At 71.0% G+C, this 56,502-nt stretch carries 52 protein-coding genes and 1 riboswitch (1 of these 53 running past the window's edge); of the genes, 24 read left to right on the forward strand and 28 right to left on the reverse strand.

The window, feature by feature from the left end; translation table 11 throughout:
• Positions 1-321, reverse strand: the beginning of a protein-coding gene (locus ACFHYQ_RS14435) for an SRPBCC family protein (RefSeq protein ID WP_394301640.1). Its footprint begins 330 nt before the window's first position; 321 of the gene's 651 nt are visible here — the first part of the coding sequence; the start codon lies at positions 319-321; the stop codon falls past the left edge of the window.
• Positions 322-480: 159 nt separating this feature from the next.
• Here ACFHYQ_RS14435 and ACFHYQ_RS14440 point away from each other — a divergent pair, with 159 nt between their 5' ends.
• The 3 genes from ACFHYQ_RS14440 (at position 481) to cydB (ending at position 3,941) form a co-directional block, all read left to right on the forward strand.
• Positions 481-1,341, forward strand: a complete 861-nt coding sequence (locus ACFHYQ_RS14440) for a polysaccharide deacetylase family protein (RefSeq protein WP_394301641.1) — start codon at positions 481-483, stop codon at positions 1,339-1,341.
• A gap of 244 nt (positions 1,342-1,585) precedes the next feature.
• On the forward strand, positions 1,586-3,022 hold the full coding sequence (locus ACFHYQ_RS14445; protein WP_394301642.1) for a cytochrome ubiquinol oxidase subunit I: 1,437 nt from the start codon (positions 1,586-1,588) through the stop codon (positions 3,020-3,022).
• Between the two features lie 13 nt (positions 3,023-3,035).
• Positions 3,036-3,941 (forward strand): cytochrome d ubiquinol oxidase subunit II, encoded by a 906-nt coding sequence (gene cydB / locus ACFHYQ_RS14450; protein WP_394301643.1) that lies wholly within the window; start codon positions 3,036-3,038, stop codon positions 3,939-3,941.
• Here the strand turns inward: cydB and cutA are convergent.
• The 5 genes from cutA to ACFHYQ_RS14475 all read right to left on the reverse strand — a co-directional run bounded on the left by cutA (position 3,931) and on the right by ACFHYQ_RS14475 (position 10,838).
• Positions 3,931-6,315: an aerobic carbon-monoxide dehydrogenase large subunit gene (gene cutA, locus ACFHYQ_RS14455; RefSeq protein ID WP_394301644.1), complete on the reverse strand. Its 2,385-nt coding sequence runs from the start codon at positions 6,313-6,315 to the stop codon at positions 3,931-3,933. The genes cydB and cutA overlap by 11 nt on opposite strands.
• A complete protein-coding gene (locus ACFHYQ_RS14460) occupies positions 6,312-6,803 on the reverse strand; it encodes a (2Fe-2S)-binding protein (RefSeq protein WP_394301645.1) in 492 nt (163 codons plus the stop codon). Before ACFHYQ_RS14460 ends, cutA begins: the two co-directional genes overlap by 4 nt.
• Entirely contained in the window at positions 6,800-7,693 is an 894-nt protein-coding gene (locus ACFHYQ_RS14465) for an FAD binding domain-containing protein (RefSeq protein WP_394301646.1), read from the reverse strand. Before ACFHYQ_RS14465 ends, ACFHYQ_RS14460 begins: the two co-directional genes overlap by 4 nt.
• A gap of 48 nt (positions 7,694-7,741) precedes the next feature.
• Positions 7,742-9,136, reverse strand: coding sequence for a uracil-xanthine permease family protein (locus tag ACFHYQ_RS14470; RefSeq protein WP_394301647.1), 1,395 nt, complete (start codon positions 9,134-9,136; stop codon positions 7,742-7,744).
• Between the two features lie 109 nt (positions 9,137-9,245).
• A complete protein-coding gene (locus ACFHYQ_RS14475; protein ID WP_394301648.1) occupies positions 9,246-10,838 on the reverse strand; it encodes a PucR family transcriptional regulator in 1,593 nt (530 codons plus the stop codon).
• 150 nt (positions 10,839-10,988) lie between these two features.
• Between ACFHYQ_RS14475 and ACFHYQ_RS14480 the strand changes: the two genes are divergently transcribed.
• From ACFHYQ_RS14480 to ACFHYQ_RS14495, 4 genes are all read left to right on the forward strand, one after another.
• Complete coding sequence (locus ACFHYQ_RS14480; RefSeq protein WP_394301649.1) at positions 10,989-11,885, forward strand: oxamate carbamoyltransferase subunit AllH family protein; 897 nt, start codon at positions 10,989-10,991, stop codon at positions 11,883-11,885.
• A complete protein-coding gene (locus ACFHYQ_RS14485; RefSeq protein ID WP_394301650.1) occupies positions 11,882-13,321 on the forward strand; it encodes an AllF/FdrA family protein in 1,440 nt (479 codons plus the stop codon). The genes ACFHYQ_RS14480 and ACFHYQ_RS14485 overlap by 4 nt, the downstream gene beginning before the upstream one ends.
• Positions 13,318-14,748 carry a YlbE family protein gene (locus ACFHYQ_RS14490; protein ID WP_394301651.1) on the forward strand — a complete coding sequence of 477 codons (1,431 nt, stop codon included), beginning with the start codon at positions 13,318-13,320 and terminating at the stop codon, positions 14,746-14,748. Before ACFHYQ_RS14485 ends, ACFHYQ_RS14490 begins: the two co-directional genes overlap by 4 nt.
• 68 nt (positions 14,749-14,816) lie before the next feature.
• Positions 14,817-16,763, forward strand: a complete 1,947-nt coding sequence (locus ACFHYQ_RS14495; RefSeq protein WP_394301652.1) for a serine/threonine-protein kinase — start codon at positions 14,817-14,819, stop codon at positions 16,761-16,763.
• Between the two features lie 6 nt (positions 16,764-16,769).
• On the opposite strand, the gene ACFHYQ_RS14500 is transcribed toward ACFHYQ_RS14495, so the two are convergent.
• Both ACFHYQ_RS14500 and ACFHYQ_RS14505 read right to left on the reverse strand, forming a co-directional pair.
• Positions 16,770-18,428, reverse strand: coding sequence for a bifunctional 3'-5' exonuclease/DNA polymerase (locus ACFHYQ_RS14500; protein ID WP_394301653.1), 1,659 nt, complete (start codon positions 18,426-18,428; stop codon positions 16,770-16,772).
• 73 nt (positions 18,429-18,501) lie between these two features.
• Entirely contained in the window at positions 18,502-20,019 is a 1,518-nt protein-coding gene (locus tag ACFHYQ_RS14505; RefSeq protein ID WP_394301654.1) for a metallophosphoesterase family protein, read from the reverse strand.
• Positions 20,020-20,143: 124 nt separating this feature from the next.
• Here ACFHYQ_RS14505 and ACFHYQ_RS14510 point away from each other — a divergent pair, with 124 nt between their 5' ends.
• Both ACFHYQ_RS14510 and ACFHYQ_RS14515 read left to right on the forward strand, forming a co-directional pair.
• Positions 20,144-21,049 (forward strand): ferredoxin family protein, encoded by a 906-nt coding sequence (locus tag ACFHYQ_RS14510; protein WP_394301655.1) that lies wholly within the window; start codon positions 20,144-20,146, stop codon positions 21,047-21,049.
• A gap of 114 nt (positions 21,050-21,163) precedes the next feature.
• On the forward strand, positions 21,164-21,478 hold the full coding sequence (locus tag ACFHYQ_RS14515; RefSeq protein WP_076434697.1) for a WhiB family transcriptional regulator: 315 nt from the start codon (positions 21,164-21,166) through the stop codon (positions 21,476-21,478).
• Positions 21,479-21,572: 94 nt separating this feature from the next.
• Here ACFHYQ_RS14515 and ACFHYQ_RS14520 read toward each other — a convergent pair whose 3' ends face one another.
• The 8 genes from ACFHYQ_RS14520 to ACFHYQ_RS14555 form a co-directional block, all read right to left on the reverse strand.
• Positions 21,573-22,223: a phosphoribosyltransferase gene (locus ACFHYQ_RS14520; RefSeq protein WP_394301656.1), complete on the reverse strand. Its 651-nt coding sequence runs from the start codon at positions 22,221-22,223 to the stop codon at positions 21,573-21,575.
• 20 nt (positions 22,224-22,243) lie between these two features.
• On the reverse strand, positions 22,244-23,416 hold the full coding sequence (gene rsgA, locus ACFHYQ_RS14525) for a ribosome small subunit-dependent GTPase A (protein ID WP_394301657.1): 1,173 nt from the start codon (positions 23,414-23,416) through the stop codon (positions 22,244-22,246).
• A 262-nt stretch (positions 23,417-23,678) separates the two neighbouring features.
• A complete protein-coding gene (locus ACFHYQ_RS14530; RefSeq protein WP_394301658.1) occupies positions 23,679-24,431 on the reverse strand; it encodes a sirohydrochlorin chelatase in 753 nt (250 codons plus the stop codon).
• Complete coding sequence (locus ACFHYQ_RS14535) at positions 24,413-25,132, reverse strand: phosphoadenylyl-sulfate reductase (RefSeq protein WP_394301739.1); 720 nt, start codon at positions 25,130-25,132, stop codon at positions 24,413-24,415. Before ACFHYQ_RS14535 ends, ACFHYQ_RS14530 begins: the two co-directional genes overlap by 19 nt.
• A gap of 46 nt (positions 25,133-25,178) precedes the next feature.
• Entirely contained in the window at positions 25,179-25,349 is a 171-nt protein-coding gene (locus ACFHYQ_RS14540; protein ID WP_204017179.1) for an Insertion element protein, read from the reverse strand.
• The gene (locus ACFHYQ_RS14545; RefSeq protein ID WP_394301659.1) at positions 25,346-27,028 is read right to left on the reverse strand and encodes a nitrite/sulfite reductase; all 1,683 of its coding nucleotides are present in this window, start codon (positions 27,026-27,028) and stop codon (positions 25,346-25,348) included. Before ACFHYQ_RS14545 ends, ACFHYQ_RS14540 begins: the two co-directional genes overlap by 4 nt.
• Before the next feature lie 137 nt (positions 27,029-27,165).
• The gene (locus tag ACFHYQ_RS14550; RefSeq protein WP_394301660.1) at positions 27,166-27,300 is read right to left on the reverse strand and encodes a putative leader peptide; all 135 of its coding nucleotides are present in this window, start codon (positions 27,298-27,300) and stop codon (positions 27,166-27,168) included.
• A 45-nt stretch (positions 27,301-27,345) separates the two neighbouring features.
• On the reverse strand, positions 27,346-27,477 hold the full coding sequence (locus ACFHYQ_RS14555; RefSeq protein WP_394301661.1) for a hypothetical protein: 132 nt from the start codon (positions 27,475-27,477) through the stop codon (positions 27,346-27,348).
• A gap of 145 nt (positions 27,478-27,622) precedes the next feature.
• Between ACFHYQ_RS14555 and ACFHYQ_RS14560 the strand changes: the two genes are divergently transcribed.
• Both ACFHYQ_RS14560 and glyA read left to right on the forward strand, forming a co-directional pair.
• Complete coding sequence (locus ACFHYQ_RS14560) at positions 27,623-28,528, forward strand: YihY/virulence factor BrkB family protein (RefSeq protein WP_394301662.1); 906 nt, start codon at positions 27,623-27,625, stop codon at positions 28,526-28,528.
• A gap of 54 nt (positions 28,529-28,582) precedes the next feature.
• Positions 28,583-28,684, forward strand: a riboswitch (ZMP/ZTP riboswitch).
• A gap of 15 nt (positions 28,685-28,699) precedes the next feature.
• Entirely contained in the window at positions 28,700-29,983 is a 1,284-nt protein-coding gene (gene glyA / locus ACFHYQ_RS14565; protein WP_394301663.1) for a serine hydroxymethyltransferase, read from the forward strand.
• Positions 29,984-30,054: 71 nt separating this feature from the next.
• On the opposite strand, the gene ACFHYQ_RS14570 is transcribed toward glyA, so the two are convergent.
• Positions 30,055-30,942, reverse strand: a complete 888-nt coding sequence (locus tag ACFHYQ_RS14570) for a DUF1707 domain-containing protein (RefSeq protein ID WP_394301664.1) — start codon at positions 30,940-30,942, stop codon at positions 30,055-30,057.
• An 80-nt stretch (positions 30,943-31,022) separates the two neighbouring features.
• Here ACFHYQ_RS14570 and ACFHYQ_RS14575 point away from each other — a divergent pair, with 80 nt between their 5' ends.
• The 4 genes from ACFHYQ_RS14575 to glgX all read left to right on the forward strand — a co-directional run bounded on the left by ACFHYQ_RS14575 (position 31,023) and on the right by glgX (position 37,045).
• Positions 31,023-32,615 carry an ankyrin repeat domain-containing protein gene (locus tag ACFHYQ_RS14575; RefSeq protein WP_394301665.1) on the forward strand — a complete coding sequence of 531 codons (1,593 nt, stop codon included), beginning with the start codon at positions 31,023-31,025 and terminating at the stop codon, positions 32,613-32,615.
• Positions 32,616-32,739: 124 nt separating this feature from the next.
• Positions 32,740-34,392: an isovaleryl-CoA dehydrogenase gene (locus ACFHYQ_RS14580; protein WP_394301666.1), complete on the forward strand. Its 1,653-nt coding sequence runs from the start codon at positions 32,740-32,742 to the stop codon at positions 34,390-34,392.
• A gap of 47 nt (positions 34,393-34,439) precedes the next feature.
• Positions 34,440-34,868: an OsmC family protein gene (locus ACFHYQ_RS14585; protein WP_204014273.1), complete on the forward strand. Its 429-nt coding sequence runs from the start codon at positions 34,440-34,442 to the stop codon at positions 34,866-34,868.
• Between the two features lie 59 nt (positions 34,869-34,927).
• Positions 34,928-37,045 (forward strand): glycogen debranching protein GlgX, encoded by a 2,118-nt coding sequence (gene glgX / locus ACFHYQ_RS14590; protein ID WP_394301667.1) that lies wholly within the window; start codon positions 34,928-34,930, stop codon positions 37,043-37,045.
• 32 nt (positions 37,046-37,077) lie between these two features.
• On the opposite strand, the gene ACFHYQ_RS14595 is transcribed toward glgX, so the two are convergent.
• Positions 37,078-37,800, reverse strand: coding sequence for a Clp protease N-terminal domain-containing protein (locus ACFHYQ_RS14595; RefSeq protein ID WP_394301668.1), 723 nt, complete (start codon positions 37,798-37,800; stop codon positions 37,078-37,080).
• Positions 37,801-37,882: 82 nt separating this feature from the next.
• Between ACFHYQ_RS14595 and ACFHYQ_RS14600 the strand changes: the two genes are divergently transcribed.
• Together ACFHYQ_RS14600 and ACFHYQ_RS14605 are read left to right on the forward strand one after the other, a co-directional pair.
• Positions 37,883-38,599 carry an AzlC family ABC transporter permease gene (locus ACFHYQ_RS14600; RefSeq protein WP_394301669.1) on the forward strand — a complete coding sequence of 239 codons (717 nt, stop codon included), beginning with the start codon at positions 37,883-37,885 and terminating at the stop codon, positions 38,597-38,599.
• On the forward strand, positions 38,596-38,904 hold the full coding sequence (locus ACFHYQ_RS14605) for an AzlD domain-containing protein (protein WP_394301670.1): 309 nt from the start codon (positions 38,596-38,598) through the stop codon (positions 38,902-38,904). Before ACFHYQ_RS14600 ends, ACFHYQ_RS14605 begins: the two co-directional genes overlap by 4 nt.
• Here ACFHYQ_RS14605 and ACFHYQ_RS14610 read toward each other — a convergent pair.
• Together ACFHYQ_RS14610 and ACFHYQ_RS14615 are read right to left on the reverse strand one after the other, a co-directional pair.
• Positions 38,894-39,991 carry an ATP-dependent DNA ligase gene (locus ACFHYQ_RS14610; RefSeq protein WP_394301671.1) on the reverse strand — a complete coding sequence of 366 codons (1,098 nt, stop codon included), beginning with the start codon at positions 39,989-39,991 and terminating at the stop codon, positions 38,894-38,896. The genes ACFHYQ_RS14605 and ACFHYQ_RS14610 overlap by 11 nt on opposite strands.
• Entirely contained in the window at positions 39,988-40,716 is a 729-nt protein-coding gene (locus tag ACFHYQ_RS14615) for a pyrimidine reductase family protein (protein ID WP_394301672.1), read from the reverse strand. The genes ACFHYQ_RS14610 and ACFHYQ_RS14615 overlap by 4 nt, the downstream gene beginning before the upstream one ends.
• Before the next feature lie 158 nt (positions 40,717-40,874).
• Here ACFHYQ_RS14615 and ACFHYQ_RS14620 point away from each other — a divergent pair, with 158 nt between their 5' ends.
• On the forward strand, positions 40,875-41,651 hold the full coding sequence (locus tag ACFHYQ_RS14620; protein WP_394301673.1) for an alpha/beta hydrolase: 777 nt from the start codon (positions 40,875-40,877) through the stop codon (positions 41,649-41,651).
• A 279-nt stretch (positions 41,652-41,930) separates the two neighbouring features.
• Here ACFHYQ_RS14620 and ligD read toward each other — a convergent pair whose 3' ends face one another.
• Entirely contained in the window at positions 41,931-42,932 is a 1,002-nt protein-coding gene (ligD, locus tag ACFHYQ_RS14625; protein ID WP_394301674.1) for a non-homologous end-joining DNA ligase, read from the reverse strand.
• Positions 42,933-43,208: 276 nt separating this feature from the next.
• On the opposite strand from ligD, the gene msrB reads away from it, so the two are divergent.
• Complete coding sequence (msrB, locus tag ACFHYQ_RS14630; protein ID WP_394301675.1) at positions 43,209-43,610, forward strand: peptide-methionine (R)-S-oxide reductase MsrB; 402 nt, start codon at positions 43,209-43,211, stop codon at positions 43,608-43,610.
• A 6-nt stretch (positions 43,611-43,616) separates the two neighbouring features.
• Here msrB and ACFHYQ_RS14635 read toward each other — a convergent pair whose 3' ends face one another.
• From ACFHYQ_RS14635 to hemG, 3 genes are all read right to left on the reverse strand, one after another.
• Positions 43,617-44,201 carry a hypothetical protein gene (locus ACFHYQ_RS14635; RefSeq protein WP_394301676.1) on the reverse strand — a complete coding sequence of 195 codons (585 nt, stop codon included), beginning with the start codon at positions 44,199-44,201 and terminating at the stop codon, positions 43,617-43,619.
• Between the two features lie 121 nt (positions 44,202-44,322).
• Positions 44,323-45,042, reverse strand: coding sequence for a hydrogen peroxide-dependent heme synthase (gene hemQ / locus ACFHYQ_RS14640; RefSeq protein ID WP_394301677.1), 720 nt, complete (start codon positions 45,040-45,042; stop codon positions 44,323-44,325).
• Positions 45,039-46,505, reverse strand: a complete 1,467-nt coding sequence (gene hemG / locus ACFHYQ_RS14645) for a protoporphyrinogen oxidase (RefSeq protein WP_394301678.1) — start codon at positions 46,503-46,505, stop codon at positions 45,039-45,041. Before hemG ends, hemQ begins: the two co-directional genes overlap by 4 nt.
• Positions 46,506-46,622: 117 nt before the next feature.
• On the opposite strand from hemG, the gene ACFHYQ_RS14650 reads away from it, so the two are divergent.
• The gene (locus tag ACFHYQ_RS14650; RefSeq protein WP_394301679.1) at positions 46,623-47,687 is read left to right on the forward strand and encodes a DUF4349 domain-containing protein; all 1,065 of its coding nucleotides are present in this window, start codon (positions 46,623-46,625) and stop codon (positions 47,685-47,687) included.
• Here ACFHYQ_RS14650 and hemE read toward each other — a convergent pair.
• Entirely contained in the window at positions 47,676-48,713 is a 1,038-nt protein-coding gene (gene hemE / locus ACFHYQ_RS14655) for a uroporphyrinogen decarboxylase (protein WP_394301680.1), read from the reverse strand. The genes ACFHYQ_RS14650 and hemE overlap by 12 nt on opposite strands.
• A 372-nt stretch (positions 48,714-49,085) precedes the next feature.
• Between hemE and ACFHYQ_RS14660 the strand changes: the two genes are divergently transcribed.
• From ACFHYQ_RS14660 to ACFHYQ_RS14675, 4 genes are all read left to right on the forward strand, one after another.
• Positions 49,086-49,391, forward strand: coding sequence for a hypothetical protein (locus ACFHYQ_RS14660; RefSeq protein WP_394301681.1), 306 nt, complete (start codon positions 49,086-49,088; stop codon positions 49,389-49,391).
• A gap of 181 nt (positions 49,392-49,572) precedes the next feature.
• The gene (locus ACFHYQ_RS14665; protein WP_204014226.1) at positions 49,573-50,160 is read left to right on the forward strand and encodes a DUF3000 domain-containing protein; all 588 of its coding nucleotides are present in this window, start codon (positions 49,573-49,575) and stop codon (positions 50,158-50,160) included.
• Between the two features lie 3 nt (positions 50,161-50,163).
• Positions 50,164-51,387 (forward strand): HRDC domain-containing protein, encoded by a 1,224-nt coding sequence (locus ACFHYQ_RS14670; RefSeq protein ID WP_394301682.1) that lies wholly within the window; start codon positions 50,164-50,166, stop codon positions 51,385-51,387.
• 66 nt (positions 51,388-51,453) lie between these two features.
• Entirely contained in the window at positions 51,454-51,579 is a 126-nt protein-coding gene (locus ACFHYQ_RS14675) for a PIN domain-containing protein (RefSeq protein WP_394301683.1), read from the forward strand.
• Here ACFHYQ_RS14675 and ACFHYQ_RS14680 read toward each other — a convergent pair.
• The 3 genes from ACFHYQ_RS14680 to ACFHYQ_RS14690 form a co-directional block, all read right to left on the reverse strand.
• Entirely contained in the window at positions 51,572-53,686 is a 2,115-nt protein-coding gene (locus ACFHYQ_RS14680; protein WP_394301684.1) for a 3-hydroxyacyl-CoA dehydrogenase NAD-binding domain-containing protein, read from the reverse strand. The two genes, ACFHYQ_RS14675 and ACFHYQ_RS14680, sit on opposite strands and share 8 nt — an antisense overlap.
• Positions 53,683-54,870 carry a thiolase family protein gene (locus ACFHYQ_RS14685; protein WP_394301685.1) on the reverse strand — a complete coding sequence of 396 codons (1,188 nt, stop codon included), beginning with the start codon at positions 54,868-54,870 and terminating at the stop codon, positions 53,683-53,685. The genes ACFHYQ_RS14680 and ACFHYQ_RS14685 overlap by 4 nt, the downstream gene beginning before the upstream one ends.
• A 102-nt stretch (positions 54,871-54,972) precedes the next feature.
• Entirely contained in the window at positions 54,973-56,454 is a 1,482-nt protein-coding gene (locus ACFHYQ_RS14690; RefSeq protein ID WP_394301686.1) for an amino acid permease, read from the reverse strand.
• Positions 56,455-56,502 lie beyond the last annotated feature (48 nt).

The raw sequence follows: 56,502 nt of genomic DNA on the forward strand, positions 1-56,502 counted from the left end.
CTCGTAGTCGACGCGGGTGCCGCCCTCGGCTTCGCTGAGCCGTACCCGAACCGTGGCCTCGATGGTGCCCGGCGCGCCCTGGCCGCGGGCGCGCAGCACGAACCGCTCCGGCTCCTCCGGTTCTGCGAGGGACACCTCTCCCTGATAGACGCCCTTGAACGAGGCGACGCCCGCCGTCACCGTCATCTTGTAGACGTCCTCGCCCATCGCCTCCAGCCGCTCGCAGCCGGGGATCGTCCGTGCCAGGACGCCGGGGTCCTGGAGGGCGTCCCAGACCCGCTTGCGCTCCACTCCGAGCAGTGCACTGCCCACGACCTTCATGGCCACCTCCGATGCCGAGCACCTTAGACACTCACCGACATCGGCGAGAACGGCAACATCTGCTTACCCGACGGTTTGGGCCTCGTCAGGTCTCTTTCGGGAATGACGAGGATGCCCGGATGATCCGTTTGAGCCAAACTTGGGACAAGATGGCCGGTTATGAAGGGCAAACGACGACTGACCGGCCTGATCATAGGACTCACCTTCTCCGCCGGCTGCGGCGGCGGTGTCACGAGCGCGGGGTCACCGGGTTCGTCGGAGACGCCCGGCCCGTCGAGCACCCGGTCCCCCGCCGCGCCCCGTGTCTCGCCGCCACCGCGGACCGGACTCCCCCGGCCGGGCGAGGTGGCGCGGATCCCCGTGCCCGCGAACGGGGTGCCGGTGATCAGCAGCATCCCCACGAAGCGGAAGGTCGTCTTCCTGACCATCGACGACGGGTGGGAGCAGGATCCCGGGTTTCTGCGGCAGGTGCGCGACCAGCGCATCCCGATCACGGTGTTCGCCATGCGGGACGCCGTCGAGGCCAACGGCTCGCCCGACGCCGCCTCCGGAGGCGGCCGGTACGTGGGCGCCGGCGGGTGGGACTACTTCCGCGAACTGCGGGACGCCGGTGCGCCCATCGAAGGCCACACCCTCACCCATCCCAATTTGCGGGCCCTCGGCTACGAACGGCAGAAGGCGGAGATCTGCGGGATGAGCACCCTCATCCGCCGGGAGGTCGGACGGCGTCCCGCGCTGCTGCGGCCACCATTCGGCAATTACAACGCGGACACCACCCGGGCGGCCGCCACGTGCGGCATCAAGGCGATCATGATGTGGACCGCGACCGTCCAGCCGGAAGGAAAGATCGCCTATCAGGTGCCGGACAAGCGGCTGCGTCCGGGCGACATTCTGCTGCTGCACTTCCGGCCCAACCTGGCCAGGGACTTCCGCGTGCTGGTCAAGAAGATCAAGCGTCGCGGGTTTGAGATCGGCGACCTGGGCGCCTACCTGAAGGCGGCAGGAGTGCCCGTCTCCTGAGTCTCGTCCGCCCCGAGGCGTACGGCGGAATCAGCCGCGCGGGGGACGCGCGGGGCGCCGCCTTCCCCCGATCCTTCATCCTGCCGGACCGTCTACCGCGGTGCCCGGCACGCCGGGCAGGGGGAAGCGCGGGGGCGCCACCCGGCTGTGACGAAGATCGCACCTGCGGGACGAGCCAATGCTCTACGAATCGTAGTACTACTTATTGTAGGACTACAGACCGTAGAGCATCGCGAGAGGGGACATGGACGCGCTGGACCTGGCACGGTGGCAGTTCGGGGTCACCACCGTGTACCACTTTCTTTTCGTACCTCTGACGATCGGTCTCGGCGTGTTCGTCGCCACCATGCAGACCGCCTGGCACCGGACGGGCAAGGACCGCTACCTGACCCTCACCAGGTTCTTCGGGAAGCTCTTCCTGATCAACTTCGCGATGGGCGTGGTCACCGGGTTGGTGCAGGAGTTCCAGTTCGGGATGAACTGGAGCGAGTACTCCACCTTCGTGGGCGACGTCTTCGGGGCGCCGCTGGCGATGGAGGCGCTGCTCGCCTTCTTCCTGGAGTCGACGTTCCTCGGCCTGTGGATCTTCGGGTGGGACCGGCTGCCCAAGCGGGTGCACCTCGCCTGCCTGTGGGCCGCGGTCATCGGATCCAACCTGTCGGCCTACTTCATCCTCGCCGCCAACGCCTGGATGAAGCACCCGGTCGGCTACGAGGTGGTCGACGGCCGGGCCAGGATGACCGATCTGTGGGCCGTGCTGACCAACTCCACGGCGCTCGCCCAGGTGCCCCACGTGGTCGGCGCGGCGTTCGTCGTCGCCGGGGGTTTCGTCCTGGCGGTCAGCGGCTACCGGCTCCTGCGGGAACGCGGCAGCGGCGAGCGGCCCCACATGTGGCGGGCCGCCCTGCGCACCGCCCTGGTCATGACGGCGATCGCCGGTGTCGTGGTCGCGGCGAGCGGCGACCTGTCCGGGCGGTTGCTGCACGAGCAGCAGCCGATGAAGCTCGCCGCCGCCGAGGGGCTGCGGCACGACACGGCCGGCGCGTCGTTCAGCGTCGTGCCCGGTGTCGAGGTGCCCGGCATGCTCAGCCTGCTCGCGGCGCACGATCCGGCCGCCGTCGTGCAGGGTGTGGACGACGTCCAGGGACGATACGAGCAGGAGTTCGGCCCGGCCGACTACATGCCGAACCTCCCGGTGATCTACTGGTCGTTCCGGGTGATGATCGGCTTCGGCATGGCCACGGTCGGGCTGTCCGCCCTCGGACTGTGGCTCACCAGGCGCAGGCGTGGACACGGGCACGGCCGCGGGCGGCGCCGTACGGCACATGCGGTCCCCGACTGGTTCGCCCGCGCGTGTGTGCTGGCCCTCCCGCTGCCCACGCTGGCGGTCATCGCCGGCTGGCTGCTCAGCGAGATCGGCCGCCAGCCGTGGACCGTGCAGGGCGAGCTCATGACGGCGGCGAGCGTCTCGCCCGGCGTCAGCCTGACCGAGGTCGCGATCTCCCTCGCCGTCTTCACGGTCCTGTACGGCGTGCTCGCCGTCGCCGAGGGGGCGCTGCTCATGCGCCACATCAAGGCGGGTCCGGAGGATCGGCCCGGCGATCGCCCGGAGCGGCCCGTGCCCGCCCCCGCCGAGACCGAGCCGGGCAAGGCGCGGCTCACGCCCACGCTCATGTACTGAGGAGGAGCAGACCATGGTCACGTTCTGGTTCATAGTGATCGCGTTCCTCTGGACGGGCTACTTCGTCCTGGAGGGGTTCGACTTCGGGGTGGGCGCGCTGCTGCCGGTGCTGACACGCGCCGATGCCGAGCGCAGGCAGTTGCTCGGCACGATCGGGCCCGTCTGGGACGGCAACGAGGTGTGGCTGATCACTGCCGTCGGTGCGATGTTCGCCGCCTTCCCGGCCTGGTACTCGGGCCTGCTGAGCGGCTACTACCTGCCCTTCTTCCTGGTCGTCGCGGGTCTCATCACACGCGGGGTCGGCCTGGAGTGGCGGGGCAAGGTCGCCTCCCGGCGGGAGGTCGCCCTGTGCGACGCCGGCATCGTGACCGGCAGTGTGCTGCCCGCGTTCCTGTGGGGTGCGATCTTCGGCCACCTCGTGCGCGGCACCGCCGCCGCGACCGTCATCGGGGGCGCGCTGTCGCTGTCGGTCGCCGTGCTGCACGGCGCGGTGTTCCTCTCGCTCAAGACAGCGGGGCCGGTCCGTGCCCGTGCTCGGCGGTCCGCCCTGCTCGCCTCCGCCGGCGCGATCCCCCTGGCGGTGCTGGCACTGCCCGGCATCGCCGACGCGGCGCCGTCGACCTGGCTGTGGGGCGTCGCGCTCGCGGCGACGGCCGCGCTCGCCGTCGGTGTCGCACTGATCGCCCGGCGCCGTGAGGGCGCGGCCTTCACCGCCACGACCGCGTTCATCATGCTGTCCACGGCCACGCTCTTCAGCGCGCTGTGGCGGGCTCCCCTGCCCGGCCTGACCGTGGCCGAGGCCGCCTCGGCTCCCTACACACTGACCGTCCTCACCTGGATCGGCCTGCTCGCCCTGCCCGGCGTGCTCACCTACCAGGCCTGGACGTACTGGGTCTTCCGCAGGCGCCTCACCGTGTGAGGCGCAGGGCGTGGAGGTCTGAGGGGGAGATCGGCATCCGGTCGATGGGGATGCCCTCGGCGTCCTCGATCGCGGAGGCGATGACCGCCGAGACCGGGATGACCCCGGCCTCGCCGGCGCCCTTGATGCCCAGCGGGTTGAGCGGCGACGGCGTCTCCAGGTGAGCGGTCTCGATGCGGGGCACCTCGGTGGCGTACGGCATCAGGAAGTCCATGAACGACGCGTTGAGCAGCTGGCCGTGCTCGTCGTAGACCATCTTCTCGTAGAGCGCGCCGCCGACTCCCTGGGCCACGCCGCCGTGGATCTGCCCCTCGACGATCATCGGGTTGATCAGCCTGCCGCAGTCGTGGACGACGGCGTAGCGCAGGATCTCGATCTCGGCGGTCAGCGGGTCGGTCCGCACAATGGCCGCGTGCATGCCGCAGGCGAAGGTCGACCGGATCGGCGAGTAGTAGTCCTTGCCCTCCAGCCCCGGCTCCTGCCCCTCCTCGACGGGCGGCCGGTCCATCGACGACGCCCCGGCGAACTGCGTGGCCCGCTGGGCCTCCTCGTCGAAGGCGTACCTGAGCGGGTTGGACAGCACGGCGACGGTCGCCAGCGGGATCGACGCCGACGGCGCGCCGGCCACGTGGACGACCCCGTCGGTGATCTCCAGGTCGCGCGGGTCGGCCTCCAGGGCGTCGGACGCGATCCGCAGCGCCTTCTCGCGCACCTTCCGGCAGGCGAGCGCGATGGCGTTGCCGCTCATGACCGCGGCACGCGAGGCGAAGGTGCCCACGGCGTACCCGAACCGCCGGGTGTCGCCGGTGACCACCGACACCTTCTCGATCGGCACGCCGAGCTCGGTGGCGGCGATCTGGGCGAACACGGTCTCATGGCCCTGCCCCTGCGAGGTCAGTCCGGTCGACACGTGGACCCGGCCGTCGGAGGTGATCTGCACGTGGCCGCCCTCGTACGGTCCGACCCCGGTGCCCTCGACGTAGCAGCCCAGCCCGATGCCGATCGTGCGGCCCTCGGCGGCGGCCGCGGCCTTCATCTCCGGGAAGGAGTCCCAGCCGATCAGCTCCTTCAGCATGCGCAGCGCCTCGGGATAGTTCCCGCTGTCGTAGATCAGCGGCCGGCCGTCCTGGAAGATCAGGCCCTGGTCGTAGGGGAACTCGTCGGACTGGATGAAGTTCGCCGCGCGCACCTCGGTCCGGTCCAGGCCGAGATGCGCGGCGATCTTGTCCATCGTCCGCTCCATGCAGAACACGCCCTGCGGGCGCCCCGCGCCCCGGTACGGCGTGACCTGCACGGTGTTGGTGTAGATCGAGGAGAACTCCACCCGGTAGGCGCCGATCTTGTACGGCCCGAGCAGCTGGGTGGAGGTGATGATCGGCACGATGATTCCGTACGGCGTGTAGGCACCGTGGTCGTGCAGAATGTTCACGTCGAGGCCGAGGACGCGCCCGTCGTCGTCGAAGCCGACCCGGACGTACTGCACCTGGCCCCGCTCGTGGGCGGAGGAGACGAAGTGCTCCCGGCGATCCTCGGTCCACTTGACCTCGCCGCCGAGCAGCCGGGCCGCCCACGGGATCAGGACCTCCTCCGGCCACGGATGGACGATCTTCACGCCGAAGCCGCCGCCCACGTCCGGCGCGATTACCTCGACCTTGGGCAGCGGCAGTCCCAGCTTGGCCGCGATCGCCATCCGCACGCTGGTGGACGACTGTGTGGAGGAGTAGACGCGCAGCGACCGGTCGTCGGCGTCCCATCGGGCGTACACGCCCCTGCCCTCCAGCGGCATGCTGGCGCTACGCTCGACGTCCAGCCGGAACGCGAGCGTGTGCGGGGCGGTCTCGACGGCCTCGCGGGCCGACCTCCCGTCGGCCGACGGCACCTCCTGGACCAGGTGCGCCCCGACGTTGCCCGGCACGTCCTCGTGTACGAGGTGTACGGCCCGGGCCGCCTCCTCCACCCCGACCACCGGCTTGAGGATCTCGTAGTCGACGCGGATCAGCGAGCAGGCGTCCTCGGCCAGGTACCGGTCGCGGGCGACGACCATGACCACGGGCTCCCCGACATGCCGGACGATCTCGCGGGCGAGCGGACAGGCCGTGCGGCCGTGCGTCAGCGCGGGATGCGGGATCAGCAGCGGCAGCGGCTCGGCCAGCGCGCCCGGCAGGTCCTCCCAGGTGTAGATGGCGACCAGCCCGTCCACGTCGAGCGCCGCCGAGACGTCGATGTCCAGGATCCGGGCGTGCGCGTGCGGCGACCTGACGAAGGCGGCGGCGAGCGCGTCCGCGCCGAGGTCGTCGAGGTAGCGGCCCCGGCCGGTGATGAGCCGGGCGTCCTCGCGCCGCCGGATAGGCTCCCCGAACAGCTTCGTCGTCACCGGTCCGTCTCTCCGATCTCGGCCTGGATCTCCGCGGCGCGGTGGACCGCCTTGACGATGTTCTGGTAGCCGGTGCAGCGGCACAGGTTTCCGGAGATCGCCTCGACGACCTCCTCGTCGGTCGGTGCGGCGTTCTCCCGCAGGAAGGCCGTCACCGTGCACAGGAAGCCGGGGGTGCAGAAGCCGCACTGCAGGCCGTGGCACTCGGCGAAGGCCCGCTGCGCCGGCGACAACGTGCCGTCGGCGGCCGCCAGTCCCTCGACCGTGGTGATCTCGTGGCCGTCCGCGGTCGCCGCGAACATCAGGCACGAGCGGACCGGCTCGCCGTCGAGCAGCACCGTGCAGGCGCCGCAGACCCCGTGCTCGCAACCGACGTGCGTGCCGGTCAGGCCCAGATCGTGGCGCAGGCAGTCCGACAGCAGCCGCCGCGCGGGCACCGTCGCCTCCCGCACGACGCCGTTCACGGTCAGCGTGATCAGGTGATTCACGTCCCCTCCTCTCCGGCCGCTTCGACGGCGGCGCTGCGCAGCGCCCGTACGGCGAGCACGCCGGTGAGATGCCGGCGGTAGTCGGCGGTCGCGTGGATGTCCGCTTCCGGCTCGATCCGGTCCCGTACGGCGGCCGCCGCCGCGGCCCAGTCGGCGGACGCCGCCGGACGTCCCCCACATGCATCGGCGACGTCCACGACCACCGGGATCGGACCCACGCTGACGCAGGCGACCCGGGCCGCCACGATGCGGAAGTCCTCGTCCAGCGTCACCGCGGCCGCCACCCCCGCCATCGCGTAGTCGCCGTGCCGCCTTGCCACCTCGCAGAACGCGGTGCCCGACCGCGGCGGCAGCGCGGGGAAGAACGCGGAGACGGCGAGCTCCCCCGGTGCCGCGGCCGACTCCATCGGCCCGGTGAAGAACTCCGCCGCCGCCACCTCGCGCTCGCCGCCCCGGTGCGCGAGCCGTACGGAACCTCCGAGCAGGGCGAGGACCGCGGGCAGCTCGGCGGAGGGGTCGGCGTGTACGAGGCTGCCGACCACGGTTCCCCGGTTGCGGATCACCGGATGGGCGACCAGGCGCAGCGCCTGGCCCAGCAGCGGCTGGACGGCCGCGGCCGGGGCGGACCGCTCGACGGCCGCGTGCCGGGCCAGTGCGCCCACGCGGACCCCGCCGGGTCCGGCCTCGACCGTGGCCAGCCCTATGTCCGGTCCGGTCAGCCGGTTGATGTCGACGAGGTGCGCCGGCGCGGCCAACCGCATGTTGAGCAGCGGGATCAGGCTCTGGCCGCCCGCCAGGACCTTGCCGCCGTCCGGGCCGACCCGGGCGAGGACGTCGAGCGCCTCATCCAGGTCGGCCGGGGCGTGATAGTCGAACGGAGACGGTTTCACCGGCTCGGGACCCCCTGCTCGATCGGCCGGGGCTCGATCGGCCAGGGCTCAGCCCGTCGCCGCATCCTGTTCTGAGTCCTGTCCGGAGTCCCGTTCGAGTCCGATCCCTCCACCGGAGGCCTCCTTCGCCGTTCTGCGCGCGATGGCGCGGAGCAGGTGATATCCACCAAGTACCACGATGGTGCCGAACGCGATGCCGGCCAGCGAGAAGTCGCCGGTGACCTGGTGGGAGACCGGGCCGATGGCGAGGATGATGCCCGCGCCGACCGGCACCATGTTGATCGGGTCGGCGAAGTCCACCCGGTTCTCGACCCAGATCTTCGCGCCGAGCATGCCGATCATGCCGTAGAGGATGACCGTGATGCCGCCGAGCACGCCGCCGGGTGTGGCCGCGACGAGCGCGCCGAACTTCGGGCACAGGCCGAACAGGATCGCGACGATCGCCGCGACGTAGTAGGCGGCGGTCGAGTAGACCCGGGTCGCCGCCATGACGCCGATGTTCTCGGCGTAGGTGGTGGTCGGCGAGCCGCCGACCGCGCTGGCGAGCACGGTGCCGACGCCGTCGGCCGCGATGGCCTTGCCCATGTGGGGGTCGACGTCGGCGCCGGTCATCTCACCGACGGCCTTGACATGGCCGACGTTCTCCGCGATCAGGGCGATCACCGCGGGCAGCACGAGCACGACCGCCGACACCTGGAAGGTCGGCGCGTGGAAGTTCGGCAGGCCGATCCAGTCGGCGTCGATCACGCTCTGGAAGCTCACCCGGGGGTGCGTGTCGATCTCGCCGATGCCCGCGTTGAATGCGGTGATGTTCCCGAAGACCTTGTCCACGGCCCAGGACAGGACGTAACCGAAGACCAGCCCGAGCAGGATGCCGATCCGGCCCAGGAACCCGCGGAACAGCACGATGATCAGGAACGTCGCGATCATGGTGATCAGGGCGATCCAGGGGTCCTGCGGCCAGTAGGTTTCGGCCACCACGAAGGCGAGACCGAAGCCGATCAGCATGACCACCGCGCCGGTCACCACCGGCGGGAAGATCCGGTTGATGATCTGGGCGCCGAGGAAGTGGACCGCCACACCGATGGCGATGACCACCACGCCGACGACGAGGATCGCGCCGGTGACCGTGGCGCTGTCGCCTCCGGCCGCGCGGATGGCGACCACGCCGCCGACGAACGCGGCCGAACTGCCGACGTAGCTGGGGATCTTGCCCTGCACGATGAGCAGGAAAATGATCGTCGCGACACCCGACATCATCACGGCGATGTTGGGGTCGAGTCCCATTACCAAGGGGAACACGAACGTGGCGCCGAACATCGCGATGACGTGCTGGGCGCCGATGCCGACCGTGCGCGGCCAGCTCAGTCGCTCGTCGGGCTTTACTACCTCACCCGGCGCCAGGTTTCTCCCGTCGCCGTGTACTTTCCATTTCAGAGCCATATGAAGCCCCTTCGGGTAACGGGCCGTGGGCCGGTGGCCACCCGCACTCGACCGTTTGGGGCACTTTAGGTCTGGCCGTGCCCATAGACATGGGCATGATCTGCCAAACTCAGATGCCCCGCATGCGCAGTACGTGCAGTGCCAGCGTGAGGTTGAGCCGGAGGTGGGCGTCCTCGGTGAAGCTGCCCAGCATGCGTTCCAGCTTCCCGATGCGGTAGCGCAGCGTGTTGTAGTGGAAGTGCAGCCGACGGGCTGTCTCCGCCACGTTGAGGTTGGTGTCGAGCAGCATCTGCAGGGTGCGCCGCAGGTCGGCGTTCTCGGCGTCGTCGTCCCCGGCCAGTGAGCCCAGCGTCTCGCGCACGAACGCGTGCAACTCGCCCGTGTCGTTCACCAGCGACAGCAGCCGGTAGACGCCCAGCTCGTCGAAGTGGGCGACCGCCCCCGCGCCGTGGAGCTGGCGGCCCACCCGCGCGGCCTTCAGGGCCTGGCCGTACGCCCCCGGGATCGCGTCGACCCCGTCGGCGACACGACTGAGACCGGTGGAGAACGTGCCGTCGCAGACGGCGGCGAGCGCTTCGCGGGCGAGCCTGGTCGTGTCCACCGCGGCACCGACGACCGCGACCACCTCGTGTGAGAACCCGGCCACCGCGCCGCGCGGGTCGTGCCTGCGGACGGCCGCCTGCCAGGCGGCGAGCATGCGGTCCTGGACCGGCCGGTCCTCGGCGTCCGGGTCGAGCTCGGCCACCACGACGCCGACCCGGCGCTCCAGGTCCCAGCCGAACCCCCTGGCCCGCTCGGCCACCCTGGTCCCGCCCCGGCCGGTGAGCACGTCCCTGAGGAAGTCGGCACGGTACTTGCTCTCGACCGCGGTGACCGCCTCCTGCCGGGTGATGACCAGGGCGGCGACGGTCGCCGCGCGTTCGAGCAGCCCTATGTCGCTGGGGGTGAGCGGACCGGCCGCGCCGTACGCGATGATCTTGCCGTGGTGGTGGCCCCCGGCGACCACCGGCACCGCGGTGCAGCGCCCGCCGCCGGACGTCCCGCTCTCGCGCGGCACGACCAACTCCTCGCGCAGCAGCGCCACCTGATCGGCCTCCCCCGCCGTGGCGAGGATCCGGCCGGAGATGTCGACCATGGCCACGGCCACCTGAAGCAACCCGGCCACCTCGGCTGCCACCTCGCGCATCCCGCCCCCGGCGAGCACGATCTGCACGAGCGCACGGTGTGCCTCCTCCGCGCGCGCGAGGGTCGCGGCCTGGCGGTTGAGAATGTCGGTGAGCACCTGGTTGAGGATGTCGTCGAAGGCGACGTCGTTGGGAAGCAGGATCAGCGGGAAACCGAGCCGGTCGGCCTGCTCGACCATCTCGCCGGGCAGTTCGTCCAGATAGCGCCCGAGCTTGATCGCCAGCGCGGCCAGGCCGCGTTCGTCGAGATCCGCCACCAGGCGGTCCAGCGACTGCGGGGTGTTGCGCAGCGGATAGCCGGTGGTGAGCAGCAGTTCGTGCGGCTTCACCCAGGCGAGGATGTCCGGCACCTCCATGACGTTGAGCCGCTGGACGATGCGGTCCAGGCCGCTCCGCCCCGCGATCAGCCGGGCCTCCGCGAGAGTCGACACCCCCAGCACCTCGCCGACGGACACTCCGTACAGGATCGTTCCGGTGCTGGCCAGACGCATCGCCGGAGGAGCCGGATCGTTCTTCATGGGCAGATTGTGCCCGACCGACCTTCCTGGCAGGAAGAGCCAAGCATTCGCCGGACTGTTGGCATCTTTCCCCGTACGGGCTCCGCCGGTGGCGCTTTAGCGTCGGCAGCAGATGGCCGAGGTGTCCCGGCCGGCAGGAGGGGAGGTCCGGTGACCGTTGGCACGCGCCCGCGGAGGGTGACGCGGGTGACCGGGGCGGCCAGCGCCGCCCTGCGCTCCACACTGGAGTCGCCGCGCCGGCCCGCCCGCGTGCTGGCGGCCTTCCCGCTCGCGGTCTACCTGGAGGTCAGGAGCGAGGCAGAACCGCACGTCATCGCGGTCGTCACCGGAGAGGCCAGCCGGCTGCCCAACGCGGTCGTGCTGACCGAGCCGCTCGACGGACTCTCCTCGGGCGACGAGGGCTGGGCGGGCGACGGAACCGTCGGGATCGGCGGGCTGGAGGTCGGGGTCCGCCGGTGGTGGGACCCGGCGCCGCCGTTGGGCGCCGCCGATCCGGTACGGCTGCCCGCCGCCCTGGCCGTGCTCGACGAGATCGGCGCCAGGTCGCCCCGGCGGCCGGGGCTGGACCCGGCCGGAGCCCCGGCCCTGCTGGCGCGGGGCTGCCTGTCCGGCTCCCTGGTGGACGGTGTCACGGCCGCCGAGGGACTCATCGGACTCGGCCCGGGACTGACCCCGAGCGGCGACGACATGCTGTCGGGGCTGCTGGTCACGCTGCGGCACCTCGGCCGGGCCGCGGACGCACCCGGTGCCGTGCGGCTGGCCGACTGGCTCGCGGCCGCGGTGACCTACGACGCCCGCACCCGGACGACGCCGATCTCGGCCACCCTGCTCCACTGCGCCGCCCACGGTCAGGCCGGCTCGGAGGTGCTGGGGGTGCTGCGCGGCGTCGCAGGTCTCCAGCCGCTGGAGCCCGCGGTCCACCGTCTGCTCCGCCTCGGCCACACCTCGGGCGCCGACATGCTGCTGGGCATCCGCATCGGCCTGTCCGCCGTCATCGCCGAGGCCGCCCCATCCGAGGCCGTCGTGTCCGGGAAGGAGCGTTCTTGAACGATCTGGTGGAAGTCCGCGCCGGGGTCTACCGCGACTCGGTGAGCCTGATGCGCGTGAGCCGGGCGCTGACCGCCCGGCCGGGGGTGAGCGTCGGCCTCGTCGCGATGGCCACCGCGCTCAACGTCGAGATGGCCCGCGACCTCGGCTTCGCCGTACCCGGCACCGCGACGCCGGGAGACCTGCTCGTCGCGATCAGGGCCGGGTCCGCCGACGACCTGGCGGATGCCGCCGCCGACCTGGAGTCGCACCTGGCCGAACGGGCTTCGGCGGCCGGATCCGGTGGAGCCCGGACCGAGGGGGCGCGGCCCGGTGACACGCTCCCCCGCACCGTGCGCTCGGCGGTCAGATCGGCGCAGGCGTCCGCGACCCCCGCGGCCCTGGCCCTCGTCAGCGTCCCCGGGGAGCACGCCTTCGCCGAGGCGATGGACGCGGTGGCGGCCGGGCTGTCGGTCATGATCTTCAGCGACAACATGCCGATCGAGCAGGAGATCCTGCTCAAGGACCGGGCCCGTGAGCGGGGCGTCCTCGTGATGGGACCCGACTGCGGCACCGCGGTGATCGGCGGCGCGGGCCTGGGCTTCGCCAACGTGCTGCGGCCCGGCCCGGTCGGCGTGGTCGCCGCCTCCGGCACCGGCGCCCAGCAGGTGACGAGCCTGCTCGACCTCGCAGGGGTGGGGGTCGGCCACGTGCTCGGTGTGGGCGGCCGGGACCTGTCCGCCGAGGTCGGCGGACGCTCCACGGTCCAGGCGCTGCGCGCGCTCGACGCGGACCCCGCGACCGAGCTCATCGTGCTGATCTCCAAACCGCCCGCTCCTGAGGTGGCCCGGGCCGTACGGGACCTGAGCCTCACCAAGCCGATCGTCGCCGCGCTGCTCGGGCCGGGCCAGGACGACCTGACGGCAGCGGCCGGGAAGGTGCTCAGCACGCTCGGCGTCCCCGTCCCCGGGTGGCCGCACTGGCCGGCCCCGCGGCCGCTACCGGGCGGCGGGCCGCTGCGCGGGCTCTACTGCGGCGGCACGCTCTGCACGGAGGCGGAACTGATCACGCGGGCGACGCCCGCCCGGGAAACCGTCGAGTTCACCGACTTCGGCGCGGACGAGTACACCCGTGGCCGCGCGCACCCGATGATCGACCCGGCACTGCGTCTTGAGGCGCTCGCCGCCGTGGACCGCGGCGTGGTGCTGCTCGACGTCGTGCTGGGTCACGGCGCCGACCCCGACCCGGCCGCTTCGCTGGCGCCCGAGCTCGCGCGGGCGGCCGTCCGGGGCGTGGCCGCCGTGGTCGCGCTGGTCGGCACCGACGGCGACCCGCAGGGCCTGCGCGCCCAGGCCGCCCGGCTGAACGAGGCCGGCGCCGCCGTGTTCACCTCCAACGCGGCGGCGGCCCGCCACGCCGCGCGCCTGGCCGTACCCCTGACCGGAGGAGCGGTATGACCCTCTCGATGCTGAACGGCGAACCCCATGTGATCACGGTGGGCGCCGAGATCCTCGGCGAGGCTCTGGACCGGCAGGCCGTGCCCAGGACCGGGGTGGACTGGCGGCCGCCGATGGCCGGGGTGGCCGCCGACGTCCTGGCCGGGGTGCTGGCCGACCCGCGCCGTGAGCTCGCCAACGAGACCGCCGTGGGCAGGCTGCTGTCCGCCCGGCCCCGGCTCGTCGGGGTACGACCGGCCCGCGAGGTGCTCGGCCTGGAACCGGGCACGTTCTTCCACGCCGGCCCGCCCATCACCTGGGACCGGGCCTCCGGCCCGTTGCGGGGCGCGCTGATCGGCGCGATGCTCTTCGAGGGCCTGGCCCGCACGCCGGAGGAGGCCGAGGCGGCGCTGGCGGCGGCCACCGGCCCGGACGGGGGCGCGGGAAACGGCCGCGGCGTCACGCTCGACTCCTGCCACCACCATCGCGCGGTCGGGCCGATGGCGGGCGTGGTCAGCCCGTCGATGTGGATGCTGGAGGTCGCCGACGACGAGCACGGCGGCACCGCGTACTGCTCGCTCAACGAGGGCCTGGGCAAGGTGCTGCGGTACGGCGCGTACGGCCCCGAGGTGATCGACCGCCTCCGCTGGATGGGCGAGGTGCTGGGGCCGGCGCTCCGCGCGGCGCTGGAGCGGTGCGGGCCGATCGATCTGCGGTCGCTGACCGCACAGGCCCTGCAGATGGGCGACGAGTCGCACAACCGCAACCGGGCGGCCACCTCGCTGCTGGTCCGCGAGATCGCCCCCGCCGTCGTGGAGGCGGCGCCGGACCGGGCCGCCGAAGTACTCCGTTTCATCAACGGAAACGATCATTTCTTCCTCAATGCGGGAATGGCCGCGGCGAAAGTAAGCGCCGACGCGGCCAGGAACGTTCCCGGTTCCAGCCTCGTCGTGGCCATGGCACGCAACGGGACCGATTTCGGGATTCAGATATCCGGGCTGGGCGACCGCTGGTTCACCGGCCCCGCCGGGGTGCCGGACGGCCTGTACCTCGGCGCGTACGGCCCGGCCGACGCCAACCCCGACATCGGTGACTCCACCATCACGGAGACGACCGGGCTGGGCGGGTTCGCGATGGCGGCCGCCCCGGCGATCGTACGGTTCGTCGGCGGCGACGTCGCGGACGCGGTGACCGCCACGACCTCGATGTACGAGATCACGCTGGCCGAGCACCCGGCGTACCAGATCCCCGCTCTCGGCTTCCGCGGCACCCCCGTCGGGATCGACGTCACACTGGTGGCGCGCACCGGACTGCTGCCGGTCGTCAACACCGGGATCGCCGGGCGCGTGGCCGGGACCGGTCAGGTGGGCGCCGGTCTGGTGAGCCCGCCCGCCGAGGCGTTCACCACCGCACTGGAAGCGCTGGCCGAAGCGCTGAATTCCCCTTGACCGCCAATTGACTCTAGTATCGGTGGTCAGCCTCAGAAAATCCGGCGGTGAATTGGGGACCATTTCTGATGACGACCGATCGCCTGCTCGGTCCGGTAGGACAGGGCCGCCTCATCGGACGGCGTTACCGGCTGCTGTCCCCCGTGGGCCGGGGCGGCATGGGGATGGTGTGGCAGGCCCATGACGTGCTGCTCGACCGTGACGTCGCGGTCAAGGAGCTGATCCTCCCGTTCGGTCTCGACAACGCGGGCATGCAGGCGGCGCACCGCCGCATGCTGCGGGAGGCGCGGTCGGCGGCCCGGCTCAGCCACCCCGGCATCGTGACCGTCCACGACGTGGTCGAGGAGGACGGCCGGCCCTGGATCGTCATGGAACTGGTCCGCGCCTGGTCGCTCGAGCAGGCCGTACGGCAGAGCGGGCCGCTGCCCGTGGTGCAGGCCGCCGAGATCGGCGTCCGGGTGCTCGACGCGCTCCGCCACGCCCACGCCGCCGGCATCCTCCACCGGGACGTCAAGCCGGGCAACGTGCTGCTCACCAGCGACCGCGTGGTGCTCACCGACTTCGGGATCGCCGCCATCGAGGGCGATGTCAGCATCACCCAGACCGGGTTGCTGATGGGCTCTCCCGCCTACATCCCGCCGGAGCGGCTGAGGGGCCGCCCGGTCACCCAGGCGGCCGACCTGTGGTCGTTCGGCGCGACGCTGTACGCCGCGGTGGAGGGCCGGCCGCCGTACGAGGGACCGGACGCGGTCGCCGTGCTCGGCGCGGTTCTGACGCAGGAGCCGAACCGGCCGCAGCGCGCGGGCGCGCTGCTCCCGGTCATCGACGGCCTGCTGCGCAAGAACCCGGCCGACCGCCTGCCCCCCGCGCAGATCGCCGGGATGCTGGAAGGGATCCTGCGCAGTCACGGCGCGGCCGTGACCGGGCACCCGGGCTCCCTGACCTCCATGCCGACCCCGCAGGACTCCACGCCGGCCGGGCTGCTGCCGCCGCTGGACCTCCCGTCCGGGCCGCTGCCTTCGCGCATCATCGAGACCCCGTCGGGTCCCGTCCGCGTGCCGGTCCACCCCGAGGACGCGCGGCCGCACCCGACGCCGACGCCCGGGAACCACACGGCGCAGCCACTCGGGAACACTGCGCAGCCGCCCGGCCCCGACGCGCCGCCGCAGGGCCCGTTGGCCGCCCCCACCCCGGCGGCCCCCGGCTCCCTCACCAGCCCCACCGGTGCCTTCGGAAATCCCGATGCTCTCGGAGGTCCCGGTGTCCTCGGAGATCCCGGCGCGCTGGGGAGCCTCACCGAACCCGCGGCCCCGCCCGCGCGCCCCGCCCCCGCCGTCGGCCGCAGGCGCAAGGAGACACCCGAGCCTCCGCCGCGCAAGCAGGCCTCCCGGTCCTCCATGGTCCTCGTGGCGCTGGCGGCGGTCGCCGTCATCGCCGTGGTCGTCACGTTGCTGCTCACGTTGCTGCCCGGCGACTCCCCCGATGGCTCCCCCCGTGGCTCAGGGAAGGAGACGCCGGGTGGGGCGCGCACCACCGCGGCCGCCACCCCCGCTTCTTCGAACGAGCGGCTCCCGTCGGCGGCGCAGGCGCCCAAGGGCTTCCGGACCCACACCGAAGCCGGGATCTCGCTCGCCGTGCCCAAGGAGTGGACCGTCTCGGTGAAGGAGGGCACCGTCACGTTCTCCGGGCCGAGCGACAGCGGGCAGGCCATCACGGTACGGAAGATCGCCGACGGCGGGCTGGCCGCGCTGCAGACCTCCGAACGGAGCCTGAACGTCGACGACCACCCCGAATACACTCAGATCCAGCTCCGCGAGACGCCCTACCGCTGGCCGGCCGCCGAGTGGGAGTACACCTATATGGACTCCCACCAGGTCACCGTGCACAAGGTCACGCGCTATGTGACCGCCGGGGGACAGGCCTACTCGATCACATTCACCGCGCCCGACTTCGACTGGGCCGAGTCGTCCGCGCCGGTGCGCAAGGCGCTCTGGGACACGTTCACGCCCGCCTGATCGAGCTCACTTGGCCTCGGCATAGCATCGTACGGCCACGGCCTCCATCGGGAAGCGCACGGGGGTCGGGCCGAAAAGCAGCCGGGTGGCCTCCTCGGCCGCCCGGGCGACGGCGGCGCGCACCTCGTCCGCCAGGTCCAGCGGGCAGTGCACCATCACCTCGTCGTGCTGGAAGAACACCAGCCTGGCCGGCTCGGGCAGCAGGCCCCGCAGCACGGCCATGAGCGTGAGCGCCCACTCGGCCGCGGTGGCCTGGACCACGAAGTTCCGGGTGAACCTCCCCCGGTCCCGGGCCGCCCTGCCGCCCTCGGGGCCGGAGACGAGCTCGCGCCAGCGGGCGGACGGCGGTGGGCAGGTGCGGCCCAGCCACGACCTGACCAGGCGCCCCTCCTCTCCCGACCTGGCCGCGTCCGCCACGAAGGCGTATGCCCTGGGGAAGCGCTGCCGCATGACCGCCAGCAGCTTGGGCGCGTCGCCGCTGGTCCCGCCGTACATCGCGGACAGCATCGCGATCTTCGCGGCGTCCCTCGACCCGCCGAACGCCTGAGCCAGCGCGGCGTACAGGTCGATCTCGCCGGCGGCCGCGGCGAGCCCGCGATCCTCCGACACGGCGGCCAGGACCCGGGGTTCCAGTTGGGCGGCGTCGGCGACGACCAGCGACCAGCCGTCGTCGGCCACGACGACCTTGCGCATCACCTTCGCGATCTGCAGCGCTCCCCCGCCGCTGGTGGCCCAGCGCCCGCTCACCACACCGCCCACGACGTACTCCGGGCGGAAACGTCCGCCGCTCACCCACTGGTCGGCCCACGCCCAGCCGTGGAAGCTGTGCAGCCGGGCCAGTTCCTTGTACCGCAGCAGCGGGTCGATCGCCGAATGCTCGACCTGCTTGAGCACGTGGGACCGGGTGGACGTGATCATGATGCCGAGGCCGCGGAAGGCCTTGACGATCTGCTGCGGCGAGTCAGGATTCACCGGATGCCCGAAGGCCGCGGAGACCTCGTCGGCGAGCGCCTGCAGCCGGGCGGGCCGCATGCCGTGGGCCGGGCGGGGCCCGAGCAGCTCGGTCAGCAGCGCGTCGTGGACGTCCTCCCGCCACGGCATGCCGTCATGGCTCATCTCGGCGGCGATCAGGGCCCCGGCCGACTCGGCCGCGACCAGCAGGCGGAACCGCCCGGGGTCGGCCGTCCGGTCGATCCTGTGCCGCTGCTCGGCGAACCTCTCAGCGACGAGAGCGGCCCGCTCGGAGTCCGACGGTCCCACCTCGTCCCCCGGCTCGAAGAGGCTGCCCTGCGTCCCCTGCGTCCCCTGCGTCCCCTGCGGCCCCCGGCCGTACGGCGCCGCCTGGCGCCCTCTCGGCTCCTCGGCGCGGCCCTCTTCGGCTCGGCTCTCATGGGGGCGGCCCTCTGCGGCCAGCAGCAGCGCCTCGGTGAGGGCGACGTCGTGGCAGCGCGTGAGCCGTACACCACGGGCCAGCAGGGCCGGGTAGACCTCCCGCGCGTCCGCCCAGACCCAGCGGGGCCGACCGGCCTCGAGCTCCCGCACGGCCTCAGCGAGGTCGGGCACACGGGCCGGGACGCTTCCTCCCGAGACATCCCCCCTCGGGCCCCGGCCGAGGGGGTGGATCGTCCCGCCGCCGCCCGGGCCTGCCGACACCACAACGTACACGGCTCCAGCGTGCCAGGCGGGACCGACGGTTTCTCAGGTCGTGTCCGGCAGGCACTCCCCGGGCCCGTACCTGTCAGAGGGGGATCTCGACCTCGTCCTCCAGCGGCGGGTCGATCTCCTGGAGGAGGCACCCGGTCGCGGCGTAGCAGCGGATGCGCAGACTGTCGCCGACCACTGAGAGATGCAGGAAGTTCTTGAAGAACGGCGGGGTGTCCCAGTCGGACAGCTCAGAGATCCACCGGTGGAAGAAACGCCCCACGGGCAGATGAAACGGCATCGGCCAGCCGCCGAGCATGCGTGCCGCCCACCGCATCCGGGCGGTCAACCGGAGGTTCGACGCCGGTCGCGGCGGGACGTTGCCGATCTGGCGGGACATCAGCGCCACCCCCTCCTCGGGAGTGACGTAGAGCCCGCGCAGGTGCAGTCGCCTGCTGTAGAGCAGGCTGTAGAAGGACAGCGAGTCCCCGCGCAGGGGATAGCACCGGAACTCGTCCTCTTCGACGCCCCCGACGTCCACCCGGGGGATGGTGTGGGTGGCGTGCGTGAACGCGCCGCCTCCGCCGGAGACGACGTACTGGATCGTCCGGTCGTCCACCCGGATCGGATAGCGCTGGTAGTTGTGCACGTCCCCGCCGATCACTGCCACATAGCGGTTGGCCGGGTCGCGTACGACGTCGTCGACGGTCCCGCCGCCCTCGATGGGGCAGGGATGATGGGCGTTGTTGACGTAGATCGGCTTGCCGGTGATCAAGATTTTGGGCAGGGGCTCGGACGAGACGCGGCGCAGCCACTCACCCTGCTCGCGGTCGAGCGTGCCGTCGATCCCGGTGTCGATACCGACGATCAGCAGCCTGCCCGTGTCCAGCACCCAGTACGGGCCGGGCTGCACGGCCCACCGTCCGTCCCGGTCACGCCGCCCGCGCCGTTCGTACTGCCCGCGCTGCGCAGGGAGGCCGCGCAGCTCGCGGGCCTTCGCCAGCGCGGTTTCGTCGATGGGGTCCGGTTTCTTCCACAGCAGGCCCCGCAGACCCGGGAGAGACGGCCGGAACCCCTGCCGCTGCAGCGCGAGCGGGGGCGCGTCACAGAAGACCCGCATGAATCCGCCGAGCCCGTCGTACCAGTCGTGGTTGCCGGGGACCGCGTAGATCGGCGCGGGGTAATCCTTGTAGGGCCGGAAGAACTTGTCGCAGTACTCGTTGCCCGAGCCCGTCGGATAGATCACGTCACTGGCGATGATCGCGAACGAGGTGCCCTGGCCGATCTTGAGCATGCCTGGCACGACGGCGTACTGCGAGGCGTCGCCCTCGCCGGTGTCCCCCAGGACCAGGAAGGAGAACTCCTCCCCCGCCGCCACGGGAACGCGGAAACCGGGGTCGGCGCCGCGCTCCCGCTGGGCCGCCACCCAGCGTCGGCGCACCTGCGGTGACGGATCACCCAGCCATCTGGCCAGGATCTCGTTTCTCGACCGCCACAGGGTGGTCGGGCGCAGCCAGGTGAAGGTGCTCTGGTTGGGCCGGAGCTTTTCGAACGTGCCGATCTTCTGACAGGCCCACCCGGCCCCCCGCTCCGACACTCGAGACGAATCCTCCATGAGGCAATCTTGATGGTTTCCGGGGGATTGTTTCAGCGAATCCGCATACCTGCTCGCGGCGGCTCCGACGGTGTCCGCTAAGGTTAGACTTACCTAATTCACATGGGAGGGACGGCTACCCAAAATGGCGAACGGCTGCGATCACCCCGCCGCCTGCCACACGGGCGAGGCGCCGATCCTGGCGAGCGCGACCGTCGGGGCCCGCTCCTGGCTGCTCATCGAGCACGCCGGACCGTGGGCGGCGTACGCCGACCAGTGGCGGCTGCCGGCGGCCATGCGCGCGCTGGTCGACCGCGCCACCTCGCTGGGGATCCGGCCCCAACTCATCCGCCGTCCGGGCCGGCGGGACGCACCGGCCGCGCCGCTGCACGTGTTCGTGGCGTCGTCGACGGGAGACGATCCGTGGCTGGCCGAGGGCCTCTTCGAGCACCCGGACGATCTTGACCTGCACCTTCTCGTGCACGGAGTGGTTCCGGAGTCCTGCATACTGGTGAGCGAGCCGATGTTCCTGGTGTGCACGCACGGCAAACGCAACGCCTGCTGCGCCCGCCTGGGGCTACCCCTGGCGAGGTTCCTCGGCGAGAACCTAAGTGGTGAGGTGTGGGAAACCACACATTTGGGCGGCGATCGATATGCCGCCAACCTCGTATGCTTGCCACACGGGCTTTACTACGGCAGCATGTCTCAGGCTGCTGCGATCGCGGCGGCAAACGCGTACCGGCACGGCGAGGTCGTCCTCGACCGTTTCCGGGGACGTGCGGGTATCCCTGAGCCACTGCAAGCCGCTGAGCATTTCGTCCGGTCCCATACGGGGGAGCTCTCGGTCGGCGGGGTGGCCGTGGAATCCTCCCGGTCGGAAGGCGACACCACGGTGTGCGTCGTGCGCTGCACGGCACAGCGTGGATCGTCGCGATTTCGGGTCGTGGTCGAACCCGCGGTGTTCACGACACCGTGCGGTACGGCCTGTGCCGACGAGATCTCGACCTACAGGTTGGCCGAGCTGAGGCAGCTCACCCCGGCACTGACCTGAGGGCTCGACAGAGGCCGGGAACATTCACGGCTGATCCCGGCGTTGGTACCAGGGACGCCATAAGCGTCCAATGCGGCACAAACACGAAATACCTCTCACCGAAGGTGGTTTCCCATGTCTCAGGTACGTCGGCAGCTCGCCCGCCCGCGCCCCAGCTGGGGTTGGCAGGATGATGCCGCGTGCCGGGGAGAGGACCTTGTGCTGTTCTTCGGGCCTGACGGCGAGCGTCAGCCGGAGCGTGACATCAGGGAGCGCAAGGCCAAGGCCATCTGCGCCCAGTGCCCAGTGCGCGCGGAGTGCCTCGACTACGCCCTTTCCCGGCCGGAGAAGTACGGCACATGGGGTGGGCTCAACGAGGACGAGCGCGCTTCCGAGCGCCGTCGCCGCATGCGCCGCGCCGCGAGCGCAGGCATCAGCGCCGTAGCCTGAGCGACGTCTTCCCCCTTCCCCGACACGCCTCGTCATCGTGGGGTGTCCCGTCTGGTACGCACCGTACCCGAACGGGACACCCCACGATCGTTCCTCACGCGCGTCCCAGTAGTTCGAGAACGTCATCGTCGGCGAGTTGGTCGAAACGCTCGTACCACTGCCCCACGGCCCGGAAGCCCGCGGGAGTGGCGACCACAACGACCTCGTCGGCCTCCGCGCGCAGGCTCTCCACGGTTTCGTCGGCGGCCACCGGCACGGCGAGAATGACCCTGCCGTTTCCCTCCTGCATGAATCGCACCGCCCGCACCGCCGCGCGCGCCGTGCCGCCGGTGGCCAGCCCGTCGTCGACCACGACCACGTCGCGATCAGCCACCTCGGGCAGCGGCCGGTCACCCCGGTAGACCCGCACCCGTCTGGCCAGCTCGCGCCGCTCGCGCTCGATCACCGGGGCGACGTCCTCGGGCTCGAAGCCGAGCCGGTACAGCAGTTCGCGGTCGAACACCGGCTCACCGCCCTCGGCGATCGCTCCGACGCCGAGCTCCGGCTGGTCGGGGCAGCCGATCTTCCTGGTGACGAGCACCTCCAGCGGCACCGCCAGCCGTTCGGCCACGGGTACGGCCACCGCCACCCCACCGCGCGGCAGGGCCAGCACCACCGGGTCAGCCAAGGTCATGCCGGACAGGACCTCGGCCAGCAGCGCCCCCGCCTCCGCACGGTCGGTGAACGGCAACCGTACCTGATTCATAGAGCGGTCCCTACCCACTCTCAGGGGCGGTTTCGCCCGGATCGCCGCATTTCCTTATGGATGATCTTCCATTTGCGGGTCTCCTCACTGCGCAGCCGCGCGTCGGTCCGGGTCGCCATCCAGCGCGCCTCACGCCGCAGACGGCGCCAGCTCTCCAGCCGCCGCTCCGGCAGTTCCCCGGACTCCAGCGCCTCCTGTACGGCACAGCCGGGCTCGGCCGTGTGCCCGCAGTCGGAGAACCGGCATCCCTCGGCCAGCTCCTCGATATCCGAGAAGACCAGGTCGACACCGTCGCTCATGTCGTAGAGCCCGACCCGGCGGATGCCGGGAGTGTCGATGATGAGCCCGCCGCCGGGCAGAATGATCATCTCACGGTGGACGGTGGTGTGCCGGCCGCGCCCGTCGGCGGCCCTGACCTGCTGCGTCTCCATGACATCGGCGCCGGCGAGGGCGTTGACGAGTGTCGACTTGCCCGCCCCCGACGGGCCGAGCACCACGGCGGTCCCGGCTGCGGCGGAATGGCCCCCGCTGAGATGGGCGCGGACGAGGTCCACCCCCTCCCCGGTCAGTGAGCAGACCGGGTGGACGTCCACGCCCGGCGCGGCGGCGGCGACATCGGCGAGGAGATCGTCGAGACCCAGATCGAACAGGTCGGGCTTGGTGATCAGGACGACCGGCTGGGCCCCGCTCTCCCAGGCCAGCGCGACGAGCCGCTCGATCCGGCCCAGATCGGCGCTGTGTTTACCCGGGGGGAGCACCCCCCGGACCCCCTCGGGCGGCGCGGAATGCATCGCGGGCTCGGCGACGAACACCACGTCGACGTTGGCCGCGAGCACCTGACCCTGACCGTCGCCGGACAGGCCCCCGCGCGAGTCGCGGCTCACCCCGCCCCGGACGAAGGCGGTCGTACGCGGCAGCACTGCCGCCAGCTCGTAGCGGCCCCCCTCGTCGCCGGCCGCGTCGAGCCGGGCCAGCGCCACCCAGTCGCCCACGCATGGCAGCGCGACGGGATCGTCGGCGGCGGCCCGCCGTACGCGGGCGCCGAACCTCACATGATGCTCGCCGCCCGCCGAGAGGACCTCGGCAGCGCCCCTGTGGACGCGGGCCACCCGGGCGGGAACGGTGCCGTCGGGGAGCAGGGCCTCGAGCCGGTCGTGCCAGCCGAGCAGAGACAGGTCGAAAGAAGAAGACATCGGTTGAAAGCACCCTTCGGAAACCGGGTGTCCAAGCGAGATGTCGAAGGCTAGGCGGACACCCGGGAGTTGACGGACGGCGTGGTCGTCAGAAAGACCCGCATAGTCCTCACCTCCCCAGTCGGCGGCCGCGCCCATCGCGGCGTCTGCCCGAACAGTAACAGCCCCCTCACCCACCCCCGCAACTCATTTTCCCCCACCCATTCCCACCCCCTGGCCGTGATCTTGTAGTCGGATCGCCACTGCAAGATCACGGATGCTGTTAGGCGGTCGCGGGCATCATGCCGGTCTGTACGGCCTGGTGCTGTACGGCCTGGGCGTACCGTTCGAGGAGGATCGTGGCGAGTTCGGGGGCGGGGCCGAGGACGTCGGCGACTCGGTACGCCCCGGCCAGGAGGGTGTCCTGCCGCACCTTGTCGGAGAAGTGACCCGGCGCGAGCAGATAGGGGGCCACCACCACCCTGGGGGCTCCGGCGCGCCTGAGCCGTATCACTTCCTCGGCCGGGGTGGGCGCGGCGGCCGAGGCGTAGGCGGCGGTGACCGACCACCAGGGCCGCAGCCCGGCCCATCGGCGGGCGAGGCGGCCGACGACGGCGTTGGCCCGCGCGTCGCTTGATCCGGCGGAAACCAGGACCACGGCGGTGCCCGGATCTCCGACCTCCACTCCGGCCTCGGCGAGACGGCGTTCCAGTGCGGTGACAAGCAGCGGGTGCGGGCCCAGAGTCGCGCCGAGGTGGACGCGCAGCCGCGGCCGACGCACCGACGCCTCGCGCAGCGCGGCGGGGATGTCGACGCGGCTGTGGTAGGCGGCCGTGAGCAGCAACGGGAGGACGGCGGCCTCGTCCAGGTCGGCCAGCGCCCGGGCCGGGGCCGGGGGCGTGTGGTCCAGGTAGGCGGCCCGCACCTCCAGACCGGGACGGGCGTGCCGCGCCCGGTCCAGCAGGGCCTCGACGGTGGCGGCGGCGCGCGGGTCGCGGGACCCGTGCGCCACCGCGATCAGAGGTGGATACCGCATTCGATCTTGCCGAGGCCGGCCCAGCGGCCGCTCCTCGGGTCCTCGCCCGGCTCGACGCGGCGGGTGCAGGGGGCGCAACCGATCGAGGGGTAGCCGTCGTAGTGCAGCGGGTTGATCAGCACGCCGTTGTCGGCGATGTAGTTGTCGGCGTCGGCCTGCGTCCAGGCGGCGATCGGGTTGATCTTCACCATCTGGCGGTTGGCGTCCCACTCCACCACCTTCGTGTTCGCCCGGGTCGGCGACTCGTCGCGGCGGATCCCGGAGATCCAGGCGAGGTACGGCTCGAGCGCCCGGTTGAGCGGCTCCACCTTGCGCAGGTAGCAGCACAGGTCGGGGTTGCGGCCGTACAACCGGGGGCCGAGGTCGCGGTTCTGCTCCTCGACCGTGCGCGACGGCTTCACGTTGATCACGTTGACCTTGTAGACCGCCTCGACCGCGTCCCGCGTGCCGATGGTCTCCGCGAAGTGGTAGCCGGTGTCCACGAACAGCACGTCCACGCCGGGCTTGACGCGGCTCACCAGGTCGATCAACAGTGCGTCGCTCATCGAGGAGGTGAGACAGAGCCGGTCGCCGAACGTCGCGGCCGCCCAGCGGATGATCTCACGGGCGGGTGCGTCCTCGAGGAACCGGGCCGCCGACTCCACGATGCCCTGCAGGTCGAGCGTCGCGCGCTGCCGTTCCAGTCCGGCCTCGATCGCCATCAGTGTCACCGCTACTCCACTCCTCACGCGTGCTGGACATTGCTGCTCATAACGGGCGACGGACGCCGAGGCCGAGGAACCGCACCCGGAACGCCCGGGCGCAGGATCGGCAGTACCAACCGTGGCTCTCCTCCTCGGTGACGTAGGGCTCCAGGTCCTCCTCGCCGCAGTAGGGGCAGTAGAAGGGGACGGCCCGTTCCGTACCGGGGGCGCTCACCGGAGATCGGCCTCGTCTGCCCGCCGGACCCACTCGCTGAAGCTCTCGCCCTCGTCGCGCTGCTTGGCGAAGTTGCGCACGACCCGCTCCACGTAGTCGGGCAGTTCCTCGGTGGTGGTCTTGAGCCCGCGAACCTTGCGGCCGAAGCTCGAGTCGACGCCGAACGAGCCACCCAGGTGGATCTGGTAGCCCCCGACCTGCTCGCCCTGGTCGTTGACCACGAGCTGGCCCTTCAGGCCGATGTCCGCCGTCTGGATGCGGGCGCAGGAGTTCGGGCAGCCGTTGATGTTGATCGTCAACGGCTCCGTGAAGTCCGGCAGGCGGCGCTCCAACTCGTCGATCAGCGCGGACGCGGCGTCCTTGGTCTCGACGATCGCGAGCTTGCAGAACTCGATGCCGGTGCAGGCCATCGTCTGGCGGCGGAAGGTGGACGGGGTGACCCGCAGGTCGGCGGCCTCCAGTTCGGCGACGATCGACTCCACCCGGTCGGGCGCGACGTCGAGGATGACCATCTTCTGCTCGATCGTGGTCGCCACCCGGCCGGAGCCGTGGCGCTCGGCGGCGTCGGCGATCCGGTGCAGCAGATCGCCGCTGAGCCGGCCCACCCGGGGGGCGAAGCCGACGTAGAAGTTGCCGTCCCGCTGCGGGTGTACGCCGACGTGGTCGCGCCGCTCGCCCCTCGGCGCCGCGGGAGCCGGGCCGTCGGGCAGGTCGTACTTGAGGTACTCGGTCTGCAGCACCTCGCGGAACTTCTCCGGTCCCCAGTCGTTGACCAGGAACTTCAGCCTCGCCCGGCTACGCAGCCGCCGGTAGCCGTAGTCGCGGAAGACGCCGGTGACCCCGGCCCACACCTCCGGAACCTGCTCGGGGCGGACGAAAACGCCGAGCCGCTTGGCGAACATCGGGTTGGTCGAAAGGCCGCCGCCCACCCAGAGGTCGAAACCGGCCTCGCCTCGCTCGTCGACGACGCCGACGAACGAGATGTCGTTGATCTCGTGCACGGTGCAGTGCGCCGCGCAGCCGCTGATAGCGGTCTTGTACTTGCGCGGCAGGTTCGAGAACTCCGGGTTGCCGATGTAGCGCTCGCGGATCTCCCGGAGCTGGGCCCTGCCGTCGATCGCCTCGTCGGCGTCGATCCCGGCGAGGGGGCAGCCCAGCATCCCACGGGGCGTGTCCCCGCAGGCCTCGGTGGTCGACAGGCCGACGGCCTCCAGCCGCGCCCAGATGTCCGGCACCGACTCGATGTCGACCCAGTGGAGCTGGATGTTCTGCCGGTCGGTGACGTCGGCCGTACCCCTGGCGTACTCGTTGGAGATGTCGGCGATGACCCTCAGCTGCTCCAGGCTGAGCTGGCCGCCGTCGGTGCGGACCCGCATCATGAAGTAGCGGTCCTCGAGCTCCTCCGGCTCCAGGACTGCCGTCTTGCCGCCGTCGATGCCTGGCTTGCGCTGCGTGTACAGGCCGTACCAGCGGAACCGGCCGCGCAGGTCGGACGGGTCGATCGAGTCGAAGCCCTGCTTGGCGTAGACGTCGATGATGCGCTGACGGACGTTGAGCCCGTCGTCGTTCTTCTTGTTCTCTTCTGTCGCGTTCAGCGGCTCACGGTAACCGAGAGCCCACTGGCCCTCACCGCGTTGGCGCTTGTGGTGGCGGTTCGCCGGGCGGGCCGGGGTGCTCATGGGCGCGTCCTTTTCCGAGAATCGATGTCGGATCGGTCCCGGGCGCGACGCAGGCGGCCGCCCGCCTCGTCATCGAAGGCGGGGCAGGAAAGAAGACGCCAGGCGTCGCGCCCGAATGGAACAGCGGAGGGCGGCGGTCAGCCGGCGTCGATACAGATCGCGCTGCGGACACGCTGGAGGTCGACGTGGCGTCGCACGACGAGCAACGGGTCCGCTGGCATGTCACAAACGATACCCGGGAGGTCCAAGATGTCCAAGTTCCCGTCCAGCATGCGGACGCCGATCACGAGACACGTCAGGTTCTCGTCCCGGCGGCCTCACCCCTGGCGGACCCAGTTCGCCGGGGGCTCGACATGGCCTTCGTCCATGGGCTCCTTGTGCTGGCAGTCGCACCACGAGCCGCCGCGGCAGTCCTCGTGCCTGCGGTCCTTACACGCTTCGCAGATCATCGTGCCGCCTCCTCTCCCGAGCATTCCCGCCTGCCCCCTATCCTGGGCGTCTGGCACGTTTCTCACACCGGTTGGGTGCGTATTGATCTCCACGGACGCGTCGGCGCGCACGCGGCGAACGCCGAGGCATCTGTCACGCCGGGGAATGACGGCGGCCAGGGCCGGCTTGACCTGGGTCAGGGAGACCAGCGTCTGGGCCCTGGCGAAGGCGACCACGATCGCCGGAATCAACTACCGGGTCACCGGCCTCGCCGGCGAGGCGGCGTTCTTCGCGCTGCTGTCGCTGCCGCCGTTCGTGCTCGGGTTGCTCGGCGTCATGGGCCACCTCAGTGGTCTGCTGGGCGACCAGACGGTCCGGGACATCCGGCGGTGGGTCATCGACCAGTCGGAACTGCTGTTCACCCACAACACCGTCGAGCGGGTGGTCGAGCCGCTGCTGTCGGACGTGCTCACCGGCGGCCAGGTCTCGCTGATCTCCGTCGGGTTCCTGTTATCGCTGTGGTCCGGCTCCCGGGCGCTGTTCGTCTACGTGGACCTGATCTCCATCGCGTACGGCCTGGGCGAGGAACGGGGGATCATCCGCACCCGCGTCATGTCCTTCGGGCTCTACGTGGCCGCGCTGCTGATCGGCCTGATCGTCATGCCGATCCTCGTCATCGGGCCCACCCTGCTGTCCAACGCACTGCCCCGGTACGAGGTCGTCGTGACGGTCTTCTACTGGCCGGTGGTCGTGGTCGGCTCCGTGCTGATGCTCACGCTGCTCTACCACGTCAGCGTGCCGCACCGGACCCGGTGGTGGCGCGAGATCCCGGGGGCCGTGCTCGCCCTCTTCATCTGGATCCTCTGCGCGGCCGTGTTACGTGAGGTGCTGGCCGCGTGGTTCACCCCGCTGTCGATCTACGGCTCGCTTGCCGCCCCCATCGCCCTGCTGCTCTGGCTCTACATCACCGCGCTCGCCGTGCTCATCGGGGCCACCCTGAACGCCGAGGTGGACCGCCTGTGGCCGTTGAACGGCAAGGCCCGGCACGACCACAAGCCCGGCGACGCGTGATTTCCGGCTCCTGAGCCGGACCCGGCGCTCCGACGAAGGACCCTCGGATAGTGTTAAAGGCACCGCGACTGGCGCTGTGTGCCCCCAGGGCACGGGTAACAGGTGGGGCACCACCGGGGAGCGAGTCAGCGGCGGCCGTGCGCCTGGGTCGCCGTCCTCGATGAAGTGTCGATGGAGAAAGAAGGCGCCATGGCCGAGAACTCGCTGAACGTCGTCGACCCTGAGATCGCCGAGCTCATCAGGGCGGAGGAGCGGCGGCAGACCGACACGGTCAAACTGATCGCCTCGGAGAACTACGTCTCGAGGGCGGTCCTGGAGGCCACCGGGACCGTTCTGACCAACAAATACTCCGAGGGCTACGCCGGCAAGCGCTACTACGAGGGCCAGCAGGTCATCGACAAGATCGAGACGATCGCCGTCGAGCGGGCCCGGTCGGTCTTCGGAGTGCGCCACGCCAACGTCCAGCCCTACTCCGGCTCCCCCGCCAACCTCGCGATCTACCTGGCGTTCCTCAAGCCCGGCGACACCGTGCTCGGCATGGGCCTGCCGTTCGGCGGTCACCTCACCCACGGCTGGTCGGTGTCGGCCACCGGCAAGTGGTTCAACCCGGTGCGGTACGGCGTGCGCAGGGACACCGGCCGGGTCGACATGGACGAGGTGCGCGCCCTCGCGCTGGAGCACCGACCCAAGCTCATCTTCTGCGGCGGCACGGCCATCCCGCGCACCATCGACTTCCCGGCGTTCGCCGAGATCGCCCGCGAGGTCGGCGCGGTGCTCGCCGCCGACATCGCGCACATCGCGGGTCTCGTCGCCGGCGGCGCGCATCCCTCGCCGGTCGGCCACGCCGACGTGATCTCCACGACCACGCACAAGACGCTGCGCGGGCCGCGCGGCGCGATGCTCATGGCCGACTCCGACGAGCACGCCACGGCGCTCAACAAGGCGGTCTTCCCCGGTCTGCAGGGCGGCCCGCACAACCACACCACCGCCGCCATCGCGGTGGCCCTGAACGAGGCGGCCCAGCCGGAGTTCAAGGCGTACGCCGCGCAGATAGTGAAGAACGCGAAGGCCCTCGCCGACGAACTGCTCGCCCGCGGCTTCGACCTGGTGTCGGGGGGCACGGACAACCACCTGATCCTGATGGACCTGACGCCCAAGGGCATCGGCGGCAAGCCGGCCGCCCAAGCCCTCGACCGGGCCGGTCTGGAGACCAACTACAACGCGGTGCCGTTCGACCCGCGCAAGCCGTTCGACCCGTCGGGCATCCGCATCGGCACCCCGTCGGTCACCTCACGCGGCATGGGCGAGGCGGAGATGCGTCAGATCGGCACGTGGATGGACGAGGTGGTCACCGCGGTCGCCAAGGGCGAAGCGGAGGCCGAGGACGTGATCGCCCGGGTCCGCCGCGAGGTCACCGAACTGACCGCCCAGTTCCCCGCCCCCGGCCTGTCCTGACATCAACGGCCCTTTCCGCCTCCGTGACCGACTAAAAGATCACTGAGGTGGAAGGACCGCGACCGCGGTGGTCAGCGGCGGGGGCCGCCGTACGGGGGTGACGGCGGCGACGGGGGCTCCGGCGGGTAGCCGCCGCGGCGCACCTCACGCCAGTTGTCCCGGGCCTCACGGCGTGCCTCGCGGGCATTGTCCCTGACGTCCCGGCGTATCTCGCGGACACTCTCACGGACCTCGCGCAGCATGTCGCGACGCGCCTGCCGGTCGTACTCCAGTGCGTGACGGATGTTGTGCTCGATCTGGTGGCCGATCTCGTGACGGCGCTCCAGCCACCAATCGGTCCACGCGCCCAGGGCGCGCTTGATCGGTTCGGCCCGGGAGTCCCCGATGACCTTCACCTCGCCCATCACCACCCAGGCGTTCACCCTGACCACGGGCGCGTTGCGACCAGTCGGCGGCTCAACGGCCTGGACCTTCTTCTCTCCCATGATGGCGAAGCCGGAGAGCTCGACGTCGACACCGTCCGGGACGATGATCTTCACAGTGCCCATCACGCAGGTGACCGCGATGTCCACCTCGGGAGTGCGCACCTCGGCCTCGCGGAGGTCGATCGTGACATCGCCCATCACCGCGGCCGCGCCGATCTCCTGATCGATGCGCCACTTCCCCTTCCGCTTCTCGCTGCTCATCACCGCGACGATCCACTTGCGCACCCGGCCCTGTGGCCGGGCGGGCTGGGCGGAGGGGGTGAACGCCGGGCCGGCGGCCGGGGCCGGGGCTCCGCCGGGGAGATCAGCGGTCAACTGCGCCAGCTCGGCGTGGGTCCGGGCGAGATAGGCCGCCTCGGTCCGTTCGGTCAGCTCGGCGAGGGTCAACCGCCCCTCGACCGACGCCTCCCGCAGCTTTTCCACCACAGACTCGCGTTCGGCGTCGGAAGCACGCATTCCACCCGGATCATTCACGATGTCTAAGGTAACGCCATCATGCGCGCGCTCCCATCCTCCCCGGGAACGATTGTGCGGGCATGTGTGAGCATGGAAGGGTGACCCGGAGCAAGCTTCTTGACGCGGTGGCGGGGGGCGACGTGGCGCGGGTGGAGGCCATGCTGCGTCCGGACATCACCCTGGACACCGCCCGGAACACCGTCCTGAACCCCGCCCAGGGAACGACACCGCTCTACCACGCGGCCGTCACGGGAAATCACGAGATCGTCCGGCTGCTCCTGGAGTACGGCGCCGACCCGGACCAGCCGAGCGGCGGCGAGGACGAGGGGCTTCCACTGTGCGCCGCCGCGTGCTGGAACCACGCGCAGACCGTGCAGGCGCTGCTCGACGGCGGCTGCGACCCCGACGCCCGGGAGCACGGCGGCTGGACCGCGCTGCTGTGGGCCTCTGCCAACGGTCACCTGGAGTCCGCCGACGTCCTGCTCGATGCCGAAGCCGACCCGGACGTGACCGACGACGACGGGGACACCCCCCTGACTCTCGCGTCGCGCTTCGGCGCGTACGGAATCGTCTGGTCGCTGCTGGAGCACGGCGCCGACCCCTCCCTGCCCGGCTCCGGGGGTCAGACCCCGCTGGAGATCGCCAGGCGGTGGGCGTCGGTGGACCTGGAGAGCGCGATGCGTGAGGAGGTCGCCGCCCAGGTGGAGGAACAGCGCGCGGAGGAACAGCGCGCGGAGGGCGGCCACACGGTGGTGACGGCCGGGTGCGCGGCCCCGGACGGCACCCGTCTGATCACGGTGGAGGCGTGCCACCCCGAGGGTGGCGGCTTCGCGATCAGCCGGCAGTACGGCCACGCCGCGATCGCGACGCACCTGGAGATCGTCCTCGGCATCCGCCCGCCCGTCGCGGAGTTACTCGAACGCGTTACGCCGTACCGGGATATCGACGAGGAGGACGAGACGTGGTGGGCGGCCGTGCAGGCGCTGCGGCGGCGGCATGACGACGAGACGTTCGAGGCGGCGTCGCGGCTGTGCGACAGCGCCGACCCGGTGGAGCGCGAGTTCGGCGCCGACGTGCTGGCCGAGTTCGGCCAGGACATGGAGCACGATCCCTATCACGAGCGCGCCTTGGCGATCCTGCGGGACATGGCCCGTCAGGAGAGTGACCCGCGGGTCGTCGAGGCCGTCCTGCACGCGTTCGGCCACCGGGCCGACGAGCGGGCGTTTCCCGAGGTGCTGGGCATCGTCAACCTGCCTGGGCGGACGCCCACGGTGAGCGACCCGGTGGCGCTCGCCGCCGTCCTGCCGCCGGACGACGAGGAGGGGATCGCCGCGCTCGTCCGGCTGAGCGAGGACGCCGACCCCAAGGTACGCGACTGGGCCACCATGGGCATCGCGGGACTGGCCGCCGACACCCGGCGGATCAGGGAGGCTCTCGCCGCCCGGCTGGCGGACAGCGACCTGACGACGGTCGCGGAGGCCGCACTCGGCCTGGCCGGACGGGGGGACCGGCGGGCCATCGGCGGAATCCACCGGGTGCTGTGCGAGCCGAGCGGCGGTGGGCAGAGCAGGCGGCAGACGGGCGATCTGGAGGGCGAGCGCGGCTACGCCCGCGACCTCGTCCTGGAGGCGGCCGCCGAGCTGGGACTGGAGATCCGCGAGGCCGGGATCGCCGGCACCGGAGTTCCGTGACCCCCTGAGTTCTGTTACCCGGAGTTTCATGAGCTGGCGATTTGGCCGACCCGGGGGGATGCTGAACCTACTCCGACAGGTCAACTCACCCGAAGGTCAGCCCCCGCCCCGACAGGAGGACGCAGTGACCCACGACGTGACCAACCAGGTGCCCCCGCTGACCGGCCACGACGTGTCAGCCGACCGCGCACTGCTGGAGGGCCTCGCCCGCGAGGGCGCGGACTGGGCGACGGGGGAGCTCCATCAGCTCGGCGTACTGGCCGGATCGGCGCGGGCGCAGGAGTGGGGCAGGCTGGCCAACGACAACCCGCCCGTGCTGCGCACCCACGACCGGTACGGCAACCGGATCGACGAGGTGGAGTTCCACCCGGCGTGGCACGAACTGATGTCGGTCGCGGTCGCGAACGGCATGCACGCCGCGCCCTGGATGTCGGCCCGGCCCGGCGCGCACGTGGCGCGGGCGGCCAAGTTCTTCGTCTGGTCGCAGGTGGAGGCCGGGCACGGCTGCCCGATCTCGATGACGTACGCGGCGGTGGCCGCGCTGCGGCACTCCCCCGCGCTGCGCGCCGAGTGGGAGCCGCTGCTGGCGTCACGCACCTATGATTTCGGGCTGCGCCCGGCGGCCGACAAGCGCGGGGTGCTGGCCGGCATGGCGATGACCGAGAAGCAGGGCGGTTCCGACGTCCGGGCGGGCACGACGCGGGCCGAGCCGCTCGCCGACGGAAGCTTCGCGATCACCGGGCACAAGTGGTTCAACTCGGCGCCCATGTGCGACGTGTTCCTGGTGCTGGCCCAGGCTCCCGGCGGTCTGTCGTGCTTCCTGCTCCCCCGCGTGCTGCCGGACGGCTCACGCAACGCGATACGGCTGATGCGCCTGAAGGACAAGCTCGGCAACCACTCCAACGCCTCGGCCGAGGTCGAGTATGAGCACGCCGTCGCGTTCCTGGTCGGCGAGGAGGGCCGCGGCGTCCGGACGATCATCGAGATGGTCAACATGACCCGGCTCGACTGCGTGATCGGCTCCGCGGCCGGCATGCGGTACGGCCTGGCGCAGGCGATCCACCACGCCGGCCACCGCAGGGCCTTCGGCAAGGAGTTGCTCGACCAGCCCCTGATGCGCAACGTGCTCGCCGACCTGACGCTGGAGTCGGAGGCCGCGACCACGCTGATGCTGCGGCTGGCCGGGGCGACCGACCGGGCGGTACGCGGCGACGCCGCCGAGGGCCTGTTCCGCCGGGCGGCCCTGGCGGCCGCGAAGTACTGGGTGTGCAAGCGAGGCCCCGCGCACGCGGCCGAGACTCTGGAATGCCTGGGCGGCAATGGGTACGTCGAGGAGTCGCAGATGCCCCGCCTCTTCCGTGAGTCGCCGCTCAACGGCGTCTGGGAGGGATCGGGCAACGTGGCCGCGCTCGACCTGATGCGGGTGCTGACGCGCGAACCCGAGGCCATGGAGGCGTTCTTCGCCGAGGTGGCGCTGGCCGGCGACGGCCGGGTCGCCGACGCCGCCGAACGGGCCCAGAAGACCATCGCCTCGGCCGGGGAGACGGACGCGCGGCGCGTCGCCGAGGAGATGGCCCTGGTCCTGCAGGCGTCCCTGCTCGTACGGCACGCGCCCGCCGCGGTGGCCGACGCGTTCTGCGCCTCCCGCCTGGCGGGCGACTGGGGACGCGCCTTCGGCACGTTGCCGGGAGGTCTGGACCTGTCGGCGGTCCTGAATCGCTCTGTGGTCATGGATCGCTCTGTGGTCCTGAATCGCTCGGGGGGCACCGCGCGCTAGGGTCGTCCGTGGAAAATGATTCTCACACCTATGGAAAGGGGAGCGAGATGGCGACCACGCGTACCGCCACGACCCAGTGGAAGGGCGCCCTCCTGGACGGATCGGGTTCGGTTTCGCTGGACTCCTCCGGCGTCGGCACCTTTGAGGTCTCCTGGCCGTCCCGTGCGGAGGAGGCGAACGGCAAGACCAGCCCCGAGGAGTTGATCGCCGCCGCCCATTCCTCGTGCTTCTCCATGGCGCTGTCCAACGGCCTGGCGAAGGCGGGGACTCCGCCGCAGTCGGTCGAGACCAGGGCGGACGTGACCTTCCAACCCGGTGAGGGCATCACCGGCATCGTGATCTCCGTCCGGGCCCAGGTGCCGGGGATCTCCGCCGAGGACTTCCAGCAGGCGGCCGAGACGGCGAAGGCCAACTGCCCGGTCAGCAAGGCCCTGGCGGGGACCACGATCTCGCTGAACGCCGAACTCGTCGGCTGATTCGAAACACCATCCCGGGCCCCCACGACCAGGTGGGGGCCCGGCAGGAACGGGGTCATATGCGCGAGGTCTGGCCTGGAGAGCAGTACCCCCTCGGTGCCACCTGGGACGGGGTGGGAACCAACTTTTCGGTGTTCTCGGAGGCCGCCGAGCGGATCGAGTTGTGCCTGTTCGACGACGACGGCTCGGAGAGCCGCGTCGACCTGCCCGAGGTCGACGGGTTCGTCTGGCACGGCTACGTGCCGGGGATCATGCCCGGCCAGCGGTACGGCCTGCGCGTCCACGGCCCGTACAAGCCCGAGCACGGCCACCGGTGCAATCCCGCCAAGCTGCTGCTCGATCCGTACGGCAAGGCCGTCGAGGGCTCGGTGCGGTGGAACGAGTCGCTTTTCTCCTACCATTTCGCCGACCCGGCACGGCTGAACACCGACGACTCCGCCCCTTACATGCCGAAGAACGTGGTGATCAATCCGTTCTTCGACTGGGGCAACGACCGTCCGCCGCGTACGCCGTACCACGAGACGGTCATCTATGAGGCGCACGTGCGCGGCCTAACCATGCGGCACCCGGGGGTGCCGGAGGAGCAGCGCGGCACCTATGCCGGGCTCGCGCATCCCGCCGTGCTCGATCACCTGCTCTCGATCGGGGTGACCGCGGTCGAGCTGATGCCGGTGCACCAGTTCGTGCCGGAACACGCGATGGTGGCCAGGGGGCTGACCAACTACTGGGGCTACAACACGATCGCCTACCTGGCTCCGCACAACGCGTACTCGAGCGCCGGGCAGCGGGGCGAGCAGGTCCAGGAGTTCAAGGCGATGGTCCGCGCGCTGCACGAGGCCGGGATCGAGGTGATCCTCGACGTCGTCTACAACCACACCGCCGAGGGCGACCACATGGGCCCGACGCTCGGCTTCCGGGGGATCGACAACGTCGCCTACTACCGGCTGCACGACGAGGACCGGCGCTACTACCTCGACTACACCGGTTGCGGCAACTCGCTCAACGTCCGCTCGCCGCACGCGCTACAGCTGATCATGGACTCGCTGCGCTACTGGGTGCAGGAGATGCACGTGGACGGCTTCCGCTTCGACCTCGCGGCGGCGCTCGCCCGGGAGCTGCACGACGTGGACCGGCTGAGCGCGTTCTTCGACCTCATCCAGCAGGACCCGGTGATCTCCCAGGTGAAACTGATCGCCGAGCCGTGGGACGTCGGCCCCGGCGGTTACCAGGTCGGCAACTTCCCGCCCCTGTGGACCGAGTGGAACGGCAAGTACCGCGACGCCGTACGCGACTTCTGGCGGGGCAGCGTCAGGACCATGCCCGAGTTCGCCTCCCGGCTGTCCGGCTCGAGCGATCTGTACGCCACCAGCGGCCGCCGGCCGGTCGCCTCGATCAACTTCGTCACCTGCCACGACGGGTTCACCCTCACCGACCTGGTCTCCTACAACCGTAAGCACAACGAGGCCAACAGCGAGGACAACCGCGACGGCACCGACGACAACCGCTCCTGGAACTGCGGCGTGGAGGGCCCGGCCGACGATCCCCAGATCGCAGCGCTGCGGAGACGGCAACGGCGCAACTTCCTGGCCACTCTGTTCGTGTCCCAGGGCGTGCCGATGATCGCGGCGGGCGACGAGTTCGGCCGCACCCAGCACGGCAACAACAACGCCTACTGCCAGGACAACGAGATCTCCTGGGTCGACTGGTCGCTGGCCGAGACTGAGGCGGACCTGCTCGAGTTCGTCCGGCGGCTGGCCGAACTCCGGCGCGATCACCCGGTCTTCCGCCGGCGCAGGTTCTTCCACGGCAAGGTCCGGGACGGCGTACGCGATATCGTCTGGCTGACCCCGGCCGGTGAGGAGATGACCGACGCCGACTGGGCCACCGGTTACGCCAAGTCGCTCGCGGTGTTCCTCAACGGCGACGCGATCAGCGAGCCCGGCCCGCGTGGGGAGAAGATCTGGGACGACTCGTTCCTTCTGCTGATCAACGCCCACCACGAGAACCTGACGTTCACCCTGCCCGCGGCCGAGTTCGGTGACCACTGGCAATCGGTGCTCGACACCGCCGATGAGACTCCGGACCGGGCGGCCGCCGACGAAGAGGTCCGGAGAGCGGGCGCGGACGTGTCCGTCGCCCCCCGGTCCCTTCAGATCCTGCGCCGCTCCCAGGACTAGCACCTCCTCCTGGCCCGGCTCCTGCTGGTCCTTCAGTCCTTGAGGATGGCGGCCAGGGCCGCCTTGACGTGGGCCTCGGCGGCCGGCTTGGTGATCCCGAGCCCGGAGAGCACGCCGGAGCCGTCCTCCAACTCCAGCAGGGCGAGCAGGATGTGCTCGGTCCCTACGTAGTTGTGGCCCATCCGCAGGGACTCCCGGAGTGTGAGCTCCAGTGCCTTGCGCGCCTGCGCGTCGTACGGCACGATCTCGGGCACCACATCGGCTGCCGGCGGCAACTCCGCGGCCACGGCCTGCCGTACGGCCTCCGGCGGCACGCCCTGGGCGGCGATGGCCTTCGCGGCCAGGCCGTCGGGCTCGCTCAGCAGGCCCAGCACCAGGTGCTCGGGGCGGACCTCGTCGTTGCTCGCGGCGCGGGCTTCGTTGTGCGCCGCCATCACGACGTTCCTCGCCCGCGGCGTGAACCGTCCGAAGCCCTGACCGGGGTCGAGCGTCTCGGCGGCGGCCTTCGGCACGAACCGCTTCTGCGCGGCCTGCTTGGTGACCCCCATGCTCCTGCCGATGTCGGTCCAGGAGGCACCCGATCGCCGGGCCTGGTCGACGAAGTGGCCGATCAGGTGGTCGGCGACGTCGCCGAGATGGTCGGCCATCAGGACCGCGTCGGAGAGTTGGTCGAGCGTGTCGGTGTGCGCCTTCTTGATCGCCTCGATCAGGTCGTCGAGGCGGACGGGATGCATCGAATGGATCGGATTCGTCATACCGTCAACGGTAGGTTGACGACATGCTATCGTCAACCTACCGTTGACGCCCCCCGTGCCTCATTCCAGGTAGTTTCAGCCCGTGACCACGGAATCTTCGCAAATCCCTCTAGAACGGACCCTGATCCGCCCCCGGGCGGCGGTCGTACGGGACGCCCTGGGCGTGGGCGTCGCCGTCGGCCTGTCCGGATTCGCCTTCGGCGTGACCTCGGCCGGGGCCGGGCTGAGCCTGGCCCAGACGTGCGCGCTCTCCCTGCTCGTGTTCACCGGGGCGTCGCAGTTCGCGCTCGTCGGCGCGCTGGGCGTGGGCGGCAACCCCGCCGCGGCCGTGGCCGGAGCGCTGTTCCTCGGCGTGCGCAACGCCTTCTACGGACTGCGACTGGCCCAGTTGATGCGCCTGCCACGCGCGGTGCGCCCACTCGCCGCGCAGTGGATCATCGACGAGACGTCGGCCGTGGCCATGGCGCAGCCGGATCGACGCAGCGCACGACTCGGCTTCGCGGTCACCGGGGCCAGCCTGTACGTGCTGTGGAACCTCACCACGTTCCTCGGCGCGCTGGGCGCCGAGGCGCTCGGCGACCCGTCCGCATGGGGGCTGGACGCCGCCGGACCAGCCGTCTTCCTGGCGCTGCTCGCCTCGATGCTGCGTGGACGGCAGGAGGTCCTGGTCGCCGTCCTCGCCGTCGCGCTCGCGCTGGCCTGCCTGCCGCTACTGCCGGCGGGCGTCCCCGTCCTCGTCTCGGTGCTGGCCGCACCGATCGTCTTGACCCTCACCCGCCGCCCGGAGGCATCCCGTTGACCGTCTGGATCGCCGTCGCCGTCACCGCGCTCGGCTGCTACCTCGTCAAACTGCTCGGACTGTCCGTGCCCGCGGGGCTGTTGGACCGGCCCCTCGTACGGCGGATGGCGGCCCTCGTGCCGGTCGCCATGCTGGCCGCGCTCACGGCCATTCAGACCTTCGGCAGCGGGCAGGCGCTGGTGGTCGACGCGCGGGCCGCCGGGCTGGCGGCGGCGGCCGTCGCGCTGCTGCTGCGTGCGCCGTTCCTCGTGGTCGTCGCGGTCGCGGTCGTCGTCACCGCCGCCGTCCGCGCACTCACCGGTTAGCGGGTCGGCCGCCGAGGATGTCGGCGAGGTCGTAGGCGACGGGCCGGTCGAGCTGGTCGTAGGTGCACGAGGCGGGCTCCCGGTCGGGCCGCCAGCGGCGGAACTGGGCGGTGTGCCGGAACCTGTCCCCCTCCATGTGGTCGTAGGCCACCTCGACCACCAGCTCGGGCCGCAGCGGGATGAACGACAGGTCCTTCTTGGCGTTCCACCGCGACACCGCCCCGGGCAGGCGCTGCCCGGCTACCGCCGCGCCGCCCTCGGCGACCTCCGCCCAGTGACCCCACGGATGTTCGCTCAGATCGTCCATCCGGTACGGCGCGAGCTCGGCGACCAACTCCGCGCGCCGCTTCATCGGGAACGACGCAGCCACCCCCACATGGTGCAGGCGGCCATCGGCCGAGTACAGCCCCAGCAGCAGCGACCCGACCACCGGGCCGCTCTTGTGCTCGCGATACCCCGCGACCACGCAGTCGGCCGTCCGCTCGTGCTTGACCTTGAACATCACCCGCTTGTCCGGCGCGTACGGAATGCCCCCCGGCTTGACGACGATGCCGTCCAGCCCGGCGCCCTCGAACACCCCGAACCACTCTGCGGCCTGCCGCTCGTCCATCGTGGCCGGGGTCAGCCGTACCGAGCCGGAGGCCGTACCGAGGATCTTCTCCAGGCGTGCCCTCCGTGCCGCGAACGGCTCCGCCATCAGGTTCTCCGAACCCTCTGCGAGCAGGTCGAAGGCGACGAACGAGGCGGGTGTCCGCTCGGCCAGCAGCTTCACCCGGGACGCGGCCGGGTGGATCCGCTGCTGCAGCGCGTCGAAGTCGAGCGTCTCGCCCGAAACGACGACGATCTCGCCGTCGACCACGCAGCGCGGCGGCAGCTCGGCCTTGACGGCCGCCACCAGTTCCGGGAAGTAGCGCGTGAACGGCCGCTCGTTCCGGCTGCCCAGATAGACCTCGTCGCCGTCGCGGAAAACGATGCAGCGGAAGCCGTCCCACTTGGGCTCGTAGTAGAGCGTGCCGTCCTGCGGCGGGAGCCGCTTGACCGCCTTGGCCAGCATCGGCGCCACCGGCGGTTCGACCGGAAGCCTCATCGAGCAGCCCCCTCGCTGACGTAGCGGGTGAACAGGACGCCGTCCTCCTCGAGCACGTGCGCCAGGGCGAGCGGGGTCCGCGCGACCACGCCGTTCAGGACGCGCGCGGCGTCCCCGCCGGCCAGCAACGGGCTGATCGTGAGCACCAGTTCGTCGATCAACCCGGCGGCGGCGAGTTCGGCGTTCAGCCGCGGCCCGCCCTCGCACAATATGCGGCCGAGCCCACGCTCGCGCAGCAGGCGCACCGCCACCGCCATGTCGACCAGTTCCTCCCCCGCGACGAGCACCTCGGCGTTCTTTCCCGCCTCTTCGAGGCGGTCCCGCGGCGCCGCCCGCGTGGTGATGACGATGGTCCGCTGGTACGGCTCGGCCTCGGTGAACAGCGGCCCGCGCAGGTCGAGGTCGAGCCGCCGGGTGACGAGGGCGATCGGCGGCGCGGGCGGGCGGCCCGCACGCAGCGCGGGCCATCCCGCACGCGGCTTCGACGGGCCGTACCCCTCGGTCCTGACCGTCCCCGCACCCGCCAGCACCACGTCGGCCAGGCCGCGCAGGTAATGGAAGATCCGCCGGTCCCCCGGGCTCGACAGCCCCGCCGACCTGCCCTCCAGCCAGGCCGCACCGTCGGCGCTGGCCACCATGTTGACCCGCAGGCACCCCTCCCGCGGGTACCCGTAGGCGGCGGCGAGGTCGGGATCGTCCTCGACATACGGATGTATACGACGCACGCTCCCACCCTGGCACACCTACGGTCCTCCAGGGTTGGTGATCCCGCCGCTCACGTGCCACCTGACGTTGCCGGCCGGTAGGCTCGGCCGGTGATCTACAAACGCAACGCATTATCAGAGGCGGCGCTCGTAAGGATTCGGGGCGGAAAGGTTTCGTCTTGAGCTATCGCGGCCTCTCGCTGCTTCTCAGTTTGACCCTGGCAGGGCTTACCGGATGTGGTTCCGGCAAGCCCGTCAGGGTTTCTCCGGAGAGCGCGCTGCGGGATCAATGTGGTTCTGTTCCTTCAGGGGTCCGGCGAGTGATCCTGCGGGCGCGAGACGGCGTCCGACTGGGCGCGGCCGCTCTCGGTCCCGCCGACGCCCGGGTCGGCGTGGTTCTCGTTCACGGACTGAATCAGAGCCTGTGCGACTGGCTGGAGGAGATCGGCGAAGTCGTCGAGGAAACTCACGCACAGGTGGTGATTCCCGACCGTCGCGGCACGGGCTCCAGCGAAGGAGCCCCGAACATGACCCGGTACGTGGAGGACACGATCGATGCGCTGCACTGGCTGAAGAGCGGTGGAGCCGTACGGTTCGCGGTCATGGGGACTTCCTACGGCGCTCCCATCGCCCTCGCCGCCGGGAAGAAAGCCGGAAGCGAAAATATTCCCATATGCGCGGCTGTCGCCATCTCGCCGTTACAGGCCATAAGCGACCGAAGTGGTTCGGTCGACCCTATGGTCGCGAAAGAACCACTACCCAAGACATGGATCGCCACCGAAGAAGGTAACACCGACATCGCGAGCAACGCCAAAGAGATATTCAGCCACGTGAACACCCGGAATCGTGGAGAACTGCTGTTCGTCCCCGGGAAGGACCACAGCACCGGGTTGGTGAAAAATCACCCCGAGGCCGGGCGCCTGATAAAGGACGCGATCCTTTCGTGTTCGCCGTAGCGTCGGCACCCGATTGACGCGTCCGCGGTCAACCGCCGTCTGCATGCTCTGCACGCGCGGGCCCTCGGGTTCCAGGGCCAGGGTGATGTCGATCCCGCCGACGCCGTCGTTGGCGCGCGCGTACTCCCAGTCCTCGTCGCCGCTCCGGTCGGCCAGCGCGTTGATCTTGACGATCCCCTCGTGTCGCGGTCCAGCTCGACCTTCTTGATCGCGGCACGCGAGGCCCACTGGTCACGGCGAAGGCCGGTGAACCAACCATCCAGGCCGCGTGCGTCCCTGTCAGCCGTCCGAGGGGCGGGCCTTGGAGGGCTGGACGCGTTTGGGTTCGCCGGGCATCTTGGGGTAGTTCGGCGGGTACGGCAGGTCGCCCCGGCCGTCCGCGGCGTACCACTCGAGCAGCGTGTCGATGGCGAACGCCCGGTCGTCGATGGTCCGCTGGAGGTCGCCGATCTTCGCGAACCGCCCCGGCATGCTGCGGATGTCGAAGTCGCGGGGGTCGCAGTCGGCCAGTTCCTCCCACGTCACCGGAGCGGAGACGGTGGCGTCCGGCCGGGCGCGCACCGCGTAGGCGGCGGCCACCGTGCGGTCGCGGGCGTTCTGGTTGTAGTCGATGAAGACCTTCTCCCCCCGTTCCTCCTTCCACCAGGCGGTGGTCGCCAGGCCGGGGAGGCGCCGCTCCACCTCGCGGGCGAACGCAATCGCGGCGTGCCGTACCTCGGTGAAGGTCCAGCGAGGCTCGATGCGCACGCTGATGTGGACGCCGCGGTTGCCCGAGGTCTTGGGGAACCCGGTCATGCCGAGCTCGCCGAGCACCTCGCCCGCGGCGAAGGCCACCTTGCGGGCGTCCTCGAAGGAGGTGCCGGGCTGCGGGTCGATGTCGATGCGCAGCTCATCGGGGTGATCGAGGTCGGGCCGGCGGGCGGGCCAGGGGTGGAAGTCAATCGTTCCGAGGTTCGCGCACCAGGCGATGGCCGCGACCTCCGTCGGGCAGAACGCGTCGGCGGTGCGCCCGCTGGGGAAGCCCACGGTGACGGTCTCGATCCAGTCGGGGTGCTTGGGCATCCGCTTCTGGTAGATCGCCTCAGACCCGACTCCGTCGGGGTGCCGTTTGAGGTAGGTCGGCCGGTCGCGCAGGGCGCGCAGCACACCGTCCCCGACGCTCACGTAGTACTCCACCAGGTCGCGCTTGGTGGCTCCCGCACCCGGGAAGTAGACCTTGTCCGGGTTGGTCACCTTGACCGTCCGGTCCTCGACTTCGAGTTCGATGTACGGCGACGCCATGCAACGGACACTACCCAGAAAGGAGATGGTCCGCCCCGGGCTGCCAACGGCGGCCGGACCGGGAGCTCCCGCAAGCCCGCTCGCCCTGTCCGGGCGGGGCTCGTGGTCGCGCGAACGCGACGGGACGGACCACGTGAGGCGCCCCGGGGCGGCGTCCAGCACGGGTCGGGTGCTTCTCGCCCTGAGGCCTCGTCTGTGAAGACGCCGGGAGGACCGCGAAAGGATGCTCCGGGCGAGGAGAACTGACCTTCCCTTGGCCGAATTAGGCTGGTGCCCATGGACAAAGTGATCAGGAGTGAAGAGGAGTGGCGGGCCCGGCTGTCTCCGGAGGAGTACCGGGTGCTCCGGCAGGCGGGGACGGAGCAACCCTTCACCGGTGAGTACGTGGACGTCAAGACGGCCGGGGTCTACTCCTGCCGTGCCTGCGGCGCCGAGCTGTTCCGCTCGGGGGCCAAGTTCGAGTCGCACTGCGGGTGGCCGTCGTTCTTCGAGCCGTCGGAGTCGGAGGCCGTGACCCTGCACCGGGACGACTCGCTGGGCATGAGCCGGGTGGAGGTCCGCTGCGCGACGTGCGACTCCCACCTGGGGCATGTTTTCCACGGCGAGGGCTACCCGACCCCGACCGACGACCGCTACTGCATCAACTCCGTGTGCCTGACGCTCGAACCCACGGAGTGATTCACCTCACCGGGGCTTGGGGTGGGTGACGCGGCAGTCGGCATCGTCGGGGCCGAGGACGTTGGCGAGGACCGGGTTGCCGTTCCCGCCGTATTTCGCCTGCACGAAGACGACCGGGTTGCGCTCACCCTGCTCCTCCAGGTATTCCAGGCCACGCTTGCACAGCGTGATCGCGGTCTTGGAGTTTCCGGCGTTCTCCGGCAGGTTCGTGTAGATCCGCAGGTAGCGCCCGGTGGTCCGGATGTCGCGCACGCGCTTGGCGGTGCCGTCTTTCCAACGGCTCCTGAAGTAGGCCGCCGCCTTCTTGTCAGTGAACTTCGACGGGCCGGACGCCTTGGCGGCCGACGTGCCGCCCGACTTCGCCGCGGTCTCGGCGGCCGCCTCGATCGGCGCCTCGATCGGCGCCTCCGTCGATGCCGGCGCGGCGACCCCCGCCGGCGTCGCGGTGCCCGGCGGGTCTGCCACATGGAAGATCGGGCCGGCGACCGCGAAGGCTCCGCCGGCGGCGATGGTCACCCCGAGGGCGGCGACCTGTGCCCTGGCGCGCCGCTTCCGGCGGCGCGCCCTGGAACGTGCCAGACGGCTCGACACTCTGCCTCACAAAGACGGGAACGTTCCGTCACATTATGGCAAAGCCTCGGCCATGACCAGCCCGTGATTCCGACATTCAGCGCAAGTGACTCCACTCACACCTGTTCGGCCGGATGCGGAGTCAGGGCAGCGCGGCGACGAGTTCGCTGACCGGCTTGCGCACCCCGGTGTAGAACGGGATCTCCACCCGGGTGTGCCGCCGTGCCTCGGCCCCCCGCAGGTGGCGCATGAGGTCGACGATGCGGTGCAGCTCGTCGGCCTCGAACGCGAGCATCCACTCGAAGTCGTTCAGCGCGAAGCAGGAGACCGTGTTGGCCCGCACGTCGGGGTACTCCCGGGCCATCTTCCCGTGCTCGGCGAGCATCGCCCTGCGCTCGGAGTCCTCCAGCAGGTACCACTCCAGCGACCGGACGAAGGGATACACGCAGACGAAACCCCTGGGCTGCTCGTCCGCGAGGAAGGCCGGAATGTGCGACTTGTTGAACTCGGCCGGGCGGTGCAGGGCCATCGCCGACCACACCGGCTCACTGGCGCGGCCCACGGCCGTACGGCGGAAGCGGGTGTAGACGTCCTGCAGGTCCTCGGCGGACGGGGCGTGCCACCAGAACATGAAGTCCGCATCGGCCCGGAACCCGGCCACGTCGTAGCAGCCGCGGGTCACCACGTCCTTGCCCGCCGCCTGGGCGAGCAGCTCCTCGAGCTCCCCGGTGAGGCTCTCCCTGGCCTCCGGCAGCCGGTCGCGCAGCCGGAAGACCGACCACATGGTGTAGCGGATCACGAGGTTGAGGTCACGCGCCTTCGGACGCTGGGCGGCTTCGGACTGGATGGTGGGCTCGCTCATGGCTTCATTCTGCCCTCGGGAGCCGCCGGGTCGGTCCGCGCCCCGGCCTTCGGCTCCTGCTCAGCCCTCAGGTGTTCCAGGACGCGGGCGGCGGCCGTACGGCCGGTGGCGGCGCAGGCCGGGATGCCGACGCCGTCGTAGGCCGCACCGCACAGCGCCAGACCGGGCTGTGCGGCCACCGCGGCGCGGGCTCGGGCGACCCGGTCGAGGTGACCGACGTCGTACTGCGGGAGCGCGCCGCCCCACCTCGTGACGCGCGTGTCGGCCGGCAGCCCGCGCGCCCCCATGATCTCCGTCATCTCGTTCATCGCGAGGGCGACCAGCTCGGCATCGTCACGCTGGAGAACCGCCTCCTCGCCCAGCCGGCCGAGCGAGCAGCGCACGATGACCAGGTCGCGGTCGGCCTCGGCCAGGTGCGGCCACTTGGTCGTGACGAACGTCGCCGCCTTCACCGGCCTGCCCTCGACCGCCGGCACCAGGTAGCCGCTGCCGCGCGGCGCCTGCGGGAAGGCCGCCCCGGGGTAGGCGAGGGTGACGACGGCCATGCTGGAGTATTCGATCCGCGCCAGCTCGGCCGCCGCCCTGGGCGCCTCCCGCGCCAGCAGCCGCGAGGCGGGCCGGGCCGGGACCGCCAGGATCACGGCGTCCGCCTCGATGATCTCTTCCTCCCGGGTGGGACCGACGACCAGCCGCCAGCCGCCCTCGGTGCGGATGAGCTCGCGGACCGTGGTCCCCGTACGGACGTCCGCGCCGGACGCCTTCGCCACCGCCTGCGGCAGGCTGCCCATCCCGTGCTTGAGGGTGGTGAACACCGGGCCGGCGTCCTTGGGCGCCTCGGCCGCGATGACGGAGGCGGCCCGCAGCAGCGACCGCTCGGTTCGGGCGGCGGCGGCGACGCTGGGCATGGTGGCGTCCAGGGACAACCTGTCGGAGCGGCCCGCGTACACCCCGCCGAGCATCGGTTCGATCAGCCGGTCGACCACCTCGCCGCCCATCCGCGCCCGGATGTAGGCGGCGACGGACACGTCGGTCGTGACGAGCGTCGGCGGAAGGAGCCGGTCGAGCGACGCCCGGGCGAGGCCGCCCGGGGACAGGATGCCCGATCGGGCGAGCGCGACCAGATCGGAGGGCACGCCCATCACCTGCCCGGCGGGCATGGCGTGCAGGGACCCTCGCGACAGGACGGCCGCCCGCGTGGTCCCCGGATGGACGAGCGCGTCACCGAGACCGGCGAGCCGTGCGAGGTCCTTGCCCTCCGGCCGCCGCGCCAGCATGGCCTCGGCGCCGGCGTCCACCTCCACGCCCGCGACCTCGGAGGCGTGCAGCTTGCCGCCGATCCGCGCGGCGCCCTCCAGCACCGTGATCTTGAGTCGGGCGTCGGCGCGGTTCAGGTGGAGGGCGGCGGACAGGCCGGCGATGCCCCCACCGACGATCACCACATGACGACCAGAGATCTCGTCCATACCCCAAAAGCTACCGGCCCGCACGCCCGGGCCCCACGCGGCCCGCCGTGACGACATCGTGACGGCACCGAGATCGTCAGCACCGAACCGGCGAGGATCGTGAATCGTGTGAAGTACATGACACGATTCCGGTACGGCATGCGCTTCCGGTACGGCACGGCCGCCGCAGCCGCGATCATGGCCGCCGTCCTCGTATCCGGCTGCGGGGGCGGAGCCGACGATTCGGCGGCCGACCGGGCCGCCGTCCCGGCCGCCGTGGGAGAGGCAGCGGACGCGGGCTCCGTGGCCGCGCTGCCCGGGGGACGGGACGCGTCATCCACCGAGCGGCAGTCCTCCGACCGGCGGGTCGACGTCGCGGCGGACCGGGCCATCATCTACACGGCCGAGCTGACCGTCCGGGCGGCGGACGTGCCCTCGGCGGCGGACCGGGCCAAGACGATCGTGCTGGGCGCCGAGGGTTACGTCTCGCAGGAGAAGAGCGACTCCCACGGCCGTGACGACCGCGCGGTCATCACGTTCAAGGTCCCCCCGCAGCGCTATCCCGATGTCCTCGCCCAGCTCGGCCGCGATCTGGGCAAGCGGGAGTCGATGCACCAGGGCACCAAGGACGTCACGGAGGAGGTCGCCGACGTCGAGAGCCGGGTGAAGTCGGCGCGCGCGACGCTCGACCAGTTCCGCACGCTGCTGTCGAAGGCGAACAAGATCGGCGAGATCATGGAGATCGAACGGGAGATCTCCAACCGGGAGGCCGAGCTCGAGTCGCTTCAGGCGAGGCAGAAGGCGCTGGCGGCGCAGACCGGCATGGCGACGATCACGCTCACGCTGATCCCCCAGCCGAAGCCGAGCGCCAAGCCCAAGAAGCAGGAGACGCAGTCGGGCTTCCTGTCCGGGCTGCGCGTCGGCTGGCGCGCGTTCGTCGAGGCGATCGAGATCGGCCTGACCGTGCTCGGCGTGCTGCTGCCCTGGCTGGTCCTGGCGGCCGTCGTCTGGCTGATCGTACGGGTGATCACGCGCCGGTTCCGCCCCCGTCCCGTCCCGGCACCGCCCGCCCGGCCCCAGCCCGTCGCGCCACAGCCGGTCGCGCCACAGCCGTACGGGCCACAGTCTGCCGAGGCGGGCCAGGCCGAGCAGCGGCCTGGCCCGGCAGGCCCTGACTCAGCCGACTCGGATTCAGCGGGCTGAGACCTCGTGGACGAGGTCGGTGAGCCGCGCGAGCTGGCCGGGGTCGGTGGAGGGGAGCACGCCATGACCGAGGTTGAACACGTGCCCCTCCGCGACCCGGCCGCGGTCGAGCACGTCGCGGGCCCGTCCCGCGACGACCTCCCACGGGGCGTGCAGGATCGCCGGATCGAGGTTGCCCTGCAGTGCCTTGCCCGCGCCCACCCGCACGGCCGCCTCGTCGAGCGGCACCCGCCAGTCGACGCCGACCACGTCGGCCCCGGCCTCGCCCAACAGGCCGAGCAGCTCGCCGGTGCCGACGCCGAAGTGGATCCGCGGCACGCCGAGCCCGGCCAGCTCCTCGAAGATCTTCTTGGTGTGGGGCAGTACGTACGTCCGATAGTCCTGCGGGGCCACCGCCCCGACCCAGGAGTCGAAGAGCTGGGTGGCCGACGCGCCCGCGTCGACCTGGACCCGCAGGAAGCCCAGCGTGATCTCGGTGAGGCGGTCCATCAGCTCATGCCACAGGTCCGGCTCGCCGTACATCATGGCCTTCGTGCGGTCGTGGTTCTTGGAGGGACCTCCCTCGATCAGGTATGACGCGAGGGTGAACGGCCCGCCGGCGAAACCGATCAGTGGGGTCCCGCCGAGCTCCTTCGTCAGCGCCCGCACCGCCTCGGTGACGTATGGAACGTCGTCCGGCTCGAGTGGACGCAGGGCGGCGACGCCGGCCCGGTCGCGCACCGGGGCACCCATGACCGGCCCGACGTTCGGCTTGATGTCGACGTCGACGCCGATGGCCTTGAGCGGAACCACGATGTCACTGAAGAAGATCGCCGCGTCCGTGCCGTACCGCCGGACCGGCTGCAGCGTGATCTCCACGACCAGGTCGGGCGTGGCGCACGCGGTCAGCATCTCGATGCCCTCGCGCACCCGGCGGTACTCGGGCAGCGACCGGCCCGCCTGGCGCATGTACCAGACCGGGGTGTACGGCACGGGCCTGCGCAGACAGGCGCGGACGAAAACGGAGTCAGCCGGGTGGGGAGTCATTCTCACAGGGTGCCATGTCGGGGCGGCGGTCCGCGCGCCGACCTACGGTCCTGTCCGCACGCTCCCGGGAAGATCGTAAGGTTGACCCACCGCCACGTGTGAGTCATCTCACGTTTCGGCAAAATGTTCGCCAAATGGCGGCTTAGTTATACCACTTTCGAGACACGCCGAGCGCGTTGCGGGGAATTGTCGCCGGGATGTGCCAACGTCGGATCAGTCCCGAGGACCGACAGGGCCATGGATCCGACGAGAGGCTCCGGAGCGGTCAAGGACCCCCTCCTGAGGGAGGGGGCTTGAGGTGTCGCACCGCTGATGCCTCGAGCCCGTGTTGACCAGCCCAAGCCATCACCAGAAAAGGGAGGTGCATCCCAGATGGCTACGTTTCACGTAGGACAGCAGACCGACTCCGCCGTGCTTCCTCAGCGGCGGACCCTCGAATCCACTTCAGCAGACAACCCGGGATGCGCCACCGGGGATCTGGTCCGTGCTGTCGTGCCGTCCGGCAAGCACGCCGGGACCCACATCGGACGGGTCGCCGTCCGCAGCAGCGGCAGTTTCAACGTCACCACCGCCGATGGCACCCGCCAGGGCATCCACCATCGTCACGTCCGCCTGCTGCAGCGGGCAGATGGCTACGCCTACACGTGGAAGGAGGAGGGCGTTTCCTCCCAGCCCTGAAGGGCCGGGTCTCCACGCCCAACACCCGATGACTTCGATGTGGAGTTCCGCAGAACGCCGCACGCCAACCCGTGCGGGAGGCACCCTGACGTCCGAGACGGCCACGGCTTGACCGACATCCATGCCCCCCGCTGCCACCTCCCTGCTTCGCGCACTGCCGAACTCGACCTACTCTTCGGTCATGACCCTCGGTGAACCACCGGCGCCTCCCGCCGCCTTCCGGCGCGCCCTGGAGACGTTGCGCCCAGCCGAGGTGCGGCCGGAGATAGAGCTGGAGGACATTCCGGCGCCCCAGCGGCTCGCACCGTACTCAGGGGCGGTCGGCGCCTCCGTCTACCGCGACGACGACGAACTCGCCGTGGGCCGGCTGATCATGTTGTTCGACCCGGACGGCCAGCGAGGCTGGGAGGGACCGTTCCGCCTCGTCGCCTACGTCCGAGCCGACATGGAACCGGAGATCACCTCCGATCCGCTGCTCGGGCCGGTCGCCTGGAGCTGGCTCACCGAGGCGCTCGACGCGCACGGGGCGGCCTACGCCGCCGCCGGCGGCACGGTCACCCGTGCGGTGTCGGAGGGTTTCGGCAACAAGGCCGACGACCCGGTCACCACCGAGCTCGAGCTGCGTGCCTCCTGGTCGCCCCTCGACGAGGACCTGTCGCCGCACGTCGCCGCCTGGTGCGACCTGATGTGCCTGGCCGCGGGCATCCCGCCGCTGCCCCCCGATGTCGCCACCCTGCGTCCGCGCACCACCCATCCGAAAGCCCCGTAGCCCGTGATCGAACCCGAAGTCCAGCCACTGTTGGAGCCACGTGAAGGAATCCCGCCGGTCATCCGGGATGGGAAGGTCCTGGCCGCCGCCATCGACGCCTTCGCCCGGGGAAGCGGGCCGGTCGCCGTCGACGCCGAGCGCGCCTCGGGCTACCGCTACAGCGGCCGCGCCTACCTGGTGCAGCTGCGGCGGGCCGGGGCGGGCACCGCGCTGGTGGATCCGGTCGGCTGCCCGGACCTGAGCGCACTGGACCGGGCGCTGGCGGACACAGAGATCGTCCTGCACGCGGCCACACAGGACCTGCCCTGCCTGACCGAGCTCGGCCTGCGGCCCCGGCGGCTGTTCGACACCGAGCTGGCCGGGCGGCTCCTGGGGTACGAGCGGGTCGGGCTGGGGACGATGGTGGAGCTCGTGCTCAGGCTGCGGCTGGAGAAGGGCCACTCGGCCGCCGACTGGTCGAAGCGGCCCCTGCCCGAGGACTGGCTGCGCTACGCGGCGCTCGACGTCGAGGTGCTGGTCGAACTGCGCGACGCACTGCACGCCGAGCTGACCGCCGCCGGCAAGCTCGAGTGGGCGATGGAGGAGTTCGCCGCGATCCTGGCCGCGCCGGCCGTCGTGCCGCGCAGCGATCCCTGGCGGCGCACCTCTGGCATCCACCGGGTCCGCACGCTGCGCGGGCTCGCCGTGGTACGTGAGCTGTGGACGCTGCGCGACGAGGTCGCCCAGGCCGCCGATCTCGCGCCCGGCCGTGTGCTGCCTGACTCCGCGATCGTGCAGGCAGCCCTCGACCAACCGCGCACGACCAAGGCGCTCACCGAGATCAGCCCATTCGTCGGCCGCGCCGCCCGCCGCCACCTCGACGGCTGGCTCGCCGCGGTGACCCGGGCGCGCAGCCTGCCGGACAGCGCGCTCCCCCAGCCCGTCGGGCCCGGCGACGGCCCTCCCCCGGCCAACCGATGGGCCGACCGCGACCCCGCCGCCGCCCGGCGGCTGGCCGCCGCTCGCGCCGTCGTGGCCGCTCTCGCCGACGAGCACCGCATGCCGACGGAGAATCTGCTCCAGCCCGACACCGTGCGCAGGCTCATGTGGGAGCCGCCCGCCGAGGCCTCAGCTGAGGCGATCGCCGTACGGCTGCGCGAGCTGGGCGCCCGCCAGTGGCAGATCTCACTGACCGCCCGCCCCCTCGCCAAGGCCCTCGAACGCCTGGAAACCAAAGGCGAACTCTGAGTTCCACCTCACGGGAGCAGCGCCAGCAAAGGCTGATCAACAGCCGGGCTGGGCGTCTCCGACCTGGTGATCGCCGCGTGTGCCGAGTTGAACGACGCGGTCGTCGTTCACTACGACCGGGGCTTCGACACCATCGCGGCGTTCACGGGGCAGAAGGTCCGCTGGCTGGTGCCCGCGGGTTCCGTTAAATGACAGGTGTCGGGACGGAGGCCGTCCCAGGCTCCAGGAAGCGGGAGCCGGTGACCTTCTCGGAGATGCCGGTCCGGTCCAGGTACGGCGTGACGCCGCCGGTGTGGAACGGCCAGCCGGCGCCGAGGATCATGCACAGGTCGATGTCCTGCGCGGCCGACACCACGCCCTCGTCGAGCATGAGCCGGATCTCCTGGGCCAGCGCCCGCAGCGCGCGCAGCCGCACATCCTCGCCGGTCGAGGGGGATGAGCCGCCCTCGAACAGTGCCCGCGCCTCGGGGTCGATCTGGAAGTCGGCCCCGTAGACGCCGGGCCTGCCCGCCGCGACCAGCCTGGCCAGGTTCTCCGACACAGAGAAGCGGTCGGGGAACGCCGCGTGCATGGTCTCGGCGACGTGCAGCGCGACGGCCGGGCCGACGAGCTGGAGCAGCGCGAACGGCGTCATGGGCAGGCCGAGGGAGTCGAGGGCGTGGTCGGCGACCTCCAGCGGGGTGCCCTCGTCGACCGCCGCGATGACCTCGCCCATGAACCGGGTGAGCAGCCGGTTGACGACGAACGCGGGGGCGTCCTCGACCAGCACGGACGACTTCTTCAGCGATTTGCCGACCGCGAAGGCGGTGGCCAGCGTCGCGTCGTCGGTGGCGGCACCGCGCACGATCTCCAGCAGCGGTAGTACGGCCACCGGGTTGAAGAAGTGGAAGCCGACCACCCGCTCGGGGTGGCGCAGCTCCGCGGCCATCTCCGTGATCGACAGCGACGAGGTGTTGGTGGCGAGCACGCAGGTCTGCGCGACCACCTCCTCGACCTCGGCGAACACCTTCCGCTTCACCCCGAGGTCCTCGAAAACGGCCTCGATGACGAAGTCCGCGTCGGCGAAGGCGTCCTTGGTCAGCGACCCGGTGACCAAGCCCTTCAGCCGGCCCGCCTGGTCGGCGGGGATCCTGCCCTTGGCGTGCAGGTTGTCCACTTCGGCGTGCACGTAGCCGACGCCCCTGTCCAGGCGCTCCTGATCGAGGTCGGTCAGCACGACCGGCACCTCCAGCCGCCGCGCGAACAGCAGCGCGAGCTGCGAGGCCATCAGCCCGGCGCCGACCACGCCGACCTTGGTGACCGGCCGGGCCAGTGCCCTGTCCGGCGCTCCCGCGGGCCGCTTGGCGCGCCGCTGGACCAGGTCGAAGGAGTACAGCCCGGCCCGCAGCTCGTCACCCATGAGCAGGTCGGCCAGCGCCTCGTCCTCGGCGGCGAATCCCTCGTCGCGCGAGGCCGTACGGGCCAGCGCGATGAGGTCGAGCGCCCGGTAGGGCGCGGGGGACGCGCCGCGCAGCTTGAGGTCGACGAGGGTGCGGGCCTGTTCGATCACCGGTGCCCAGTCGGCCTCGGTGTGCGCGGCGCGCTCGACGGTCACCTCGCCCAGCAGCACCCGGGCGGCCCAGAGCAGTGACTCCTCCAGGAAGTCGGCGGGCTCGAACATCGCGTCGGCGACGCCCAGCTCGAACGCGTCACGGCCCTTGATCGTGCGGTTCTGTGACAGCGGGTTCTCGATGATGAGCTTGATGGCCTTCTCCGGGCCGATCAGGCGGGGCAGGAGCTGCGTGCCGCCCCAGCCGGGGACCAGGCCGAGGAAGCACTCGGGCAGCGCGATCGCGGGGACGCCGGACGAGACGGTGCGGTAGGTACAGTGCAGGGCGATCTCCAGCCCGCCGCCCATCGCCGCGCCGTTGACGAACGCGAACGACGGCACGCCGAGCTCGCCGAGCCGGCGGAAGACGTGGTGGCCCAGCGCGCCGATCGCGTGGGCCTCCGCACGGGTGGCGAGCTCGGCCGCGCCCTTGAGGTCGGCTCCGACCGCGAAGATGAACGGTTTGCCGACGACGCCCACGGCCGCGACGTCCGAGCGTGCCGTGATCGTGTCCAGGGCCTCGTTCAGCGCGAGCAGCCCGTGCGGGCCGAAGGTATTGGGCTTGGTGTGGTCGAAGCCGTTGTCGAGCGTGATCAGCGCCATCGTGCCCGCGCCGTGCGGCAGTTCGACGTCGCGTACGAGCGCCAAGGTGACGACCTCGTCGGCGCTCTTCCCGGTGAGGAGGGACTTCAGGTTCTCGACGTTACTCATGCCATGTTCTCCCAGATGACCGTGCCGCCCATGCCCATGCCGACGCACATCGTCGTGATGCCGTACCTGACATCCGGATTGTCGGCGAAGTGGCGCGAGAGTTGGCTCATCAGCCGAACGCCGGACGACGCGAGCGGGTGGCCGAACGCGATCGCGCCGCCCCAGGGGTTGACGCGCGGGTCGTCGTCGGCGATGCCGAAGTGCTCCAGGAAGGCGAGCACCTGTACGGCGAACGCCTCGTTGATCTCGAAGAGACCGATGTCGCCGATGGTCAGCCCGGCCAGGCGCAGCGCGCGTTCCGTGGACGGGATCGGACCGATGCCCATGACCTCGGGGTCCACGCCGGCGAAGGCGTAGGACACCAGGCGCATCCGCGGGGTCAGCCCCAGCTCCCCGGCGACCTCCTCGGCGGCCACCAGGCAGCCGGTGGCGCCGTCGTTGAGGCCCGCGGCGTTGCCCGCCGTGACCCTGCCGTGCGCGCGGAAGGGGGTCTTCAGCGTGCGCAGGCCCTCCAGTGTCGTGCCGGGCCGGGGCGGCTCGTCGGCCGTCGCCAGGCCCCAGCCCTCGGCGGCCTTGCGGGTCGCCATCGGCACCAGGTCGTGCTGGATCCTGCCGTCGGCGTACGCCTTGGCGACCTTCTCCTGGGAGGCGACGGCGTACGCGTCGGCGCGCTCCTTGGTGATCGACGGGTAGCGGTCGTGCAGGTTCTCCGCGGTCATGCCCATGATCAGGGCCGAGCCGTCGACGAGCCGTTCGGACAGGAAGCGCGGGTTGGGGTCGACGCCCTCGCCCATGGGATGGCGGCCCATGTGCTCGACCCCGCCGGCGATGGCCACGTCGTAGGCGCCGAAGGAGATGCCGCCGGCGACGTTGGTGACGGCGGTCATGGCGCCGGCGCACATCCGGTCGATGGCGTATCCGGGCACCGACTTGGGCAGGCCTGCGAGCACGGCGGCCGACCGGCCGATGGTCAGGCCCTGATCGCCGATCTGGGTGGTCGCCGCGATGGCGACCTCGTCCACCCGCTCGGGCGGGAGGGCAGGATTGCGCCGCATCAGCTCACGGATGACGCGGACTACCAGGTCGTCGGCACGCGTCTCGGCGTACAGGCCCTTGGGGCCCGACTTGCCGAAAGGCGTCCGAACGCCGTCGACGAAGACGACTTCACGGGACGCAGGCACCATTCGCTCCTACTCATCGGTAGCTTCCACTCTAATGCTACTGGCGAGTAACAGAGATCGGGGCTGCGCCCCAGACACACTCTCCAGTGCGCCCCGCGGGGCTGTTCAGGTTTCGAGGGCCGGCTCCGCCGATGCTGTTGCCGAAACGCGGCTGCGGCGGTAGCCGTACAGGAAGTAGACACCGGAGCCGATGATCATCCAGACGAGGAACCGTAGCCACGTCTCGACCGGCAGGTTGAGCATCAGGTAGAGCGAGGCGAGCACCGACAGGGCGGGCACCACCGGCACCCACGGCGTACGGAACGCGCGCGGCAGGTCGGGCCGGGTCCGGCGCAGGATCAGCACGGCGATCGCGACCACGATGAACGCGAACAGCGTGCCGATGTTGACGAGCTGCGCGATCGCGCTGAGCGGGATCAGCGCGGCGAGCAGCGCGGTCGCGCATCCGATGACGATCGTGATCCGGTAGGGCGTGCGGAACCGGGAGTGGACCCGGGCCAGGGAACGCGGCAGGAGGTTGTCGCGGCACATGGCGAACAGCACCCTGCTCTGGCCCAGCATGAGGATCATCACGACCGTGGTGAGCCCGGCGATGGCGCCGATGCTGATCGTCGTGGCGAGCCAGGGCTTCCCGACGGCGCGGAAGGCGTCGGCCAGCGGCGCCGACTCGCTGAGCGTGGAGTAGTGCTGCATGCCGACGACCACCAGCGAGACCGCGACATAGAGCAGCGTGCAGACGGCGAGCGAGGCGATGATGCCGATCGGCAGGTCGCGCTGCGGATCACGGGTCTCCTCCGCCGCGGTGGCGACGACGTCGAAGCCGATGTAGGCGAAGAACACCAGCGCGGCCGCGGTGAAGACGCCGAAGACCCCGTACGCCACCGGCGTCACACCGAACACGACCTGGATGAGCGGCGCCGACAGCCCGTGGCCGGCCGGGACCTCGTGGGGCGGCGGGATGAAGGGCCGGTAGTTCTCGCCCTTCACGAAGAACAGGCCGGCCGCGATCACGAGCAGGACCACCACCAGCTTGACCGCCACCATGACGCCGTTGAAGCGGGCGGACATCTTGATCCCGGCGACCAGGACGGCGGTCAGCAGCAGCACGATCGCCGCCGCCGGCACGTTGATGACCGCGTGGTCGCCGGCGATCGAGTCCGGCAGGTAGATCCCGAAGTTCTTGAGCAGGGACGTGAAGTAGCCCGACCAGCCGGCGGCCACCACCGCACCGCCGAGGGCGAGCTCCAGCATCAGGTCCCAGCCGATGATCCAGGCCGGGAACTCCCCGATCGTCGCGTAGGAGAACGTGTAGGCCGAGCCCGCCACCGGGACGGTGGAGGCGAACTCCGCGTAACACAATGCCGCCAGGCCGCACACGACGGCCGCGATCAAGAAGGAGATCGCGACCGCCGGGCCGGCTGCCTGACGCGCGGCCACGCCGGTCAGCACGAAGATCCCGGTGCCGACGATGACGCCGACACCGAAAACGGTCAGATCCAGGGCGGACAGGCTCCGACTCAACCGGTGCTCGCCGTCCTCGGCGTCAGCTATGGACTGCTCGACCGGTTTCGTCCGGAAAACACTCATCCGCAGGCTCCTCATCGGGTCGGTGACCTGCAGACTTCCCGGAAACTG

Origin of the sequence: Sphaerimonospora cavernae (genome assembly GCF_042435035.1) — a bacterium.
GTDB classification, from domain to species: domain Bacteria; phylum Actinomycetota; class Actinomycetes; order Streptosporangiales; family Streptosporangiaceae; genus Sphaerimonospora; species Sphaerimonospora cavernae.

Bases quoted from the DNA above. Each gene is read 5' to 3' on its own strand.
- ACFHYQ_RS14530 (WP_394301658.1), bottom strand. From the start codon at position 24,431: ATGCGGTATCCACCTCTGATCGCGGTGGCGCACGGGTCCCGCGACCCG.
- ACFHYQ_RS14585 (WP_204014273.1), top strand. From the start codon at position 34,440: ATGGCGACCACGCGTACCGCCACGACCCAGTGGAAGGGCGCCCTCCTG.
- ACFHYQ_RS14515 (WP_076434697.1), top strand. From the start codon at position 21,164: ATGTCTCAGGTACGTCGGCAGCTCGCCCGCCCGCGCCCCAGCTGGGGT.
- ACFHYQ_RS14660 (WP_394301681.1), top strand. From the start codon at position 49,086: ATGGCTACGTTTCACGTAGGACAGCAGACCGACTCCGCCGTGCTTCCT.
- ACFHYQ_RS14560 (WP_394301662.1), top strand. From the start codon at position 27,623: ATGACGGCGGCCAGGGCCGGCTTGACCTGGGTCAGGGAGACCAGCGTC.
- ACFHYQ_RS14665 (WP_204014226.1), top strand. From the start codon at position 49,573: ATGACCCTCGGTGAACCACCGGCGCCTCCCGCCGCCTTCCGGCGCGCC.
- ACFHYQ_RS14685 (WP_394301685.1), bottom strand. From the start codon at position 54,870: ATGGTGCCTGCGTCCCGTGAAGTCGTCTTCGTCGACGGCGTTCGGACG.
- hemQ (WP_394301677.1), bottom strand. From the start codon at position 45,042: ATGAGCGAGCCCACCATCCAGTCCGAAGCCGCCCAGCGTCCGAAGGCG.
- ACFHYQ_RS14505 (WP_394301654.1), bottom strand. From the start codon at position 20,019: ATGGAGGATTCGTCTCGAGTGTCGGAGCGGGGGGCCGGGTGGGCCTGT.
- ligD (WP_394301674.1), bottom strand. From the start codon at position 42,932: ATGGCGTCGCCGTACATCGAACTCGAAGTCGAGGACCGGACGGTCAAG.
- cydB (WP_394301643.1), top strand. From the start codon at position 3,036: ATGGTCACGTTCTGGTTCATAGTGATCGCGTTCCTCTGGACGGGCTAC.
- ACFHYQ_RS14510 (WP_394301655.1), top strand. From the start codon at position 20,144: ATGGCGAACGGCTGCGATCACCCCGCCGCCTGCCACACGGGCGAGGCG.
- ACFHYQ_RS14610 (WP_394301671.1), bottom strand. From the start codon at position 39,991: ATGAGGCTTCCGGTCGAACCGCCGGTGGCGCCGATGCTGGCCAAGGCG.
- ACFHYQ_RS14440 (WP_394301641.1), top strand. From the start codon at position 481: ATGAAGGGCAAACGACGACTGACCGGCCTGATCATAGGACTCACCTTC.
- hemG (WP_394301678.1), bottom strand. From the start codon at position 46,505: ATGGACGAGATCTCTGGTCGTCATGTGGTGATCGTCGGTGGGGGCATC.
- ACFHYQ_RS14495 (WP_394301652.1), top strand. From the start codon at position 14,817: ATGACGACCGATCGCCTGCTCGGTCCGGTAGGACAGGGCCGCCTCATC.
- ACFHYQ_RS14470 (WP_394301647.1), bottom strand. From the start codon at position 9,136: ATGGCTCTGAAATGGAAAGTACACGGCGACGGGAGAAACCTGGCGCCG.
- ACFHYQ_RS14545 (WP_394301659.1), bottom strand. From the start codon at position 27,028: ATGAGCACCCCGGCCCGCCCGGCGAACCGCCACCACAAGCGCCAACGC.
- ACFHYQ_RS14535 (WP_394301739.1), bottom strand. From the start codon at position 25,132: ATGGCGATCGAGGCCGGACTGGAACGGCAGCGCGCGACGCTCGACCTG.
- msrB (WP_394301675.1), top strand. From the start codon at position 43,209: ATGGACAAAGTGATCAGGAGTGAAGAGGAGTGGCGGGCCCGGCTGTCT.
- ACFHYQ_RS14690 (WP_394301686.1), bottom strand. From the start codon at position 56,454: ATGAGTGTTTTCCGGACGAAACCGGTCGAGCAGTCCATAGCTGACGCC.
- glyA (WP_394301663.1), top strand. From the start codon at position 28,700: ATGGAGAAAGAAGGCGCCATGGCCGAGAACTCGCTGAACGTCGTCGAC.
- ACFHYQ_RS14595 (WP_394301668.1), bottom strand. From the start codon at position 37,800: ATGACGAATCCGATCCATTCGATGCATCCCGTCCGCCTCGACGACCTG.
- ACFHYQ_RS14550 (WP_394301660.1), bottom strand. From the start codon at position 27,300: ATGCTGGACGGGAACTTGGACATCTTGGACCTCCCGGGTATCGTTTGT.
- ACFHYQ_RS14555 (WP_394301661.1), bottom strand. From the start codon at position 27,477: ATGATCTGCGAAGCGTGTAAGGACCGCAGGCACGAGGACTGCCGCGGC.
- ACFHYQ_RS14520 (WP_394301656.1), bottom strand. From the start codon at position 22,223: ATGAATCAGGTACGGTTGCCGTTCACCGACCGTGCGGAGGCGGGGGCG.
- ACFHYQ_RS14490 (WP_394301651.1), top strand. From the start codon at position 13,318: ATGACCCTCTCGATGCTGAACGGCGAACCCCATGTGATCACGGTGGGC.
- ACFHYQ_RS14445 (WP_394301642.1), top strand. From the start codon at position 1,586: ATGGACGCGCTGGACCTGGCACGGTGGCAGTTCGGGGTCACCACCGTG.
- ACFHYQ_RS14680 (WP_394301684.1), bottom strand. From the start codon at position 53,686: ATGAGTAACGTCGAGAACCTGAAGTCCCTCCTCACCGGGAAGAGCGCC.
- rsgA (WP_394301657.1), bottom strand. From the start codon at position 23,416: ATGTCTTCTTCTTTCGACCTGTCTCTGCTCGGCTGGCACGACCGGCTC.
- glgX (WP_394301667.1), top strand. From the start codon at position 34,928: ATGCGCGAGGTCTGGCCTGGAGAGCAGTACCCCCTCGGTGCCACCTGG.
- ACFHYQ_RS14650 (WP_394301679.1), top strand. From the start codon at position 46,623: ATGACACGATTCCGGTACGGCATGCGCTTCCGGTACGGCACGGCCGCC.
- hemE (WP_394301680.1), bottom strand. From the start codon at position 48,713: ATGACTCCCCACCCGGCTGACTCCGTTTTCGTCCGCGCCTGTCTGCGC.
- ACFHYQ_RS14475 (WP_394301648.1), bottom strand. From the start codon at position 10,838: ATGAAGAACGATCCGGCTCCTCCGGCGATGCGTCTGGCCAGCACCGGA.